This window comes from Agrobacterium leguminum, from assembly GCF_005144435.2.
GTDB lineage: Bacteria > Pseudomonadota > Alphaproteobacteria > Rhizobiales > Rhizobiaceae > Agrobacterium > Agrobacterium leguminum.
This window is the reverse complement of sequence record NZ_CP120211.1, coordinates 2,252,661-2,310,331: the sequence shown is the minus strand read 5'-3', so window position 1 is coordinate 2,310,331 and position 57,671 is coordinate 2,252,661. Positions and strand designations below refer to the sequence as shown.

Genomic DNA, 57,671 nt, shown 5'->3' with positions numbered 1-57,671 from the left:
GGGGTTTCCGGAGTGGAAGTCAACACCTGCGGCTGGTCCACCGCTCCGCACTTTGACTTGCCGAGGATATTGAAGGACGGCAACGTGCGGAAGGATTTCCTCGCGTCCTTCACCGATCGTGGACTGGAGGTCATCAGCCTCAACGCCAACGGAAACCCGTTGCATCCGACTGACCCTGCGCAAGGGCAGGGCCTTGAGGATACGATCCGAGCGGCCGGCGAGCTCGGGATTAGTACTGTCTGCTCCATGTCGGGCCTCCCCGCCGGAAACGCAACGGACACCATGCCGAACTGGGTGGTTTCCTCCTGGCCTCCCGAAACGCAGGCCATACTCCGGTATCAATGGGAGGAGAAACTTATCCCGTACTGGACGAGGATCGCTACGCTGGCAAAGGAACACGGGGTCGAACGCATCGCGCTGGAACTTCATGGCAACCAGTGCGTCTACAACGTTCCGTCCCTGCTCAGACTGCGGGAGGCGGTGGGCCCGGTCATCGGTGCAAACCTGGACCCCTCCCATCTTTTCTGGATGGGCGCCGATCCTCTTGTGGCGACGGATGCGCTCGGCGAGGCCGTCTATCACGTCCATGCCAAGGACACATTCCTGAACTCCCCGAAACAGGCCGTAGGCAGCCTCCTAGAGAACGGGAGCCTGATGGACATTCCCGCCAGGAGCTGGTCCTATATCACTCTCGGTTTCGGCCACGGTGAGGAATGGTGGCGGCAGTTCTGCTACCGGCTGAAGATGGCGGGCTACGACGGCTGGTTGTCGATCGAGCACGAGGACGTGCTTCTGAACAGCCTCGAGGGTCTGGAGAAGTCTGTGGCGCTGCTCCAAGCCGTCATGCCAGTCGCCAAGAGCGACTTCAAACCGCAGGCGATCTAGTAGCCGCCAATCGGGCCCCTGCTCAAGATCAATTCGCTGCCGGCGGCACGCTTCCGGCAGAAGGTCGTCTGCGCCTAGGCGGGCGCGGTTCAACACGTATCAGAGACGCGAACATGCAGAAAGCGCTCGACGTCATCACCATCGGCCGTGCTGGAGTAGACCTTTACGGCGCTCAGGTCGGCGGCCGGCTGGGGCTAAGGAGCGGGCTGATCACCCGCGGGGGGGACGAACGCAGCCGAAAGCACATCATGCCGGAAAGCAACGGCGAATATTCGATCAATGGCAGCCGTAGATCAGAGTGGCCACAAGCCATCCAGGACTTTGTCCGCGATTGCGAGCTTGGTGAAGCCGGGCCGCTTGGAAGACGATACAACATGCGTTGGGTCGGCTCCATGGTCGGTTCACCGAATTCTACTCCGTGGCGGTTTGCTTATGTACCCAAGCACCTCGGATGCGAAGCCAGGGAAACTTCGGCTGCTCTACGAAGCCAACCCCATGAGCATGATCCTAGAGGCCGCTGGAGGATTAGCGTTCGATGGAGGTAAGCGCATCCTGGCCATCGATCCGACCGGGATTCACCAGCGGGTCGGCGTGATCATGGATTCGCGCACGGAGGTCTCTGAAGTACGCGGCTATCTCGCCGACCAGACGTAGTGGCATCGTGCGAGTTACGGAAACCGGCAGACAATCGAGAACGCGGCTCTCCAGTTCCTGGCGGGTGATCGTCTTGCTGTTGCCGCAGTAGGAGCCACCAAGCTCGTCAATCGGGAGGCGCTTCTTGCGGTTGGTGCAGCTATAGCGATCCTTGTCGCTGATGGCGTAGGGGCCGCCACATTCCGCGCATTCAAGCAGGCGACTGAGCAGGTATCCTGGGCGGTGCGTTGCGTTCAGCCGGTTACTCTGCCCGAAATCGCAAAGCTCACCGATCTCCTTTGACACTCCTTCACCCGCTGCCATAGGTCGTCGGAGACGATGCGCATCTCGGGCACATCAATCAGCACCCATTCGCTTGCATCGTTGACGCGCGTGGTGCGGCGTTCGGTCTCCGGGTTCTTGCGGTAGTTACGCTTGTTCCAGACCATGCGGCCGATGTAGCTCTCGTTGTTGAGAATGCCGGTGCCACGGCTGACGTGGCCGCGGATGGCGATGTCACGCCACTTACGGCCGCGCGAGCCCGGACGCCCTCCTTGTTCAAAAGCTGGGCGATGTCGCGTGAAAACCAACACCTTATTTTCCAGCGGTGAAGATGCCGCGGGCAACTTCGTTTCCCTAAACGGTAATCTTCAGGGTGGATAGTGGTACGGCTTGGCAGGTCAGGCAATGCCCGTCCTCAAGTTCGGTTTCCACCAGATGGACGATATGTCCTTCAACCACGCGCACGACACAGCTTTCACATTGGCCAACACGGCAGCCACTGGGCAGTGCCACGCCAGCGGCCAATGCGGCATCGAGAAGGGAACCCTGCGATGCATCCCAACGGAAGCTCTGGTCGCTGCCGGCGACGGTCACTGTCTGTGCTTCCAGTTTTTGCGGTACGGATGCGGCTGCGGAAAAGGACTCTGCGAAAATGTCGAAGCGCGGTATCCCCATTGCGATCAGCCGGGCGATCATCGTGCTGTTGAAGGACGGTGAGCCGCAGAGATAGGCGAGGGGACGTTGGGCGACAGCCACTTCGAGAGGCGATAGATTGAGGCGCCCGGTCTGCTGAAAGTTTGCGTTTCGGTGATCCACCTCGGTGGGCGCGGAATAGGCGGTGATCCAGTTAAGGGAGGGAATGTGCAACGCCAGTTCTGCGAGACGGCCGGCAAACGGATGTTCGTGGCCATTGCGGCACCCATGCATGAGCCATACCGGATGTATCGCTTCTCCCTTGAGCTTGGCGAGCCCTTCGAGATAACTGATGAAAGGCGTGATGCCGATGCCGTTGGCAAGCAGCAGAATGGGCCGGCTGCTTTTGAGTGGAATGGTGAAATTACCGCCCGGAGGCGCAAGCGTCACCTCATCACCGACCTTCAGCTGCTGGATTTCACGCGACAGGGAGACTGGCGGATTGCCGCGCGAGCTGTCCCAGCGGACGGCAACCGAAAGCATGGATGCAGAGATCGGCGACGCCGTCAGGGAATAGGCCCGGCTAACTGCCACTCCCGGTATTTCGAACAAGACATGTTGGCCGGCCAGGAAATCTGGCACATGACCGCCATCGCAGGGTGAAAGGGATAATGCCGAGGTATCGAGCCCTTCTCCGCGTATCTCGGCCACGCGAAAGCGCCTCTTGCCATTCCAGAGACCGTTATTGACGGACACAGCACGGGCAATGTCACAGGTGACTGCTCGCAGGGGGACCGAACCGCTGATCGGATCGCGCGCCTCGTCGCTCAGGATCGCATTGATATTGGCGGTTCCGTTACCCTCGGCAGGCTTGCCGTCGCGGCCGAGCGGCTCGCAAGCCTCCCACCAGCCGAATTCGGCGATCACGGTGCGCGGATCGAGCCGGTCGTTGATGCGGACGCGGAGCCGGGCGACACCCTGATGGGTGCGTACGTCCGCCCATTCACCTTCCGCCAACCCGCGCGCGCGGGCCAGCTCGCCACAGATTTCCACCGAAGGTTCCGGTGACTTCTTGCGTAACGAGGCGATATGACGGTGGGACGTGTGCACGAACCAGCCGCTTTTGGCCGTCGTCAGCACCAGCGGCAGTGCATTCATGCCACCCGGCGCATCCGCCGTCGCGATGAAATCGGCAAGCGGATCGTAACCATGATCGAGCAATTGTTGTGAATAAAGTTCCACCCGGCGTGTCGGGGTGTTGAAGCCGCTGATGTCACCATCGGCATTTTCTGCCGCAAACTTGTGGTAGGAGAAGGCCTGGGGAAAACGCATGCCATCCGGCAGATCACGAAGATTATCGACGGTGATGCCGAGCGGTTCAAGCTGCCAGTTCCAGCCGGCTTCCACGTTGCCGCCGAAGAATGCGTCCTCCATGCCCATCCGCCGGGCAAGGGCCATGACGATATCGTAGTCGGCGCGGCTCTCTCCGGCCGGTTTCAGCATCTGGCGTCGCAGCTGAACGGTTTCCGCCGCTTCCTGAGTGATTTCGAAGCCTGGCCGTAATGCATCGCGTTCCCAGGGCATGTTGACCGGGAGAACGATGTCGGCGCATTCGGCCGTGGGGTTCATATACATGTCCGCATGGACATGAAATTCGAGCGCTCGCAGTGCCGCCAGATTGCGCGGCGTGTCGATCTGCGACACGGCAAAATTGGTACCGAAGCTCATCAGGGCGCGCACCTGATAGGGCTCCTTTTGCAAGACCGCGCGCGCGAAGTCGCGGCCATTGATCCAGCCATATGCCGGTGGGCCGAGCGGAAGATCGCGCAAGCCGAGCGCCTTGAACTTTTGGGTATCTGACAGGAGTGAATAGTCGCCCAACGAACGCCAGGGTGGTGCGACAGTCCAGATATTGCCGCCCTCGCTGTCACATGAGCCGATCAGGGCCATCAGGCTGCCGATTGCGCGCTCGGTCATGGTCGCATTGGTCTGCTGGCCTACCCCCGTCCAGCTGTAATAGGCAAGTTTTGGAGCGTTCTCGAGCAGGGCATAGAATGCCGCCTGCTCGGGCTCCGCCACGCCGGTTATGTCCCGCACACGTTCCGGCGTGAAGCTTGCCGCCCGCTGGTGCAGAAGGGCAAGCGCGCTTGCCGCCTGGCGCGGTTTTCCGTCGCTGTCTTCAAGGGCAAGCTCGGCCTGTAAGCCAATCCGTTCCGGGGAGGGCATGGCGCGCCGCGTATCCCAGGCTATGACTCGTCCGTCTTCGCCGGCAACCAGCCAGTCGGAGGGCTGGAAGTCGCCATCGATTTGAGACGGAGCCAGCTGGGCTGCGGTCAGGAAACGCCCGGTCGCTCTGTCGATGAGGAAAGCGGCATTCGTCCAATGGCGCACGAAGGCGTCGTTGAACCGGCCGGTTTCGAGAAGATGGCGGATGGCACCCATGGCCAATGCCGCGTCGGTGCCGGGCAGGATGCGCATCCACAGGTCGGATTGCTGCCCCGAGCCATCGGGTTTTGGGTCGATAACGACCACCTTGGCGCCGCGGGCCTTCGCATCAGCCACACGTCCGGCCTGCACCAGCCATGTGCGCGCCGGGTTGTGCCCCCACAGGACGATGACATCGGCCTTGTCGTATTCGGGAACACCGAGTCCCCGACCGAATGTCAGGGCATGGGCATAATCCTTGTGCCAGCCACAGACCTCAATCGCATAAAGCAGGTTCGGGCTGCCGAAAACGCGGATGAACCGTTCGACCCATTCGTAACTGTCAATGATCGGGGTACCGCTGGGTGTGGTGAGGGCAAAGGCGACGGCCTCCGCACCCGACTGGCCACGGATGCCCAGGAGTTTTTCTACGATCTCGTCAAGCGCCTCGTCCCAGCCGATTTCCTTCCATTCTGCAACAGGCTCCGTCCTGCCATTTGTCCGTCTCAACGGCACGGTCAGGCGGCGCGGACTATGCACCATTTCCGGTGCCGCGCGTCCCTTGGCGCAAAGTGCTCCACCGGTCGGGTGGTCGGGGCGGGGTTCCACACCGACCATCCGGCCATTTTCGACGAGCGTGTATGATCCACACCGCGAGCGGCATAGGGTACAGTAACCTGGATGTCGTTCCATTGTCGCTATCCGCAGCTCCGCCAGGAGCCACCAATTTCAGAAAAGCATGGTGACCGAGGCCGGCCAGCTGGCGAGGGCCTTATCTCCCCGCTTGAAGTCAGATCGACCGCCCTCGACATTCTGGCAATGGGCAAGAACCGAGGCGCCTGAGGCACTACGCAGGACATATTCCGTCAGCGCGCCGCGATAGACGATGTCCTCCACCAAAACCTCGATCGACGGTGCGTCCGGCGCGGTATCGCTGACCGGTACCAGGCGCACATGCTCGGGGCGCACCGCCATGTTGGCAACCGAGGCGTGGGTGCGAGTGCCTGCCGGCACGGCAAAGGTCATGCCGTCTCCGGTGCGGAACAGATCCGTGCTTTCGAGGCTGCCGGTAAAGATATTGGTTGCGCCTATGAATTCCGCCACGAAAAGGGTTGCGGGACGGTCGTAGATTTCTTCCGGCGTGCCCACCTGTTCGATACGACCTGAGGACATCACCACGATACGGTCGGCGATACTGAGTGCTTCGTCCTGGTCGTGGGTTACGAAGATCGTCGTCAGGCCGAGTTCGGACTGCAGACGACGCAGATCGGTGCGGACTTCGTAGCGCAGCTTGGCATCAAGCGCCGACAACGGTTCATCGAGCAGGAGGACATCCGGCTCGTAGGCGATAGCGCGTGCCAGGGCGACGCGCTGCTGCTGGCCGCCAGAAAGCTGCGAGGGCCTGCGGGTGGCGAGATGGTCGAGCTTGACGAGCTTCAGCGCATCCATCACCCGCTTTTCGGTGTCGGCCTTGTCGACCTTGCGCATTTCGAGGCCGAAGGCGACATTTTGCGCGACGGTCATGTGCGGAAAGAGCGCGTAGCCCTGGAACACCAGCCCCGCATTGCGCAGGTAAGGTGGCATGGCCGTTACGTCGCGATTGCCGAACAAGATGCGGCCTTCGCTGACATCCGCAAGGCCGGCGATCATCCGCAGCGTCGTCGTTTTCCCGCAACCGGACGGGCCGAGGAAAGCGATGAATTCGCCTTGGCGAATGTCGAGCGATACGTCGCTTACGGTGGTCAGCGCCCCGTGCCGCTTGACGATGTTTTCAAGAGTGATTGCAGACATGTTTGACTCCGAACGCGTCAGAACGCGCGAGTAAGCTTGAAATAATGATTGGTGACGAGCAGTGCCGCGGTAATCAACGCGATCTGCGCCGCGGCAACTGCTGCGATGGTCGGGTCCACGCTCCATTCGAGATAGTTTACGATCTCAATGGGCAGTGTCGTCTCGCCGGGTGCCACCAGAAAGAGCGATTTTTCCAGGTCGATGAAGGATATGATGAACGAGAACAGCGCGCCTGCCATCACTCCGGGACGAATGATCGGCCATGTCACGCGGCGGAAGGTCGTCCAAGGACGTGCGCCCATGGTGGATGCGGCTTCCCCCAGCTGTCGATCCATGCCGATGAGAGATGCGGTCACCAGGCGGACGGTCCACGGCACGGCGATCAGGCTGTGCGCGATCAACAAGCCAAGGAACGAACCCGAGAGCGGCCATTCAGTTGTGATCTCGACCTCGATCAGAAACATGTAGAGAGCAGCACCGGCGACGATGCCCGGTACAATCAGCGGAGCGATCAGTATCGACTGGATCATCTCGCGTCCGCGAAAAGGCCCGCGCGCCAGAACGAAGGATGCCGGAATGCCGACCAGCAGACTGATAGCGGTGGCTGAGATCGCGAGTTCGAGACTGGCGATCAGGCCTTCCCTGAAACGCGTCATAGTCCAGGCGGCCTCGTACCACCGCAACGTATAGCCCTGTGGCGGGAAGCTGATGATTGCGTTGTCGAAGAAGCTCACCCATATGATCGTCACGAGTGGCAACAGAACAAGCACGACGGCTACCACTGCCACTACAATCATGATCGGCCAGAATATCCGGGCGGAGAAATAGGAATTCCCGTTCATGTCACAGGGCTCCGTAGCGTTTTTGCAGGCGCAGGCTGGAGATGACGGTGAGGATCAGCGTTACACCCATCAGGACGAAAGCGAGCGTCGCCGAAAGCGGCCAGTTGTTGATCTTGATGGCCTGCTCATAGACTTTCGGCGCCATCATCTGAAACTGCGGGCCGCCAAGGAGAACCGGGCTGGCATAGGCGTTCATGCCCTGCACGAAACACAGCAGACAGCCGGAGAAAATGCCGGGCATGGCCAGCGGCAGGGTCACGCGGAAAAACGTGCGCCAGGGTCCGGCACCCATTGTCAGCGCCGCCTCCTCATAGGCCCGTCCGAGCGATTCGAAGACGCTTTGCAGGCTGATGATCATGAAAGGCAATGTCAGGGCAAGAAGGCTTATGACGACGGCGTAACCCGTGTAAAGCATGCGGATAGGTTCGTCGACCAGTCCGATCCCTCGCAGCAGCGAGTTGATCATACCGCCGTCGGATAGAAGCATCATCCAGCCGGCGGAACGGACGCCGTTGCCAAGCAACAGCGGGATGATCATGGCCAGAAGCAGTATCGTGCGCAGGAACCGACTTCCGATGCGCGAAATCAGATAGGCTGCCGGAACGCCGAAAACCAGACAGAGCACGGTGCAACAAAAGGCCACGAGCAATGTGCGCCCAAGTATCTGCAGATAAAACGGGTCCGAGAAGAAGGAAGTATAGTTTATAAGACTGTAGCCGGAAATGTCGTAGGCGCCGGGCTCGAAGATCGCCAGACTGTAGCGCGCCATCAGAACGAGCGGGAGCCCCAGGCCGAAGAGAATGAGCAGCATCGAGGGGAGCAGCAGTTCGGCTGACCGGAGGAGCGGGGAGGCACCGGAATTCCGGTGCTCTCCTTTCGATGTCGTGGCCAGCCCGATCACCCCTTGAACTCCTTGTTCCACCAGTCGAGCCATTGAGGGTCGCTCTTCGCGGCATAGGGATAGTCGACCATATGTAGCTTATCGATCTGTTCAGGCGTGAATTCCAGCAACCGCTTGCTCTCGGGCGAGAGAGCGGCGTTATCCGTGGAGACGGTATAGGACGTGGATTCGGCGATCGCCCCCATATGCGCGGGTTCCAGCATGGCGTTCAGATAAGCATAGGCCGCTTCGCGGTTGCGGGCACGCTTGGTGATCGCTGCACCGAAAGCGATGAACACCGCACCTTCGTCGGGGTAGGACCATTTGATCGGCAGACCATCCTTGCCCCACTGGATCGCACGCGCGCTGTAGTTGGCGGAAATCCAGATTTCGCCGGACTGGAAGCCTGCTGCCAGTGCCTGATGCGATGGATATAGGCGCGGTTGCACGGTTTTCTTCATCTCCAGCAGGGCAGGGAAAGCTTTGCTGACATCGCTCATCGAGCCGCCATGTGAAAGGGAGGCCGCGTAGATATAGTTGAAGTGGAGAGCATCGATAACGCCGACGCGGCCGGCATAGGCCGGGTTCCAGAGTTCCGCGAAGCTCTTCGGCGGCTCAGGAATTTTCGCCGGATTGTAGAGGATGACAAGGCCACCGTAGATCGCAGGCACCATGTATGGGGTCCTGAGCTTGTCGAGCACGTGGGGGCTGTTCGGGATCAGGGAGGCGTCAATCTCCTCGAGAACGCCCTGGCTGTTCATCTCGAAGGCATCGGCATCCGTAAGCCAGGTGACATCGACGCTGCTGCGTGGCAGGCGACGCTCGGCCAGAAGCTTGGTCTTGCGCTCTGACGCGGGTGCCAGATCGTGAATGATGTTCAGGCCAGACGTGCCGAAGGCTGGCGCTTCGAAACCCGTCACGATATTATTGTTCCAGTCGCCGCCCCAGTTGGAGACCACCAAATCTCCGGACGGCGCTGCAACAGCCAGGGATGGCATCAGCGCCGCGGCCCCTAATGCCGCAGTGCTGGCCATGAATTGACGGCGGGTCGGCTGAAAGCCGAATTTATTATGCTCGCTCAATGTCCACCTCTTTGTTTTTTAGCAGCCAGGAGTCGATGGCCGCACTTCTATTTATTTTGCCCTTTCGAGGGCACTGCCTTCTATATGAGCAATGTTTTTCCTTGTTGTTTCAAAAATGTTTCATCTATATTTCATGCGATTATATGCCGGTGTTTGGAGCGGTGGTATGAAAAAGATTCTTCTGATAGAAGACGACGAGACCTTTTCAGTGTTGCTCACCGCCTATTTTCGCACGGCAGGCTATGTGACGGTCCGCGTTGCCTCCGCGCGCGATGGGCTGCAATATTTGTCCACCTCGGGCTGGGTGGCCATCATCGTTGATCTTACTCTTCCGGATGAAGACGGATTGGTACTGATACGTATGTTGCGAGCCAGAACGATGGTACCGATCATTGTGGTGACCGGTCGCCACGCCCGCGAAGATCGGCTGGCCGCTCTCGAGATCGGAGCTGACGATTTCATTCTCAAACCTTTCGAGCCTCAGGAACTCGTGTTGCGATTGAATAATCTCGCGCGCCGCAGCGGTCGCCAGGATGGTACGGATAGAACACATCTTCCCATCGCTGGCGGTGTACTGGATATTGCCGGCCACACACTGGTATCGCCGTCGGGCCAAATGCTAGAGCTGGCAGCCAAGGACTACAGACTTGTCCGTCTTCTAGCCTTAAACCCAAATCGCGTCATAACCCGCGCACAGATTATCGACGCGATCGCCGGATCGGAGCCTCCCGATTCCGAGCGGGCCATAGATATTCGCATTTCACGGCTGCGCAAGAGGTTCGCGATGATCGGCCTGAAGCCGGAGGATTTGCGGACCGTTCATGGGAGCGGCTACAAGCTTGCGTCCTGAGAGGCCCCGCCGCCTTGTTGAATTAACGGCTTATGGGTTCGGAACCAAGCTCTCCGGTATAACTTTTGAGTTGCATGATCGCAGATGCCAGTTCCTCTCGCAATTCCGCCAGTTGCAAGCTTCCGGGGGAAGCTGTCGGCGTCTCGGTATGAGTCGACCGTGCCAACTGTTCAAAGCCGAGCAGGCCCGCAACAGATTCGACTTTATGAAGCGCCCGATAGAGTTCGTCGGTGCTGAAACTGCCGCGCTTCACAATGGCAAGGGCCGCCTGCATGGTCACGACGCTCGACGAAACGATCGCCATGACATTCTCATGACCGATGTCCTCGAGCATGCGGTCGAGCCCACCTCGATCGAACGTGCTGGTCTTTTCTCGCCGCGAAAACCGAACGCGCTCCTGCGGCTCGAGCGAGGATTGGCCTCCGCCCCCCTTGCGCACCGCGGACAAGGCTTCCGCGAGCGACTGGATATCCACGGGCTTCTCTACAAATCCGGTAATGCCGGCATCAAAGTAGTGCCGTATGTCATTCGGCATCACATTGCCGGTCATTGCAATTATCCCCATGCCGTTCGAGGCAAAGCCTCCGGCAATGATCGCATGAGCGAGTTCCACCCCGGACATTTCTGGCATCGATATGTCCAGCAAGGCTGCATCGAAGTTATGCTCCGTCAACAGGAACAGTGCATGTTGCCCGGTTTGAGCCGTCATTACCTTGTGTCCCAGACGCTTGAGCACCGATTCGGCGACGATCAGGTTCGCCGGTTCGTCATCGATCACGAGGACGTCCATCGTCGGCCCGATACTTGTCGAAACTGGTGGCTCCGAACCGCGCGGCGCCGATTGCACGAGCCGGTCAGCGCTGACGATCGGAATATCGATCCATGCCTGGGTGCCGCCTTCCACAACAGGCGCCACGCCGAGTGAGACGCCAAGGGCCGCCGCCAGCTCCTCGCTTATGGCAAGGCCGAGACCAAGCCCTTCTATTCCTGACAAACGATGCTCGCGATTTCGTGTGTAGGGGGTAAATAACTGTGCACCCAGCTCACCACCGATTCCCTTGCCAGTATCGGTCACGCTCACGCGCAGGACTGGCAGGTCATCGACCTCCAGTGTGAAGGTATCCAGCACGACCGAACCGCCCGGTGCATACTTGAAGGCATTACCTAGAAGATTGAACATGATCTGCCGAATCCGACGCGGATCCGTCAGCACCTGGCGGGGAATGTCTCGCGCCGTGTGCGACCGAAACGAGACCATGCTTTGTCGTCCCATCAGACGAGCGAAATCCACTATTTCCCGCAGGAGGGCGCGGGTGTCCGTTGGCCTTGTGTCAATGTTGAACTGTCCCGAACGCAAACTTGTAACGTCCAGAAAATCGCCCAGCACATCGCGCATTGCACTGGCTGCGCCAAACAGTGTGTCGAATGTTTGCTGCTGCGATGCCGAGCCTCTCTCGTCCTTCAGCAGCTGTGCAATGTTATAGACGATATTCAGAGGATTGCGCAGCTCGTGGCCAACTTTGGCGACGAAGCGGGTACGCGCGGCGAGTTCGTTCTTTGCCTCATCCAGGGCCGCACGAAGATCGGCTTCCCTCTCCTTCAATATGGTGATGTCGGCGCGAATGCTGCTGATCGCGCCCGACGGTGTTTTTCGCTCACTGACCTGTATCCACCGCCCATCGGAAAGGTGCTGCTCGAAAAAACCGATATTCGCGTGATGAAATGACAGGCGTTTTCGAGACCATTGTTCGGCATCCTCGTTCAACTGGAAAACGCCGCGCCGCAGGCTTTCGCGCATGACGTCGTGAAAACTCAAACCCGGAGCCATCATATCGGCCACCGTCGGATAAAGTCTTCTATATTGTTCATTACAGACGACCATCCGGTCATCTGGGCCATAAAGTACGAAAGCCTCCGGCAATGCTTCAATTGCCTCGATGAGGACGCGGGTAAAATTCGGATCCGTTTGTTGCGCTTTTTCGAGCGTTGCTATCTGGTCCCCACTGGGTTCGGGCTTGTCCGGATCGCCGGCGTAAATTGGGTGAGAGGCGATTGGATCATTCAAGTGAGTTCCAGCCGGCGCTTTGTAGTGCACGGCACCGCTCGCCATGTTCCCGTCCAGGCAGCCTATGATCACAGCTCCATCGAATATATGCTGACCGGACCATGTTAATATCTTTCCGGAAAAATGCCTTCGAGTGTATGCCGATGATAATAAGGCCCCGATTTTGATCGCCCCGAATCCATCACCTGTCTCTATTACGGGCTCGGGTTCGGTAACTCCAAGATAATCCAGCAGGTCAATTCCCTCGATGCCCCTATTCGGCATTTGCCAGTGCATTGATCTGTCAGATAGATTGAAACTCCAAAGAAGGATCTGATCCACTTTCATAGCTCCTAAATTCGATGATCCGGCTCCGGCCGGCGGCGCATCTCTTTCCAGGGCATTCGGCACCATAGGCTCTGTACTTGAGAGGAAGCTCGTTTTTATGTCAGGAGTTCCGATGATGGTGCAGCGGTTCCCACTTCGGATTCAAGCCACTGTTGGAAAAGATCGGCGTTCGGGTGGGTCTGCTTTTGCTCGGGGCGCACGATGTAGTAGGCGTTCTCTGTCGACATGGGCGCATCTGTGATCGGAGCCAGCGCTCCGGAACGGACTTCGTGTTCCACCAGATATGTCGGCAACAGGGCGACGCCAAGCCCGGCGACGGCAGCGGCTGTGAGCATCGAGAACTGGTCGAAGCGCGGTCCGGGATAGGCGTTGTCCACCGCAACATCATGGAACCGGCACCACTCCGCCCATAGTTTCGGCCTGGTCGTCAGATGTAGAAGCCGGGCATTGCCCGGCGGCGGGCGGCTATCGGCGCTGATCGCGCGTGCAAGTTCGGGACTTGTCATCGGCATCACCGTTTCGTGACAGAGAAATGTAGAAACTCCACCCGCCCAGGCTGGCTGGCCGTAGTGAATGGCCAAATCAAAATTGTCCTCCACGAAGCTGAAAGGTTTTGAACGGGATTCTATGGTAACTGCCACGTCAGCGTACTTGTGCAGGAAGCGGCCGAGGCGGGGCACCAGCCACTTGGTGCCGAATGTCGGCAATGTGGCTATCCGCAGCGAGGATTTCATCTGTCCCGCAGCGACTGCGCCGATCATCAGCCGTTCCGATCTAAGCAGTAATTCCTTCACTTCCGGTAAAAAACGCTGCCCCGCCTCCGAAAGGATCACCCGGCGGCGAATGCGCTCGAAGAGCTGTAAGCCGGTCTGCTGTTCGAGTTCGGCAATCTGGCGGCTCACAGCGCTTTGCGTAAGGTTCAGCTCTTGCGCAGCCCTGGAGAAATTCTGATGGCGTGCGGCACATTCGAACGCTTGGAGATTGACGATGTCCGGTATCAAGCTTCTACGCATATCTATTCCAATTTGGCATCAACTTAGCGAAATCTCTCACAACTGCGGCAAGAATTAACCGGTTATAGTGCATTTCAAGAATGATGTCGCACAATTTCAGAGGATCGTGCCAGCATGTCCAGTTATGTCTCTACCAACGAAATCCGCGCAATCTTCTCGGGCGCCATGTCGGAAATGTACCGTGATGAGGTTCCGGCCTACGGCACGCTGATGGAACTGGTTGCCCGGGTCAATAATGAGGCGCTGGCGAAGAGGCCGGAGCTTAAGGAGCGCCTTGCTGCAACCGATAGTCTCGAGCGCATTTCAGAGGAGCGCCATGGGGCAATTCGCCTTGGCAGCGCAGAGGAACTGGCGACCATGCGCCGCGTCTTCGCTGTCATGGGCATGTATCCGGTCGGCTATTACGACCTTTCGACGGCGGGTGTGCCGGTTCATTCCACCGCTTTTCGGCCGGTCGGTAACGAGGCGCTGAAGCGTAACCCGTTTCGTGTATTCACCTCGCTGCTGCGGCTCGACCTGATACCCGATGAGGCGTTACGCACTGAAGCCGCCCGTATTCTGGAGCAACGCCGGATATTTACTGTCGGAGCTATCGCACTTACGGAGAAGGCGGAGCGTGACGGCGGCCTGTCGAAAGAGGATGCAGACCGTTTCGTATCGGAAGTGCTGGAAACATTTCGCTGGCATGACAAGGCCAATGTCGATGTGGACATGTACCATCGACTGCACGATGCGCATCGCCTGATTGCAGACGTGGTTTCCTTCCGGGGACCGCACATCAACCATCTCACGCCACGCACGCTGGATATTGATGCGGTGCAGGCGCTGATGCCGGCCTACGGTATCGCCCCCAAGGCCGTTGTCGAGGGGCCGCCGACCCGCGAATGCCCCATTCTGCTGCGCCAGACGTCTTTCAAGGCGCTCGAAGAGGCCGTTTCGTTCCCCGATGGCAAGGGCGCGTGGAAAACCGGTTCGCATACCGCACGCTTCGGCGAGATAGAGCAGCGTGGTATTGCGCTGACCCCGAAGGGACGAGGGCTCTACGACCGGTTGCTCGATGAAACGCGAAAAGTGGTTCGCCCGGCTGCCGATGGCTCCAACGCGCGCGAATACGAGGCTGCCCTGGCAAAGACGTTCGAGGCGTTCCCCGATAATTGGGCACAAATCCGCAAGGACGGTCTGGGATATTTCAGCTACTCTCTGGCCCCCAGGGCAACAGATGCCGTGTCTGCCTCCGCGCCTGATCTTGAGGCGCTCATCGCAGACGGGCTCGTTCGCTTCGACCCGATTGTCTATGAAGACTTTCTGCCGGTGAGCGCGGCGGGTATATTCCAGTCCAATCTCGGCGATGGTGCGCAGCAGGAATTTGTCGCAAGCCCCAACCAGACACGGTTTGAGGCCGACCTCGGGGCAAGCGTGCTCAACGAGTTTGACCATTACGCAGGCATCGAAAGGGCGTCTGTCGATGCCTGCCTTACCGCATTGGCGGGACGTGCCATGGCCGGTTGACCAGCCGCGCCCGCAGTTTCCAGATTTCCGAACCGGAGTTTTGAACCATGAACATCATCGTGAAATCCACATCCGTTGCAGCAGAAGCCGCCGCCATTCTCGAACGCCTTGGTGTCGAAAAGTCGCTGTACACCGCAGGCGACATGGATTCGTTTTCGCCGGTAACCGGCGAGAAAACAGGTAAGCTGAAAACCGTAACGCCGGCCAAAGCGGCGACGGCAATCGACACGGCTGATGAAGCATTCCGCCAATGGCGGTTGGTCCCGGCCCCACGGCGCGGCGAACTGATCCGTCTGCTGGGCGAGGAACTACGTGCCGCCAAGGCCGATCTCGGTCGCCTCGTTTCCATCGAAGCCGGGAAAATCCCCTCTGAGGGCCTTGGCGAAGTGCAGGAAATGATCGATATCTGCGATTTCGCCGTCGGGCTGTCCCGTCAGCTTTATGGCCTGACGATTGCCACCGAGCGCCCCGGTCACCGTATGATGGAAACCTGGCATCCGCTTGGTGTCATCGGCATTATTTCGGCTTTCAATTTCCCGGTCGCCGTCTGGGCGTGGAACGCGGCGCTGGCCATCGTCTGCGGTAACAGCGTCGTATGGAAGCCCTCGGAAAAAACTCCGCTGACCGCGCTTGCGGCGCATGCGGTGCTGGAGCGGGCGATCAGCCGTTTCGGCGACGCGCCGGAGGGTCTTTCCCAAGTGCTGATTGGTGATCGCGAAATCGGTGAAATCCTCGTGGATCACCCCAGGGTGCCGCTGGTTTCCGCCACCGGCTCCACGCGTATGGGGCGGGCTGTCGGTCCGCGTCTGGCGGCGCGCTTTGCCCGCGCCATTCTGGAGCTTGGCGGCAACAATGGCGGTATCGTCTGCCCCTCCGCCGACCTCGACATGGCGCTACGGGCCATCGCTTTTGGTGCCATGGGCACGGCCGGTCAGCGTTGCACCACGCTTCGCCGCCTGTTCGTACATGAAAGCGTCTACGACCAGCTCGTTCCGCGTCTGAAAAGGGCTTATGGCAGTGTTTCTGTCGGTAATCCGCTGAATGGTTCTGCCCTTGTCGGTCCGCTGATCGACCGGCTGGCGTTTGATGGAATGCGGAAGGCATTGGCCGAGGCCCGCCAGCATGGCGGCGTGGTTCATGGTGGCGAGCGCGTCGATTGCGATTCCGCGGAGGCATTTTATGTCAAGCCTGCGCTGGTCGAAATGCCGCAACACGAAGGCCCGGTATTGGAAGAAACTTTCGCGCCGATCCTCTATGTCATGAAATATAGCGATCTCGATGCGGTGATCGAAGACCATAATGCCGTTGGCGCCGGTCTTTCGTCATCGATCTTCACGCTCGACATGCGCGAAGCGGAACGCTTCCTTGCGGCCGATGGTTCAGATTGTGGTATCGCCAACGTCAATATTGGCACATCGGGGGCGGAGATCGGCGGAGCCTTCGGCGGCGAAAAGGAAACCGGGGGCGGACGTGAATCCGGCTCGGACTCGTGGAAGGCTTACATGCGCCGCGCCACCAACACCATCAACTATTCGAAATCACTGCCGCTCGCGCAGGGCGTTTCGTTCGATATCGACTGAGGTGTGCTCATGACAATTTCCACCGCCATAGTGGAGGCGGGCTTCAGACCCGCCTCGCGGATCGCCTCGGTCGGCGTTTCGAAAATTCTTCAGATCGGTGCAAGGGCTGCGGCGATGAAGCGCGATGGGCACCCGGTCATCGTGCTCGGTGCCGGCGAGCCGGATTTCGATACGCCGCAGAGTATCAAGGATGCCGCCAAGGCAGCCATCGATGCGGGCGAGACGAAATACACGGCACTTGACGGAACGCCGGCTCTAAAAAAGGCGATCGTTGCGAAATTCAGCCGTGAAAACCACGTTGACTACGCTGTTGACGAGGTGACGGTAGGGACGGGGGCCAAACAGATACTCTTCAATGCCTTCATGGCAACGCTCGATAAGGGCGACGAGGTGATTATCCCTACGCCCTATTGGACATCTTATTCCGATATCGTCGAAATTTGCGGCGGCACCTCCGTCCTGATCCCCTGCGATGCAAGCGCTGGGTTCCGTTTGCAGGCAGAGCAGCTTGAGAGGGCGATTACGCCTAAAACCCGCTGGGTACTTCTCAACTCGCCTTCCAATCCCTCGGGTGCAGCCTATAGCGAAGCCGATTACCGGCCATTGCTCGATGTGCTTTTGCGCCACCCGCATGTCTGGCTGATGGTCGATGACATGTATGAGCACATCGTTTACGACGATTTCCGCTTCGTGACGCCGGTGGCGATGGAGCCGCGCCTGAAGGAACGGACGTTGACGATCAATGGCGTATCGAAAGCCTATGCCATGACCGGCTGGCGGATCGGTTATGCCGGTGGCCCGAAGGCGCTGATAAAGGCCATGGCCGTTATCCAAAGTCAGGCGACATCATGCCCTTCGTCCATCGGACAGGCGGCGTCTGTCGAAGCGCTTAACGGCCCTCAGGAATTCTTGAAGGAAAGGCAGGCAAGTTTCCGCCACCGCCGCGATCTCGTCGTGTCACGTCTAAACACTATCGAGGGGTTGGAGTGCCGCACGCCGGAGGGAGCTTTTTACGCGTTTTCTGGCTGTGCGGGTGTCATCGGCAAGGTAACACCGAAGGGCAAACGGATAGAGGCCGATCACGACTTCACGGATTATCTGTTGGAAGAGGTCCATGTGGCGGTGGTTCCCGGCTCGGCATTCGGTCTTTCGCCGTTCTTCCGGATTTCCTACGCGACCTCAGAGGCGGAACTGACAGAGGCGCTTGACCGCATCGCGCGGGCATGTGCTGCCCTGCAAGATTGATCAGGCATGGGATTTAAAAGCCGATGATCCCCCGTCTGAAGTCATCTTGCGGAGAACCATGCCTGTCACCCGGTTTTTTTGAGCGTCTCATCGAGGCTGGGTTCAGGGGCGACATCGAGACACGCGCGGCCTCGCGCATCGTTCTCGCTACCGACAATTCCATCTATCAGATGGAACCTGCCGGGGTGCTTTTTCCACAAGATACCGATGATCTGAAGACAATTACAAGGGTTTTATCGGAGCCTGCATTTCGGAAAGTCGTCATTGTTCCGCGTGGCGGAGGCACCGGCACCAACGGCCAGTCGCTGACAACCGGCATAGTTGTCGATTGCTCCCGGCACATGTGCCGTATCCTCGAAATCGATCCGGTTCGCCGGATGGCCCGTGTCGAGGCGGGCGTGGTCAAGGATCAGTTGAACCGCGCACTCAAGTCTTATGGCCTGTTTTTTGCGCCTGAGCTTTCAACATCGAACCGCGCAACGATCGGTGGCATGATTTCCACCGACGCCTGCGGTCAGGGTTCATGCCTTTATGGCAAGACTTCCGGCCACGTATTTGGCCTACGCGTTTTGCTGATGGATGGCTCGGACCTGTGGTCACGCCCGCTGGGCAGCGCGGCGTTGAATGAGGCCATGGCCCGGAGTGACCTTACAGGAGAAATTTACCGCACGGTCGAGAAGATTACCCGTGAAAAGGCAGATCGTATCCGCGAGATTTTTCCCGATCTCAATCGCTATATGACCGGCTACGACCTCGCTCATGTGCGGCGTGATAACGGTGATTTCGACCTCAACGCTATTTTGTGCGGCTCGGAAGGTACGCTGGCGATGATCGGCGAGGCGGAACTCAACCTGCTTCCCATTCCTGGCCATGTGGCGCTGGTAAATATCCGCTATGGCGATTTCAACACCGCGCTGGAACACGCACGTGCGTTGACGGCACTTAAAGTCGCCTCCGTCGAGACAGTTGATGAGAAGGTTTTGGGTCTGGCGAAGGGCGATATTGTCTGGAACGGCATCGCCCGTTTCTTTCCGGACGATACAGCCGGTTCAGCCAACGGTATCAATATTGTCGAACTGCTTGCCGACGACGAGGATGAGTTGAAGCGTCATCTGGCGCAGGTGATCGCAGCGCTAGACGCAGATAGCAGTCACCGTGGATACACCATTGCCCGTGGACATCACGATGCGGAAGCAATATGGGCCATGCGTAAGCGTGCTGTTGGCCTTTTGGGCAATGTCGAAGGGCCGGTGAGGCCAGTGGCCTTTGTGGAAGATACCGCTGTACCCCCGCAGAACCTTGCGGAATACATTCGTGAGTTTCGTGCTTTGCTTGATTATGCAGGTGTGTCCTATGGCATGTTCGGTCATGTGGATGCGGGCGTTCTGCATGTACGCCCGGCACTCGACCTCAGCCGTGATGACCACACACCTATGGTCCGTCATATCAGTGATGCGGTGGTGGCGCTGACCCGCAAATATGGTGGCGTATTATGGGGAGAGCACGGCAAGGGCGTGCGCTCGGAATATGTGCCGGAGTTTTTTCAGGATCTTTACCCGGATTTGCAGCGTATAAAACAGGTCTTTGACCCCGATTATCGTCTAAATCCGGGCAAGATCGCGGCTCCGGCTTCAAAGTCCCTGCTGAAAATTGACGAGGTGCCACTGAGAGGGGGAGTTGACAGGATCATCGGTAACGACATTCGTTCCGCCTTCGACAATGCCGCCTATTGCAACGGGAATGGTGCCTGTTTTGATTTCGATGAAACCAGTCCGATGTGTCCTTCCTACAAGGCTACACGCGACAGACGCTATTCGCCCAAAGGCCGGGCGATGCTGATGCGTGAATGGTTGCGGCTGCTTGCAGAAAAGGGAAGGGACGCACGCAACGAGGCGGAGGCGCTGCGTATCGGGCGCAAACGTCTGTTGGCGCTGTGTCGTCGGGTGCTGAACTCGCTCGATCCGGCAAACAGGTACGACTTTTCCCATGAAGTTCGAGAGGCGATGGACAATTGCCTGGCTTGCAAAGCCTGTGCAGGTCAATGTCCTGTCAAAGTGAGTGTTCCTGCTTTCCGCGCTAGATTTCTGGAGATGTATTACGGTCGTTATCTGCGCCCGCTGAAAGACCCGCTGGTTGCCGCTATCGAGACCACATTGCCGCTCATCAGGCGGGCAAGGCCACTCTATAATCTCCTTGCAGGAACAGGACCGGGTCGCAGGCTGATGCGTGTTGCCGGGTTGACGGCATTGCCATTGCTGCCTGCTGTTTCTCTTGCCGACCATGCGCGCAAGCTTGGTGCCACCATAGCAACCATTGAAAACATCCGAAAGATGACGCAATCCGAGCGTGAAAGGGCGGTGGTCTTCGTAACCGATGCGTTTACCGCCTCATTCGAACCGGCTGTAGCACTTGCCGCTATCAGGCTGGCCCGCAAAATAGGGCTGGTGCCTCTTCTGGCCGAGCCGCATGTCAATGGCAAGGCGCTGCATGTGCATGGGTATCTGCGGCGTTTCGAGGCGGCGGCAGCGCGCACGGCCCATAGTCTCCAGTCCATTGCCGATTTTGGCGTGCCCCTTGTGGGGCTTGATCCCTCGATGACCCTGACATTTCGCAGCGAATACAAATCTCTGTCTGATGCGCCATTGAAAGCGACCGTCCTGCTGCCACAGGAGTGGCTGGCCACGCAGTCGGAGCGGCTTTCCGCCAGCATATCGCCAATAAAACATGCCAGCTTTGGGCTGCTGCTCCACTGTACGGAGCGCAGCAACGTTCCGGCATCGGCTGGTCATTGGAAACAGGTGTTCGAACGGCTAGGCGTGAGGCTGGATATCGTCAATGCCGGTTGCTGCGGCATGGCGGGAACGTTTGGTCATGAGGCTCGCAACCGCGCCACCTCGGAAAAACTCTATGACATGAGTTGGGCCGCGCCCGTAGCGAAGGCAAACGGCGATAACGTGGTTATGGCCACTGGCTATTCCTGTCGTTCGCAGGCGAAGGCAATAGACGGGAAATTCCTGCCACACCCGCTTGAAGTCATAGACCGTCTGACCGACCAATAAAGTTGGGCTGACGAACTGTAACGCGAAACGCCCGGATGCGCTCATCCGGGCGTTTCGGTTTTTCTTGAGGTGTTGTGCACAGATTGATGTGGGAAGGGCGTAAGGCGCGAGCTTGTCCTCGACCATTCTTTGACCGTGAATACATCACCTTGATAGAGCGCCAGCGAAAAGCTGACGCTCCATTATTGTTATTCGCTCAAAAGTAACGAACTTCCTCGGCCTCGATGCTCAGCGGGTCTTTACCGCGCTTGGTCAGCCACGAATAGACCGGCGGTACGCGATCGGCAATTGATTCAACGTGAATGTCGATCAGGCATGGGCCGGATGTGTAGGCAAAGGCTTCAGCGAGCGCCCTGTCGAGCTCTTTCGAATTGGTGGCGGTCCAGGCCTTGACGTCAAATGCTTCCGCAATTGCCTGCCCACGCGGTGGCATGAAATCCACGCCGAAGCACTGGTTATGTCCCTTCAGCCGGTGCAGCCCCTTGATCCAGCCGAAGGTGCCGTTGTTGAACAGCAGGAGAATGGCCGGAACCTGAAGGCGAACGAGTGTTTCCAGTTCGCCGACCGTCATCCCGAATGACCCATCGCCGAACATGCCGATAGGTCGGCGATCCTTGTTGGCAAACCACGCACCAACCGTAGCGGGCAGCGCAGAACCCAATCCGCCGAAAGCGCGTGGTATCGCGAAGCGGATTCTGCGATCTTTCAACTTCAGAAAACGTGTCATATGCGGCGTTGGCGTTCCGGCGTCAGAATAAATATGAGCCGGTTTGCCGTAAGCTTCGAGCGCTTCGTTGAAGCATCGAACTGCGCGTTCGGGTCGCAACGGGGCGGCTTCAGAGCTTAAAAGCTTCTCGGCATTTTCCCAGAAGTTAGCGCGCAAGTCGTTCAATTCATCGACCCATTCCTGTGTCCGGGCCGCATCATTATCAGCAGGTGCCATTTCAATGAGGCGTTGAAGGACCAGGCGGGCGTCGCCCTGAACCGACAGCACATTCTCGTAGTTGTTGGCCATAATCTCGTGATCGATATCGATCTGGGCCACACGCTTGTTGAGCGTAATTTTCGGGAAGGTCCAGCCAATGGTAACGACCGAGCCCATCCTTGATCCTACAAAAAGGACGAAATCGGCATGTTCCAGAGACCAGTTGGCATGTGGATGAAATCCGTTGTCGCCAATAACGCCGACCGCCAGCCGATGATCGTCAGGCATTGTACCTTGGCCCGTCATCGTGGTGCAGACCGGAATATTCAGCCGTTCAGCCAGCTCCGTCACCTCCGGTCCGGCGCAAGAGCGGTTGACGCCACCACCCGAAACGATCAACGGCTTCTTGCTGCTCGTCAGCATCGACATCACGGCATCCAACTTGTCCTGAGGCGGAAGCGTAGGATATGCAGGGAACTGCCTGCATTCGGCCTCGACGTGAAGCGATACACGTGCCGGATCCACCTCAGCGATAAGCATGTCCTCTGGAATCTGGAGATGGACCGCACCTGGCTTGCCAGAGCACGCAACGCGGAATGCACGACGAATGATTTCCGGCAATTTTTCCGCCGATTTCACTTGCACTGACATTTTGGTGATCGGATCGAACAGGCGAGCGCAATCCAGCTCGGTCAAGACGCCACGGCCTTCACCGGGGAGGGGAATGTCGATCGTCAGCAGAATGACCGGAACCGAGGAGGAGTTCGATTCAGCTACCGGAGGCAGTGAATACATGGCGCCTGCGCCCGATGGGCACTCGAAGACGCCGGGCTTGCTGGTAAAGCGCCCATAGGCATCCGCCATGTAACCGGCAGAGCGTTCGTCGCGTGCCATAACGTGGCGAATCCTGTCTTCTCGCTCCTGCAAGGCCTCATAAAAAGGAACGTTGGTGTCCCCCGGTACGCCGAATATCACTTCGACCCCATATCCGATCAGCATGTCCACCAGAATATCTGCGCCGCGCACGACGGTCTCCTTTCGTTACTTTAAAATTCAATCACAACCTGACAGTGGTTTTGAGGATGATCACTGTGACCGGCCCATGCTGCGGGAAGCATGATGGGATGTTCTCCCAACTTTCATGAGCCGGCCTCACTCAGGCGAAGCGCCTTGGCGAAAACGCCTCGATACCAGAGGTGGGTGTTTTGCCGCTAACCATGTCTGCGACGATCCGGCCAGTGATCGGACCGGATGCAAAGCCGACATGTCCGTGTCCAAAGGCGTAGAAAACGTTATTCGAGCGGGAGGACGTGCCAATGACCGGCAAACCGTCCGGTGTGGACGGGCGATGGCCCATCCAGCGGTCCAGCTTCATCTCCGTGCGTGGAGTCAAGTGATCGTATGTGGCAATGGCGTGCTCGATCAGAATGTCGACGCGCTTCCAGTTGGGGGGAGTCTCCACCGATGCCAGTTCGACTTGTCCGGAGAGGCGCAGACCTTTCGAGGTCGGCGTATTCGCCATCTTGCCGTCGCTTGGCATGACTGGATGCGAAGGCCCGTTCTCCTCGGAAACAACAACGCCATGATAGCCCCTCTCGGCTTCGAGCGGGATACGGTCGCCAGCCTCGCGTGCGAGGGCTTTGGACCAGACACCGGATGCGATCACGGCCCTGTCGCAGTTGAGGCGGCCGTTATCCGTCTCGACTGCAATCAGACTGTTATCGTCAAAAACGAAACCGTTGGCTTGCGCTTTCATAAGAGTGGCCCCACGGGCGATTGCGGTCGAAACGATCGCTGCAACGTAAGCGCCGGGATCGACGCAATGGGCGCCATCTTCCGCCAGAACCCCGAAGTTGTAGCGATGGGAAAGCTGTGGTTCCCGTGCGTGCAGTTGCCCAGCATCCAGTTCTTTCCAGCGCAAGCCTGTCATGGAGCGCAGATGCCATGATAATTTCTCCGCCTCGAAATCCTGTCTGCCCGGATAAGCATACAGCAGGCCTTCCTGACGAATGAGATGGCTGAGGCCCAGTTCTTCAGCCAGTTTGAGGTGTCGTTGCGGGCTGTCTCCAAGGAGGGTTGCCAGCGCATGCGCGGTTTTTTCGACCCGCGCGACCGTCGAGCCTGCGATGAGAAATCTCACCAGCCATGGCAGGAGCTTGAGAATATGCCGCCAACGGATGACGAGTGGGCCTTTGGGATTCAACAAATAGCTCGGAATCTGTCTCCACAGACCCGGCATCGACATGGGTACGACCGACGCAGGGCTGATCCAGCAGCCGTGTCCATAGCTGGCGCTCTGACGCCCGCCCGGCTCGCCGGCTTCCAGAATTGTAACTTGATGGCCGTCACGGATTAATTCCAGCGCCGTACTTGCACCCACTATGCCTGCGCCAATTACGATTACGTGCATGTCTATCATTCCCGAGCATTACAACGGTTAGACGATCGCTGATCGATGGGCGCAAAAATTCGTCTCCTGCTGTGACGCGGGAGTTGGGTTCATCGCTTGTCGATCACTTTAATGGACCCCGGGGCAGAACCGGGATGACCTGTTTTTCAGTTTACGTACCAACCAGGACCCGGCAGGAGGGGCGGTCGGCACAATCAGTTCGGACCAAGACCATTATGGAAATGGCTCAGGAAGGATCGCGTCGCCGGTTGAACGGGATTGTCGATCACCTGGCGCGCCTCGCCTTCCTCAACGACACATCCATCACGCATGAAGACGACACGGTCCGCCACGTCGCGGGCAAATGCCATTTCATGCGTGACCAGCAGCATCGTCATGCCTTCGGCGGCAAGAGAGCGGATGACGGATAGAACCTCTCCCACCAACTCGGGGTCGAGCGCCGAGGTCGCTTCATCGAACAGCATGACTTCAGGCTTCATCGCCAATGCCCGAGCGATTGCGACGCGTTGCTTCTGTCCACCGGACAAACTGTCGGGGGGAGCCGTTGACTTATCGGCGAGCCCTACCTTTTCCAGCAGTCCGCGGGCGATCTCCCGCGCCTCGGCTTTGGATTTTCGCAGAACCGTGATCGGCCCTTCCATCACATTTTGCTCGACGTTCATGTGCGGGAAAAGATTGAAGCTCTGGAAAACCATCCCTGTCCTTGCGCGGAAGGCGGCAAGCGCCTTGTCCCCGGGCAGCTTCCGCGTGCTGGAAAAGTCAATTGCCTGATCACCCACGCGAATGAAGCCCTGCTCCGGAACCGTCAGCAGATTGACGCTTCGCAGCAACGTCGATTTTCCTGAGCCGCTGGGACCAATGAGTGCAACGACGTTTCCTTTCTTCACGTTCAGCGTGATGTCCTTCAGGACCTCGAAGTCGCCGAAGGATTTTTTCACGCCGGAAAGCTCGATCATATTGTGTTCTGACATGATGATAAGCCTTTCGTGATCAGCGGCCTGCACGCGCTTCAAGCCTGTGAGCGAAGCGTGTCAGCGGGAAAAGGAGGATGAAATAGATGACTGCGATCATCGTGTAGGTTTCCAGCGGCCGATAACTTGCGGACGTGATCAACTGGCCCTGGTAAAGCAGATCCGGAACGGCCAGAACCGACAGAAGCGAAGTGTTTTTCAGCTGTAGAACTGTCTGGTTCATCAAGGGCGGGATCATGCGGCGAAATGCCTGGGGTAAAACCACGCGCGCCATGAGCTGATGTCGCCTCATGCCGAGTGCGCGTCCCGCGTCCCATTGGCCAAGATCAACCGAAATGATGCCTCCGCGGATGATTTCGCCGAAAAATGATGCGCCGTAAAGCGTCAAGGTGATGAAGGCTGCCGAACCCGGAGACAATTCTATTCCGGTCAGGATCGGCAACGCATAATAGCACCACACAAGCTGGACCAGGACCGGCGTACAACGGAATATCTCGATGAAGCCCGTGATAAGCGCGCCGAGGATTTTTACGTTTGAGAGGCGAGCAAGGGCGACCAGACAACCGACAATCAAGCCTGAAACCGCAGTGCCAATCGTAAACCCGATTGTATAAAGTACACCCGTCCAGATCAGGCTCTGGTACTGTATGAGAAAACTGAAATCCCATTGATATTGCATATCGTTCCCACTTTTTTATTTATCGCGCTTCACCAATCGAGGCTCCTGCATGAAGCCACCGGCCAAGTGTGAGGATATCGAACACCGGAAGGCCAAAACGCTTCGATATCTCCGCTGAAAAAGGCGGCAAGTTCGTGCATTCAAATACGAGCGCGCCGATGGAAGGCTGCTTGTCGACGAGATCCTGAACGGTCTGCAATAACTCGTTGCTGAGGGCCTCGCGGTCATAGGGCTTGTCGCCCTCGATCAACTGGTGAAGCGCTCCGCCTTTGGGCAGTCCGGCAACCGGAGGGACATCCATGACGCCCGCTTCCCGGAAATGACGGTCCGTCAGAGAGTTGAAATCATATGTAATCACTCCGACTTTCTTTCCAGCGGGAAGAAAGGCGGTGATCTGCGGAATTTGCAGCAGGCTGGACGTCGCAACAGGAAGCGTGAGGCGGCTTGCGAGTGCGCTTTGCCGCAGCACCAGAAAACCGCATGATGTCGTCAATGCACAGGCGCCTTCTCTCGCCAGCTCTTCACCGGCAGCCACAAAGGCATCGAGCAAAACCGCATCGTCTTCGCCATTGACGATCGTTCTGGCGCTTGCGCCATTGACAGTTTTGTAGACGACGGGGAACGGCCAGCTGCCAGCGTTACCCACGTCACCCAAAGGACGCTCAAACGTCGTGTCAAGCATCATGATACCAAGCGAGCTGGCCATGGTTTCACCGAAAAATACAATGGCCGCCGTGCGTCACGCAACGGTAGCTCCTGTTGGAAACAGGGACAGGATCACGGGTGACCCTGTCCACACCCGATCATCAGAACTGAATATCGGCCGGAATATCCTCTTTCTGGACGCCGACCAGATCGAGACTTGAGGTAATCCAGCTCGTCACCACGCCGGAAGAGCGATTGAATTCAAGCCAGTTGTCTACAAAAGTCCGGAATCGTGAGCTGTCCTCTGCACGAACGCCAGCACAGGTCGGCTGACGCACGATTGGTCCGGGGACAACGATTTTGCCGACATTCGCGTTCTTCTTGACAGTTACCAGTGACAGCATTGCGACCTGGATGACAGCGTCAGCGCGACCGGTCTGAACCGAGAGCGTTGCCTCGTCGGGAGTCTTCAGCGCGACGAGTGTTGCCTTTGGCAGAACGCGACGGGCGAAAAGATCGTGTGTCGATCCGATATCGACCGCAATGCGGACCTCCGGCTTGTTCAGCTCTTCCCAGGTCTTCGGTTCAAGGCCCGGCTTGGCGATGATGGTGAAGGTATTCTGCATGATCGGACGGGTGAATTCGACCACCAGTGCACGTGACGGTGTGGGGCTAAGGCCAAACATGATGTCGATCTTGTTGGCTTGAAGATCGAGAACCGCATTGCCCCAGGTGGTTTCGCTGATTTCGACTTCAGCCTCGAGCGACTTCGCGAGATCGCGGGCCATGCTCATACAAAAGCCAGACCACTCACCAGTCGCGATATCCTTATGATAATATGGTTCGGTTCCAACGATCCCGGCGACACGCAGTTTCTTGCTGCTGCGTATGCGTTCAAATGTCGAACCAGCAGCGGGTGCCTGAGCGACTGCAGGTGTAGCAAGAGCGGTTGCAACCGCGCCCGCGCCGGCGAGTCCAAGGAGGCTTCCAAAATTACGTCTGTTCATGTCATCCCCTTTTTTACATTATTTGACGGTACTCTTGCTTCTGCGGGTTCCCAGTTATCCGCGTCGCAGTCTCGGCAATTGCCTTTTCCCTTCGGGTTACAGGCACGTTCGCCGGATGAGTCAGTCTTGACGATCTTGCATTTAAAACAAAACATCGAATAATCCGCCTTGCATGAGTTTTAGTCATGATGAGGGGTTTGGGCAATGAGGCGGTATCTTCCATCACTTTCGGCGCTGCATGCCTTCGAAGCTGCGGCCCGATATATGAACTTCACGCGCGCCGCTGATGATCTCGGTCTCACGCAGAGCGGGATCAGTCGGCAGATTCGTAATCTGGAGGATTTTCTGGGGACTACCCTTTTTCACCGTTCAGGCCCACGTTTGGTGCTGACAGAAGTTGGAGCCAACTACTATCGCGATCTTGCTTTCACGCTGGACCGGCTTGAAGAAATCTCTATCGATGCGGTCCGTGGCCGTAGTGTTGATTCCTCCTTGATGGTGGGAACGCATCCAACTTTTGCATCTCGTTGGTTGCCTCAACGGCTTTCTACTTTCATTTCGGCATTTCCGGACATACCCTTGGAGTTCACGTTAGCAACGCCCGCGACCGACTTCGAAACGACACGTTTGGACATTGCGGTATTGCGGGGGGCTGGTACGTGGCTCCATGCCCGTGCAATTGAACTCTTCCCTGAGAAACTTGCTGTTGTGGCCGCACCGAGCCTTATCCCATTGGGTGAGAAACTTGAACCACTCGAATTTTCGAATTTCCCGATGATCCAAAATGCCGGCCGGCCCAGCCTCTGGCTGAATTGGCTGCGTTTTGCCGGACTATCCTATAGCGGACGCATTCAGGGAATAAGATTTTCTCACTATGAGACGATCATCAATGCAGCCGTAAACGGACTTGGCGTCGCTGTCGTACCAACATTTTACATCGAGCACGAACTTGAAAATGGCTTATTGCACATGCCTTTCGGTGATGCCACGCATTCCGACGATTCCTATTATGTCGTTTACCCGGAAAGAAAAGCGAACAACCCCAATGTCGTGTTGTTCAGGGATTGGCTGATCAGGCAATCCCGAAAACACGCAGATCAATAAGCCGATTTGCTGAGTTCTGCCTCCGATAGGATTATTTTTTGCATGATTAGTTTGCCGTTTCCGACCGCAATTCATTAGAGCGACTGTATATCTAAGCCCTCGCTGCGAATTCACAAGTCTCTGTGGACTCAGGCCCCCGCAACCAAATATCCAAAACTCCCGAAGCTAACGCGCCGGGAGTTTTTTGTTGTCGCCAAGCGGGCAAAGATTGATGACGGCCGCACACGACATGGCGGGTCGCTTATATAATAGTCATCCTTACATTTGCATATTCGATGCGTTTGATTTGCGGTTCGCCAGAGCGTCTCTTTTTCGAATCCTCAATTATCTCGGACCCAGAATTATTTCGAGCGCTGAATCTTGCGGCATGCCCGCAACGGTTCCGATGGTGCCATCGGCTTTTTTGAAGATGATTGCGGGCGTGCCTCCGAAACCAAGTTCGGTCATGAGATTGGCGTTGCGGTCGAGGCTGGCCGTGGTCTGTTCTTTTACGGACTGCAAAGGGGCGATGCCGCCATCCTTGTGCTTCAGTTCGTTTTCCTTCAATGCCTCCGAAGGAGACCTCGCTTCGAGTATGGCGGCCGCCTTTGCAGGTGAATCCTGTCTGATGACGCCGACCATGATGTGTCGCAACTGAACCTTGCCGCTATTGATCCATGGACGCGCCGCCTGCCAGAATTTGTTGCAATAGGGGCAATTGGGATCGGTGAAAGTGTAGACGATCCGGGGTGCATCGGCCTTTCCATCCTGAACCCAGGTTGACTGGGAAAGCTGGTTCCGGCCATCTTCCAGGATCGGCTTCTCGACCACTTTCTTCATTTGCGCCGCAGCCATGTCCCGGCCCGTGGCGTCGACCAGGGTGCCGACGACAACGTGTTTATTGTCGGGTGTCAAATAGATCGCGATCGGTTGTGCTCCGGCTTTTGCGGCAAATCCTCTCAGCCCTCCCGGAACATCCATTTCTCCGAGGATTCTAATGCCCTGAAGCTCGATAGAACGAAGAATTTCCGGAAGTCCGTCGTTCGATCCATTCTTCGCCGCATCCTGCGCCACGGAAGGGGAGACAAGCAGCAGGCTCGACAGAAAGGCAGCGACCGGGAAATTTCGTGTAAGATAATTATAGGGCATCGAGGGGTTCCTTAGGACGATTTCGACTGGCAACTTCCCTGACAATCGAGACGAAAGGGAGGGGCGTTGTTCCGGGGGGAGATTTGCGAATTATGACCGGGCCTGTTTAATGGCGGCCTTTAGGCCTTTCTCATCCAGAACACCGGGATAGATCGTCTTGCCGATGACGAAGGATGGCGTGCCGACAAAGTTGAAGGCGAGCGCCTGGCGATAGTTTCGATCGAGCAGCGCGGAGATTTTCCTGTTGTTGCTGTTCACCGCTGCGGCGATGTCTTTCATCGCCAATCCGGCGCCAGTCAGGGCCTTTTCGACATCGTTTTCGGAAATACGCGCTTTTGTTTTCATCAGCGCTTCCATGGCGATTTCATATTTACCGATCTGGGCGGCCCCCAGCACCGCCTGTGCCGCGAAGACAGATGCGCCGCCGAAGATCGGCCAGTCCTTCAAAACAAGCCTGATGTCGCCGTCATTTGCGACAACCTTTTTCACCATGGCATGTGAGGTCTTGCAGTAGGGGCATTGATAATCGAAATATTCGACAATCGTGACCTTGCCTTTGGGATTTCCAAGCACGGGTGCGTCCCTGTCGAAGAACACCTCGTCCATGCTGACCTGCTGTGCGAAGCCGTCTCCTGCAGACACCAGCGCTCCGGTAAAAGCCGCCAGTCCGCCGGCCATGAAATCGCGTCGTGAAAACATCAGAATTTTCCTTGTTGGATTATTGGATACCGGCAATACGGCAGGATTGATCGCGACGTCGTTCACGGAGGCGATCCCTGCGCCCTGCGAGCGGATGCTGCCAGATCTGCGGCCGAGAATTCGCCGATCAGCCGTGTTGCTTCCGGCTCCCTTCGGTTGCCGTCGAGAAAAACCATCGTGGGCGGACCGACCACCTTCAATCTCGAAAGCAACGCCTGTTTATTCGCGTCCAGTTTTGTCAGGTCCAGGCTGATGAGGTTCACTCCCTTCAACGCTTCAACCACATCGGGTGCGGTCAGAAGTGAGCGCTCGATCGTGCGGCAGGTCACGCACCAGTCCGCTGTCACATAGAGGAGTGTCGGTTCCTGTGGCGGCGAGCTGTCGAGCCGGGAGCCCAGGCTTGCGATGGAGGAAACCTTCTGGAAGTCGCTTTTTTTTATCGATGCGAGCGATCCTGAGCCGCTGGCGGAACTCAGCGGCTTCAGGGGCGAGAGTGGATCCGTTGCACCGATGCCGAGACCGACGAAGATCAAGATTGCCCAGATAATGGATGCGAGACCCGTCGTGCGGGAAAGCACGCTCACACCGGACTTTTGATCGCCGGTCCCTGCACCGAAAGCAAAAATGCCGAAGGAAAGGGCAAGTATTGCCCATCCGAGCAATGTCAGCCGTTCGGGCATGAGCAGCGTTGCCAGCCAAAGCGCGGTGGCCAGAAACATGAAGCCGAAAATCTGGCGCACTTTTTCCATCCACAGCCCTGCTTTCGGCAGCGCCTTGCCGCTTGCGGTCGCCATGATGACGAGTGGAATCCCCTTGCCCAGTCCAAGGGCGAATAGTGCCGCGGCGCCGATGACGACATCACCGGTGCGGGCAATATAGAGAAGCGCACCTGCCAGGGGAGCCGTGACGCAAGGTCCGATGAGCAATGCCGAGGAGAAGCCGAGCAGCATCGCGCCGGGAATCGTGCTCGCGCCCTGCGGTGATTTCGCAAACCGGGCCGAGATTGCGGTGGGAAGCTGAATGTGGAAAAGGCCGAAATTTGCGAGCGCGAGGACGGCGAACAGGATGGATATCGCGGCTACGGCATAGGTCGATTGCAGTGCGACCTGAAGGTTTTGCCCGGACCATGCGGCGGCCATTCCCATCAGTCCGAAGGCAGATGCAAGCGCAAGCGCATAAGACAGGGACAACAGGAAGCCGCGCCGCGCGGTCAGTTTTTCGCCTTCCCGGGCGAGCATGGCCGCAACGATCGGATACATCGGGAAAACGCATGGCGTGAAGGCGAGCAGCAATCCGAAGCCGAGAAATCCGGCAAGAAGCAGGATCAATCCACCATCCGCCAGCAGCAGATCGACCGCCGTTTGCGCGCTATCCTCCGCCAGTGAAAATCCTTCCTGTGTGGCGTCCATGGAGATACCGGCCGAAGCCTGTGCGGCTTTAGCGAAGCTGTTTTGTGAAAACACACCTTCAGCGCCCACGGTCAGGTTTGCCATGTCGACCGTTTTGGTGGTCGGTGGATAGCAGAGCCCCTTGTCCTGGCAACCCTGATAGGTAAGGCGGAATTTTGCCGGCGCTTCGGCGATCGATGCCATTGCCGTCTTGTAGTAAATCTCGGTAAAGCCGAAACTGGGGTCCTCTTTCATCTCGCCGGGGAGGGACTGGATTTCCAGTTTGCGGCCGTCCTCGCCTTCTGCGCTCAGATAGTCGCGGTAGAGATAATAGCCGTCATTGATCGCCCAGCGAATGATGGCGCGGCCGTCGTTTCCTCGCTCGACCGTTGCCTTGAACGCCTGGTCCATGGCAAGTGGTGTTTCCAGCGCGGACGCCGGGGAGACGACCCTGAAAAGCGCCAGAATCACAAATGTGAACGCCAATATGCGCATCCGGCATATCCTTTCATGTATTCTTCCATGCCGGGACTGATCTCGCCGGGAGCTTAAGGCAGGCTTAAGCTGACGCGCGCATTGCAAAATTGGATGAACCGCTTGCGGAGGCGTGATTGCGAATTCTCATTGTCGAAGATGATCCGATCCTGCTCGACGGGTTACGGGAAGGTTTGAAGCTGAGCGGCTTTGTCGCGGACGGCGTGACAACGGCCGCCGATGCGTCGGAGGCGCTGGCGACGGATAATTTCGATGCGGTCGTGCTTGATCGAATGCTGCCGGACGGTTCCGGGCTGGATGTCCTGAACGGCTTGCGTCGCAGTGGAAACCGGATTCCCGTCCTGCTCCTGACGGCCAAGGATGAGGTTGGAGACCGCATCGATGGTTTGGATGCGGGCGCCGACGATTATCTTGGCAAACCTTTCGATCTGGATGAGGTTGCCGCCCGTCTGCGGGCGATCATGCGCCGTGCGGCCGGGCGGGCGAGTGCGCAGATCAGTCTGCGAGGGCTGACGCTGGATCCCGCTTCGATGCAGGTTCTTCGGGATGGGTCGACCGTAATCCTGTCGCGCCGCGAGTTCTCGATTCTTCATGCGCTCATGGAAAGTCCCCAGGCAATTCACTCCAAACAGGCACTGGAAGAGCGTCTCTACGGCTGGCAGGAGGATGTGGAGAGCAATACGATCGAGGTGTATGTGCATAAGCTGCGCGCCAAACTTGGAAGTGCCGCCATCGAAACGGTGCGCGGAGTTGGCTACAGATTGGGGATGCCCTGATGCGCTCGATCCGGTTGCGGCTTTTTGCGATCCTGCTGGCGACGACGGGAGCCCTCTGGCTGCTTGCCGTCATGTGGACCTATTTCAGCGTGCAGCATCAGGTCGAGCGGGTGCTGGACGCGCGACTGATGGAAGCCGCCCGTATGGTCAGCTCGCTCCTCACCGATCACCATATCGATGTGGCTGCCGCCGTGGATGACACGAAAGCCACCGACGCCGCTTCGCCGTTCGATCTCCAGGAGGACTACCGACGGCAACTCTCCTGCCAGATCTGGTCGCTTCAGGGGCAACTCGTCAGCCGGTCGGAAAGTGCGCCGCGTGAATCGCTCACAGACAATCGCGACGGGTTTAGCGAAACCATCGTCGATGGTGTCCGATGGCGTGTCTTTGCGGTTGTGAACCCCAACCTCAATGCCCGTGTTCTTGTGGGCGACAGCCTGGAGATACGCGACAGGCTGGTTGCCGATGTGGTCAAGGGGCAACTCGTTCCGGCTGTTGCCATTTTGCCGATCCTTGCGGTGCTGATCTGGCTGAGTGTTGGACAGGGGCTTGGACCGCTCAACAGGATCGCCATGTCACTGGGGTTGAGGTCTGCAGATGAACTGCACGCCATAGAAAACAGGGACACGCCCAGCGAAATCAAGCCGCTGCTCAGATCGCTGAACTCCCTCTTCCTGCGGGTGGAGGCAGCCCGTGAGCGTGAGAAGACGTTTATCGCCTATGCCGCCCACGAGTTGAAGACCCCGCTTGCCGGATTGAAGACCCAGGCTCAGGTGGCGCTGCGGAGTAAGGAGGATGACGTTCGAGACAAGGCGCTGGCGCATATTTCGACGAGCGTTGACCGGACCGGGCGTCTTGTTCGCCAGCTTATCGACCTGGCGCTCGTCGATTCGGCGGATCGCGGCGACGGGATCGAGACGGTGCGGCTCGCAGGGATAGTGGAGGACATTCGTTCCGATCTTGAAGCCCAGAGCAGCAGGCGTGGCATCTCCGTGAAGCTTCGCATGCAACCGGATGAAATGGTGACCTTGAGAAACGTGAATCTCCTGCGTCTGGCCCTGCGCAACGTGATCGAGAATGCGATTCAGTATTCGCCGGAAGGCTCAAGCGTTGAGATTTGTGCACTGAAGAAGGGTCCCAAGGTCGAAATCGACGTGACGGATCAAGGGCAGGGCATAAATCCGAAAGATCAGGCGACTGTCAGGGAGCGGTTCAAGCGAGGGCATTCGGCCCATGGCGAGGGCAGCGGCCTTGGCCTGGCGATTGTCGACATGGCGATGCGAAAGCTCGGCGGGGAGCTTGATTTTCGTCAGGCTGTTTCCGGTTTCGTCGTGACGCTCATTCTGCCGCAGGAGTGACCGGACTAGCGTTTAAGGCAGCCTTAAGGTTGGAGCTTCAGCCACGTTTTATAGGCTCCAACCAATTCCAGCAGGCTCCCATGATTCGTCTAATTGTTTCTCCTCGCAGGTCGATGGCCGTCGTGTTGACAATCTTCCTCACCGCTTGCGCAAGCAATGCCGACCGCATTTCCGGCGCTGCGCCGCGCCCTTCCAATGAGCGTGTCGAAGATCGGGAGGCAGCCCCGATCGGAACCGACCCGATGCTTATGTATGGCGAAAAGACGGATGCCGGTTTTCATATTGCCGGCGTTAATACCGGAAAAATGAATCCCGAGTTCGTGCGGCAGGTCGTAAGCTATGCCACGGACGAAAAGCCCGGTACGATCATCGTCGATCAACGAGCACGTTTCCTTTATCTGATTCAACCCGGCAATAAGGCGATCCGATATGCCGTTGGTGTCGGCCCTGTTGCGCGCGCCTTCGATGGTGGCGACGCGATTATTGCGAGAAAAGCTGCCTGGCCTCGGTGGATCCCAACACCTGAGATGGTCGCAAGGAATCCCGCGCATTACGGCCCGAACAAGGATGGAGTCGATGGCGGCCCATCGAACCCGATGGGTGCCCGAGCGCTGTATATGCATAAGGATGGCAGGGACACATATTATCGCGTTCACGGCACGAATGATCCAGGCTCAATCGGCAAGGCTGTATCGGCCGGCTGCATTCGCCTTTTGAATCAGGATATCATCGACCTTTACAACCGGGTAAAGCCCGGTGCCCGGATCGTTGTACAAGGATAGGTTAAGCCGCTTGATAGCCTGGCGAAGTTCCAGACGATTGTATCCTGCGTGATTGAACGGAAGTCGTGAAGATCGCTACCTCGAGACCCGTGCCGCCGGTAACCACGGCAGCCCGTCGCTTCGAAGCCCAGATAATCTAACGCTAGAGGCTGAGACCGGGAAGGACGGTGCGGATGTGATTGCCCAGCGCCCTGGCTGCCGAAGATGTCTGCGTATCGGCAAACTCGATGGCAATGCCGATCGTCGGCAGGGGTGGTAGCCCACTTTTGACGATATGAAGGTCGGCTGGAACGGCTGTCCTTGTCAGCACGCTGATGGCGTGGCCGGAGCGCGCGATTGCGATGAGGCCGGAAAGGCTGTTGCTGGCGAAGGCGACGCGGTAGCGGCGATTGGCGGCTTCCATGGCGTCGCACGCCGCGCGGTGATCCAGCGTCACGGGCGCGGAGAGCGCCAGCGGCAGCACATCCTTGGTGATGAGATCCGGCTCCGGCCTGTCCGCCACCCAGACGAAGCTTTCCCTGCGGAGCACGTCGCGGTGATCCGGATCGGATTGCGAAACCAGCGCCATGTCGATCTGGCGGCGCTGCAGGAGGGGACGCAATTCCGTCGTGGGCGCACAGACCATGCGCAGATCGACTTTCGGGTAGGTGCCGAAGAAGCCTCTCAGCAGTTCCGGCAGGAAGGCGATGGAATAATCTTCAGGGCAGCCAAGGCTCACGGTTCCCCGCAGCGTTGCCTCGCCCATATCGGCAAGGATTTCATCATGCCGGGCAAGCAGGGCGCTGGCATGGGCAAGCAGTCTCTCGCCCGCCGCGGTCATACGCACTCCCGAACCCGTTCGCTGCAGCAGAGTATGGCCGACCAGCTCTTCCAGCCGCTGCATCTGGGTGCTGAGCGCGGATTGGGTGCGTCCGATCTGCGCGGCGGCGACGCTGATGGAGCCGGCGCGAGCGACAATGATAAAGTTCTTCAGCAGCGTAAGGTCGAGCATGGCGATATCAAAATTATCGATATCGGAGTAAAATACTATCAATTGGACTGAGGTGGCAATGGGTTGTTATGTTTCGGCAAGATAAACTCTTGGGGAACGTGCCATGGACAAGCTTGCGAAGAACTTCGCCTCGCTCAATGACGAACCGGCTTTCTGGGAGGCCGCCAATAAACATCTGACCCGCTACGGACCGGCCTTCGAGGAGATCATCGTCGAACGGGCTGAGGGAAGTTTCGTCTATGATGCGGATGGGCGCGCCATTCTCGATTTCACCTCCGGCCAGATGAGCGCTTTGCTCGGGCATACCCATCCGGATATCGTCACCACCGTCAACCGGCAGATGGCATCGGTCGCGCATCTCTTCTCCGGCATGTTGTCGCGCCCGGTCGTCGACTTGGCGGCGCGGCTGGCGGCGCTCGCGCCGGGTCTCGATCGCGTGCAATTGCTGACCACCGGGGCTGAATCCAACGAGGCGGCGATCCGCATGGCGAAGCTCGTGACCGGCGGGCATGAAATCGTCGCTTTTGCGCAGAGCTGGCACGGCATGACCGGCGCTGCGGCCTCCGCCACCTATAGCGCCGGCCGCAGGGGTTATGGCCCGGCCACGGCCGGCTCACTCGTCATTCCCGCGCCGAATGCCTATCGTCCGCGCTTCAAGAATCCCGATGGGTCGAATGACTGGCAGGCGGAGCTCGACGATGCCTTCGAACTGATCGATCGCCAGTCGACCGGCAATCTCGCCGCTTTCATTGCCGAACCGATCCTGTCGAGCGGCGGTATCCTCGAATTGCCGGCCGGTTATCTCGCTGCGCTAAAGAAAAAGTGCGAGGAGCGCGGTATGCTGCTCATCCTCGATGAAGCTCAGACCGGTGTTGGCCGGACCGGGCATATGTTCGCCTTCCAGCGCGATGGTGTGACGCCCGATATCATGACGCTGTCGAAGACGCTCGGCGCCGGCCTGCCGCTTGCGGCGGTGATGACGAGCGCGGAGGTCGAACAGAAGGCCTTCGAGAGGGGTTTCCTGTTCTATACGACCCATGTTTCCGATCCGCTGCCGGCGGCTGTCGGCGTGACGGTTCTCGATGTGGTGGCGCGTGATGGGCTGGTGGAACAGGCGATTGCCCGCGGAAACCGTTTGAAGGAGGGGCTGCTCTCGCTGCAGCAGCGGTTCGAATGCGTTGGAGACGTGCGCGGGCGCGGGCTTTTGCTCGGACTTGAAGTCGTCGCCGACCGGCATACGAAAGCCCCGGGTTTCGAACTCGGTGCGCGCATCATGCAGGAGGCGATGTTGCGTGGCCTCAGCATGAATATCGTCAAGCTGCCCGGCATGGGCGGCGTCTTCCGCATTGCGCCGGCGCTGACGGTATCGGATTCGGAAATCGACCTTGGGCTGGAGATACTGGCGGATTCGATCGAATCCGCACAGCTTGCCCGCTAGGTGTAGCCGGCATTTGCCGGGAACGTCAGTTCAACCCTTGCGCCTTCGCCGGGTCTGGAACTGATATGCGCTTCGCCGCCGCTCTGGCGCACGAAACCGTAGACCATGGCGAGGCCGAGACCTGCACCGCCATGGTCGCCCCGCGTGGTGAAATAGGGCTCGAAGGCCTTGTCCACGGCCTCCGGCGTCATGCCGATGCCCTCGTCGGTGACGGCGATCACCAGCGTATCTTTACCGGAGGCGGCCTCGATTGAAATCAGGCCGCCATCGGGCATGGCGGCTGCGGCATTCAGGCAGAGATTGAGGATGGATTGTTCGAAAAGGGCCGGGTCCAGCGGTATCGAAGGAAGATCGTCTTCGATATGGAGCACGATCCGGCATTTGGGGCCGACGGCGATTTCGAGAATATCGGCCATGCCGCGCAGCAGGCTTGCGACATTGATGACGCTTGGATGAATCGGCTGCTGACTGCCGATGGTAAGCATGCTGCTGGCCAGAGAGCGGCCGCGGTCCGCCGCCTTGCGGATGCGGGCGATATGTCGCTTCTGGCGATCGTTGAAACCGGCTTCCCGCTCCAGAAGTCCTAGACTGCCGGTGATGATGCCGATCATGTTGCCCACCTCATGGCTGACCTGATGGGTCATGCGCATGATGCCATCAAGCCTCTGGGCTTTGACGGCTTCCGCTTCCTGACGATCCAGAGCGGTCACATCGCGGGCGAGCAGCACGATGCCGCCATCCGGCTGGCGTGACATCGATACTTCGATCACCCGCTGATCGTTGGTGCGATGGCGCAGGACTGCGCGGTCGAGCAATTCCCCCGGCTCTGCATCGAAGGGCAGCAGAGCCGGGTCGATTTCCGGGATCGGTTCGACAAACCTCCGAAGCGGCAGTTTTCGCGACGAGCCGGAGCGTCCGACGAGTTCGATGATGCGACGGTTCATGGTGATGGGCCGGCCGGCCGGATCGAAGAGCGCAATTCCCTCATTCATGGTGCGGAAGGTCGAGCGGATGGTGCGGGCTGCCGCTTCGGCCGTACGCCTGAGGCGCGAGACGCGGTCGACGCTGTCATGGAAGGCGCGAAACGCATCGAGCAGCCGGATCAACTCCGTCTCGGGACCGGTATAGGAGGGCGGGCCGACATCCTTATCTCCCTTGGCAAGGGCATTCATACCGTTGGAGAGCGTCACGATCCCGCGCGAGACACGCATCACCGAGCGGATCGAGAAGATCGCCACGATGAGAACCAGAAGCGAGGCGACGGCGACGATGATCAGCAGCCGGTTGAGAGCATCGGAGGTCGAAATCAGGTCTTCGTTCAGGCTGCGCGCAACCGCATCGCCCTGGGTTTCGGTCACATGGGAAAGATCCCGCGAGACGGTGTGAAGCCGGGAGACCGAGGCGCGGATCGCGAACATTTCCAGAAGGTAACGGCTCTGGGCTTCGAAGACCCGCTCGTAGGGCTGCAGCTCGGCCACGGGCAGGCGCTCGCCGGGATAGCCCTGCTGGCGCGCCGTTGTTTCCGCCACGTAGCGGCGGCGCAGTTCGCCAAGCTGGAAAAGGCTGTCGGATGCGGATGCGGCCTGTACGATGCCGTTCATTCGCCGGCGCAGTTCCGGATCGAGGATGCCCTGACCGGTGGCGATTTCGCCGAGCGCCGCTGCCGCTTCCGCCTTGTGACCCTGTGCCGCATCGGCATCCTTCGCAAGATCGAGCGTCTGTTCCCGGATGATCTGGAGGAGTTCAACGATGCGTTCGCTGGCAAAGCCACGGGTGATCCGTTCGCCGCTGTCCGGTCCTGTCATTTTAAGCAAGATATCGACCTGCTGGACCACCGAGCGGCTTTCGCTGGAAACGCGGTAGGGCGAGGCGGCGTTCATCAGGAACGGTGCGCTGGAGACGAGATCGGAGACCTGCCGCGAAACCAGCGACGCCTTGGCGAGACTGGAAAAGGCCTGCAACCCATAGGCCGCCATTTCGTCGCGGGCGCGCTGCAGGCCATAAATGGCGATGGCGGAAAGGCTGAAGACGAGGAGGCAGGTAAAGACAATCGCAAAGGGCAGGCGAAAGGCGATGGAGGACAGGAAGGAGCGGCTGATCACGGGGAAAGCTCGCCCTCATCGGTGTGGAGCACGTAACCCTTGCCGCGCCGCGTCTTGATATGGCGCGGCAGATCAGGATTGATCTCGATCTTGCGCCTGAGCCGCAGCACCAGCACGTCGACATTTCTGTCGATATAACGGTCGCTCTCCGAACCCAGCCTGTCGAGAATCTGGGAGCGGCTGACGGGCTGGTTGGGTGTTTCCGCCAGTATTTCCAGAAGCGCGAATTCGGCGGTGGTCAGTGTACGGCTGTGATCGCTCAGGCAAACGGCGCGGCGTGCATCGAGATCGATTGCCCAGTCGCCGAGGCGAAGCGCCCCGCGCCCATGATCGCTGTCCTTCTCCTGTTTCAGCGAAGGGATCGTTCGGCGCAGTACGGCTTTGATCCGGGCCGTGAGTTCGATGGGTTCGAAGGGTTTGACCACATAATCGTCGGCAGCTGTTTCCAGACCGAGAACCCGGTCGGCGGCGCTGCCGGCGGCGGTGACCATGACGATGCCGATATCGATCTGGCTGCGCAGCCGCTGGGCGAAGGTGCGTCCGGACGTGCCCGGCAGATTGTGATCGACCAGCACAAGCTGCATCCTGTCCCTTGCCAATATCTCGTCCGCCTCCTCGGCAGAGCGTGCGCAGGTGGGCAGCCAGCCCTCCGCCTCGATGAGGTCCGAGATGAGCTCGGCCATATCCGGATCGTCCTCGACGATCAGAATGCGAACCTTCTGATTAAGCACTGCACTTCCTCCCGCCACCATCATAGGCATGGCGGCGGCGATCTTCAAAGGCTCGCTGGTTATCTCCCCTGTCATAATTGTAATATCTGTAATCTTGTTCGGCGGTGCGGTGAAAGATTGGTAACCATTCTTCGATTGCGGTGCGGACAGGATGTGACATGCTGTAGGTGGAGACTGGAACGGGGAGGTTCCGGGCAGGGAGGCTTAATTGAAAGCATTGACCGCACTTGCGGCGAGCATGGCCCTATGGCTGTGCGGCGCAGGGCATGGCATGGCCGAGCCGAAGTTGAACGTCCTTTGCGGCGTCGACGAGGCCTGGTGCTTGACCATGCAGCGGGCTTTCGAAGCCAGGGCTGGTCTCGAGATTTCGATGGTGCGCAAGAGCACCGGCGAAATTCTCGATAAGATTCGTGCCGAACGATCCCATCCCACTGTCGATGTCTGGTGGGGCGGTACTGGCGACACCCATTTGCAGGCGGGTTCTGAAGGGTTGCTGGATGAATACCGGCCCGCCCACCAGCAGGATTTGCTGCCCTGGGCGCAGAATTTCTCGGTGATGTCGGGATCGCGGTCTGCGGGAATTTATGCCGGTGCGCTGGGTTTTGCCTATAATTCGGAACTGCTTGCGAAGAACAATCTGCCGGCGCCGACCTGCTGGAAGGATCTGGCGAAGGATGTCTATCGCGGCCATATCCTGACCGGCAATCCGAACTATTCAGGCACGGCCTTCACCATGCTTGCCACTCTCGTCCAGCTGTTTGGCGAGGAGGAAGCTTTCGGGTTCATGGCGAAGCTCAACCAGAACGTCGTGAGCTATACCAAGGTTGGTGCTGCACCGGTGAAGGCGGCGGCGCGGGGCGAGATCATGATCGGGATTTCCTTCATGCATGATGCCGTGACCCAGAAGATCGAAGGTTTTCCGCTGGTCATCGTCGCGCCGTGCGAGGGCACCGGTTATGAAATCGGGGCTGTCAGCATCGTCAAGGGCAATCGCAATGCGGCCCTTGCGCAGGATTTCGTGGAATTTGCGCTGAGCCCGGAAGGGCAGGCGACCGGGGCCGCGGCCGGCCAGAACCAGGTGCCTTCCAACGCCCGGGCGACATTGCCGCTGACCGCACCTGATATATCGATGATCAAGATGGTGGATTACGACTTCGCCACCTTCGGACAGCCGGAAGAGCGAAGTCGGTTATTGAGCCGCTTCGACAGCGAAATCCACCCGACCCAGACCCAGTAGGGCCAAAAAACAACACCTCAAAAAGACAGCGCGCGCGCCGCAAGGTGCCGCGAACGGCAGCGCCATGTCTGCGCGCGGCCCAAGAATTCAGACGCAAGCTACAGGAGGATAACCATGCGACTGACGATACTTTCCACCCTGCTTTTTGCCGGCACGGCACTCAGCGCCGTTTCCGCGCAGGCGGCGGGCGAACTGAACCTGATCTGCTCGGCCGATGTCGTCATCTGCGAACAGATGAAGGGCGATTTTGAAAAGTCACACGACATCAAGGTCAATATGGTGCGCCTGTCTTCGGGCGAGACCTATGCCAAGGTGCGCGCGGAAGCCCGCAACCCGAAGACCGACATCTGGTGGGCCGGCACCGGCGATCCGCACATGCAGGCGGCGTCCGAGAACCTGACGCTCGAATACAAGTCGCCGATGCTGGACCAATTGCAGGACTGGGCCGTGAAACAGGCGGAAAGCACCGGCTACAGGACTGTCGGTGTTTATGCCGGCGCGCTGGGCTGGGGCTACAACATCGAAATCTTCAAGTCCAAGGGTTACAAGGAGCCGAAATGCTGGGCCGACCTGCTGGCGCCGGAACTGAAGGGCGAAATTCAGATCGCCAATCCGAATTCGTCCGGCACCGCCTATACGGCGCTCGCGTCGCTCGTGCAGATCATGGGCGAGGATCAGGCGATTGATTATCTGAAGAAGCTCAACGCCAATATTTCGCAATATACCAAGTCCGGCTCGGCACCGGTCAAGGCGGCGGCGCGCGGCGAAACGGCGCTCGGCATCGTCTTCATGCATGATGCGGTGGCGCAGACGGCGGAAGGCTTCCCCGTCAAGTCCATCGCGCCCTGCGAAGGCACAGGTTATGAAATCGGCTCCATGTCGATCATCAAGGGTGCGCGCAACCTCGACAATGCGAAGACCTGGTACGACTGGGCGCTGAAGCCGGAAGTCCAGTCGCGCATGAAGGACGCCAAGTCCTTCCAGCTTCCTTCCAACAAGACGGCGGAAGTGCCGAAGGAAGCGCCGAAGTTCGAGGACATCAAGCTGATCGACTATGACTTCAAGACCTATGGCGACCCGGCCAAGCGCAAGGCGCTGCTGGAACGCTGGGACCGCGAGGTCGGTGCGGTCGCGAACTGATCTGAACCGCTGATCTTAACTCCGGCGACAGGCATCCCGGCTTTTTAAGCCGGGTTGTCCGCCACTCTTTCATCGGCATGAAACAAGCGAGGTCGGCCATGACACGTGGCAATCGCAGGCTGGACATCGTCCTGGCGCTCGGGGCTTTTGCCCTCATTCTTCTTCCCTGGTATCGCATCGAAGGCGGCTTTTTCAGCTTCCGCTGGCTTTCCGGATTTTTCTCTTCCGCCAGCAATGCGCCCGGTGTGCTGCAAATATTGTCCTATGGAAAACCATGGCTGGTCGGCGTCGCTATCTTTTTCCTCGCCGCGTGTCTTGTCCGGTCCATCCGTGATCCGATGCGGCGCGGCGGGCTGCTTACCGTCATCGGCGCTGCCGGGCTCGTTTTCCTCGCCTTGCAGGGGCTGGCCATCGGCTTTACCGGTTGGAGCTGGACGGTGAGCGAAAACCTCTTTGGCATGCTTGCCGATGGCCAACCCTCCATGGGTGCCGGTGCCGTCGTCATGTCGTTCGTCTTCGTGCTGCTTTTTGCCTTCGGCCTTGCCGAGCGCGGCGTCATGAAAGGCGACGCCTTCGTCGTCGGCGCCATTTCCGTTCTGGTTTTCCTCGTCACGGTTTTTGTCTTTTATCCGATCGGTAGCATGCTGGTCGCCTCCGTTCAGGATTTCGACGGCTCCTTCAATGCCGATGGCTTCATCCGCAATATTCAGGATCCCGGCATCTGGAGCCTTGGCTGCGTGGCCGGCGAAGAGCGTTGCGGCGTTGCCTGGCGGACGCTGTTTCTGGCGCTGATGACGGCCTTTGGTTCGACCGTGCTCGGTCTTGGCTTTGCGCTGATCGCCACCCGCACGCGCTTTCCCTTCAAGAAGGGCCTGCGGCTTCTGACGGTTCTGCCGATCATCACACCGCCTTTCGTCATCGGCCTTGCCCTGACGCTGCTTTTCGGCCGCGCCGGTGTCGTCACCGAGTGGCTTTCCTATCTCTTCGGCATCGAGCCGGGCCGCTGGCTTTACGGCATGACCGGCATCTGGATCGCGCAGGTCCTTTCCTTCACGCCCATTTCGTTTCTGGTGCTGATCGGCGTGGTCGAAGGCGTCAGCCCGTCGATGGAAGAGGCCTCGCAGACGCTGCGCGCCGACCGCTGGCGCACCTTCTGGCGGGTATCGCTGCCGCTGATGAAGCCCGGTCTCGCCAATGCCTTCCTGATCGGTTTCATCGAGAGCATGGCGGATTTCGGCAATCCGCTGGTGCTTGGCGGCACGCATGGCGTGCTGTCGACGGAAATCTTCTTCGCCGTCGTCGGTTCGCAGAACGATCCGTCGCGCGCCGCAGTTCTGGCGATCATCCTGCTGTGCTTCACGCTTTCGGCCTTCCTTGCCCAGCGTTTCTGGCTGGCGGGCAAGAATTTTGCGACGGTGACGGGCAAGGGCGACAGCGGCGCGCATATCGCCCTGCCGCGCGGCCTGTCCATCGGCGTTCACGCCGTCGTGGTGCCGTGGATGGTCTTCACCATCGTCGTTTATGGCATGATCCTTGTGGGCGGTTTCGTGAAGACATGGGGTCTCGACAATTCCCTGACCCTAGACCACTACGTCCGCGCCTTTTCCATCAGCTTCTCCAATGGCTCGATTGCCTGGACCGGCGTGGCCTGGAACTCGTTCTGGACGACCATGAAGATCGCACTGGTTTCGGCACCGCTGACCGCCGCCGTCGGTCTTTTGACCGCCTACATCATCGTGCGGCAGAAATTCGCCGGGCGGAACCTGTTCGAATTCGCGCTGATGATGAGCTTTGCTATTCCCGGCACGGTCATCGGCGTCAGCTATATCATGGCCTTCAACCTGCCGCCGGTGGAAATGACGGGTTCGGCGCTGATCCTGATCGCCTGCTTCGTGTTCCGCAACATGCCGGTCGGCGTTCGCGGCGGCATCGCGGCGATGAGCCAGCTCGACAAGAGCCTTGATGAGGCCTCGCTGACGCTGCGGGCCAATAGTTTCCGCACCATCCGCAAGGTCATCCTGCCGCTCTTGAGGCCCGCGATCACGGCCGCACTGGCCTATTCCTTCGTGCGCGCCATCACCTCCATCAGCGCCGTCATCTTCCTCGTCAGCGCCGAATACAACATGGCGACCTCCTATATCGTCGGCCTTGTCGAGAACGGCGAATATGGGGTGGCGATTGCCTATTCCTCCATGCTGATCGTGGTGATGATCACCGTCATCACAGGCTTCCAGCTCATTGTCGGCGAGCGTCGCCTGCGGCGCGAAAACCGCGTCGCCGGCCTGCCCTCCGCTTCCTCCGTTCCTCTCGCTCAGGAGAAAACCGCATGATTTCCGTAAAACCCGGCTCCGTCACCTTTCAGAATGTCCGCAAGACCTTCGGCGCCTTCACCGCCATTCCCGACCTGTCGCTCACCATCGAGCCCGGCACGCTGGTCACCCTGCTCGGTCCCTCCGGCTGCGGCAAGACGACGACGCTGCGCATGCTGGCGGGCCTCGAGCATCCGACCTCGGGCCGCATCCTCATCGGCGACAAGGATGTGACCATGCTGCCGGCCAATGAGCGGGACGTCTCGATGGTCTTCCAGTCCTATGCGCTTTTCCCGCATATGACGGCGGTCGACAATGTCGCCTATGGCCTGCAATCCTCCGGGCTGCGCAAGGCGGAAGCGCGGGAGAAAGCGGAAGAGGGGCTGAAGCTCGTCGGCCTTGCCGGCATGGGCCATCGCCTGCCTGCCGAACTTTCCGGCGGTCAGCAGCAGCGCGTCGCGGTCGCCCGCGCGTTGGTGCTTGAGCCGCAGGTGCTGCTGCTGGACGAGCCGCTTTCCAACCTCGATGCCCGCCTTCGCCGCCGGGTCCGCACCGAAATCCGCGAATTGCAGCAGCGGCTGGGTTTCACGGCGGTTTACGTGACGCATGATCAGGATGAGGCGCTGGCCGTTTCCGACCGGATCATCGTGATGAAGGATGGCGAAATCGCCCAGTCTGGTGCGCCACGCGATCTCTACGAAGCTCCGGCCTCCGCCTTCATCGCCGATTTCATGGGCGAGGCGAATGTCGTCGGTTGCGAGGTCATCGGCGTTGAGGGCGCCGATGCGCTGATCCGCGTCGGGGGGATCGATCATCGGGTCGCGGCCCGCAACGCCCGGCCGGGTCCCGCAGAGCTTGCGGTCCGCCCCGGCTCGATTTCCATCGGACAACCGGGCGGGCAGGGGCTTGCCGGCCGGGTGCTGCACAGCGCCTATCTCGGGGGTCACGTTGAATATGAGGTGGAAACCGATATCGGTACCCTTTTCATTGTCGACCATGCCGTGGAGACCAGCCTGCCGGCGGCGAGCGATGTGACGCTGGGGTTCAAGAACCGGGGCATTGCCTTGATTCAGGCTTGAAGCCGCCGCCGATCCCGCATTCCTGTCGCGACAGAGGCAGTTTTGGTCTGCCTCCGTCTGTCGGGAAGGCGGGTCTCAAATATCCTTTGCCAGACGAAGCGCATCGTAGATCGCCGCATGGGTATTGCGCGCGGCGACCGCATCGCCGATCCGGAAGAGCCGGTAGGCGCCTTCCGGGTTGCGCTCGACCGCTTGGGCGGCTCCCGCAAGCAGGGCGTCGTAGGAGATTTCCCCGAGATTCTTCGAACCGGCTTTGAGTTCGAAATAAAGGTCATCCAGCGGGATGGTGCCGTGGTTGACGACGATCTGGTCGACGGTTCTCGATTTCGTCACGCCGCCATAATCGCTGCCGACATGGGCGACAAGCTGGTTGCCGTTTCTTTCCGCCGCTTCCAGCCGGTAGGTAACGGTGAAGGTGACGTCGCGTTTCTGCAGCGAGCGCATATAGGGAACGAGGTTCATCGCCATGACTTCCGGGGCGAAGGCGCGGTCAGGCGTCATGATCTCCACTTTCGCCCCGGCTTTTGCGAGGAATTCGGCGGCCTGTAGACCGGCATGATCGCCGGCATCGTCGAAAACCAGCACATTCGTTCCCGGCTTGACGTCTCCTGAAATGATATCCCATGCCGAGACGACGAGATCGTTGCCCCTCGAAAGCACTTCGGTGTGCGGCAATCCGCCGGTGGCGATGATGACGACGTCAGGGTTTTCCGAAAGAACTGTGTCCGCTTCGGCCCAGTTGTTGAAATGAAAGGTGACGCCCAGCCTCTCGCACTGGCTCATGCGCCAGTCGATGATGCTGATCATCTCCCGGCGGCGTTCGCTTTGCGCCGTTAGCCGGATCTGGCCGCCGGGATTGTTGGCGGCCTCGAACACGACGACCTCATGGCCGCGTTCGGCACAGACACGCGCGGCCTCGAGCCCGGCCGGTCCGGTGCCGACGATCACCACCTTCCGGCGTTCCGCCGCTTTGGGTATCTCGTGCGGCATGGCTTCCTCACGGCCCGTTGCCGCATTGTGAATGCAGAAGGCGAGACCGCCCTGATAGATGCGGTCTAGACAATAATTGGCGCCCACGCAGGGGCGAATATCGTCCTCGCGTTTTTCGATGATCTTGCGCACGATATGCGGATCGGTCATGTGGGCGCGGGTCATGCCCACCATGTCCACCTTGCCGGCGGCGATAGCGTGGCGGGCGGTGGCGACATCGGGGATCTTGGCGGCGTGGAATGTCGGAAAACTGGTCGCGGCGCGGATTTCACCGGCGAAATCGAGATGCGGTGCATTGGCCATGCCCTGAATGGGGATAACGTCGGTCAGGCCCGGGTCGGTGTCGATATGGCCCCTGATGACATTGAGATAATCGATCAGGCCGCTGTCCTTCAGGCGTCTGGCGATTTCGATGCCCTCTGCCTGTCCGGTGCCGCCCTCGAGACATTCGTCGGCGGTATAGCGAACGCCGAGAATGAAATCGTCGCCCACGCGTTCGCGCATCGCCCTGAAAACGTCGAGACAGAAGCGCATGCGGTTTTCGAGCGGGCCGCCATAAGGGCCGTCCAGTTCGTTGGTCAGCGGTGAGACGAACTGGTCGATGAGATGGCCATAGGCTTCCAGCTCCACCCCGTCCATTCCGCCCGCCTTCATGCGTTCGGCGGCGTCGGCGAAGTCCTTGATGATACGCTCGATATCCCAGTCCTCGATCTTCTTCGGAAAAGCCCGATGCGCCGCTTCGCGGTGATGTGACGGCGCAAGGATCGGCAGCCAGTCGCCCTTGTCCCAGCGGGTGCGGCGGCCGAGATGCGTCAGCTGGATCATGATCGCCGCGCCCTCTTCATGCACGGCGTCGGTCATTTCCCGGATCCACGGGACGATTTCATCCTTGTAGGCGAGCAGGTTGTTGAAGACGGGCGGGCTGTCCCTGGAGACAGCGGCGGAACCGGCCGTCATTGTGAGCGCGACGCCGCCCTTCGCCCGCTCCACCGTGTAGGCGCGATAACGTCCCTTCGGCATGCCATCCTCGGGATAGGCGGGTTCGTGCGAGGTGACGATGATGCGGTTGCGCAGTGTGAGGTGTTTTAGCTGGTAGGGCTGAAGAAGGGGATCGCTCGACATAGCCTGCTCCAAAAGGGTTTCTATCCCAAGGCTAAGCAGGAATGTACACTTGTGTCAATTTACAAAACACAATTGTCTTTCCTTTTGACATGGGTGTACATCCCGCTTGTCGCGAAGAGACCGATTTGCTACGAACGCGTCATGGAAGCGACATTGAACGACACCGGCTGGCGTGGATCGCAGGAGGGGTGGCTTGAGGCCGCCTATCAGGCTTTGCTGGAATCGGGCGTGGATTCCGTCAAAATCCTGCCTCTGGCGAAAAAGCTCAATCTGTCGCGCACAAGCTTCTACTGGTTCTTCAAGGACCGGGAGGAATTGCTGGCCGCGCTTGTCACCCGCTGGCGGGAAAAAAATACCGGAAGCATCGTCCGGCAGTCGGAGGCCTATGCCGAGACGCTGGCCGAAGCCATGCTCAATATTTTCGACTGCTGGCTGGATCCCTCCCTTTTCGACAGCAGATTTGAATTCGCTGTTCGAAGCTGGGGCCTTCAGTCCGATGAGATTCTTGCGGAGGTTCGCAAGGCCGACGAGATGAGAATGGCGGCGCTTGCACGCATGTTCGTGCGGTTCGGCCACAATGAAAACACGGCGGATGTGCGTGCCCGGACCACCTATCTCGTGCAGATCGGCTACATTTCCATGCAGTCTGAGGAGGATGTGGCGGTGCGGATGCAGAGGATTCCGGACTATATCGCCATCTATACCGGTGAGATGCCGCAGCAGCGTGAGCTTGACCGGTTTTATGCCAGACACGGGTACAGGCCTGCAACGGCGCAACCGTGAGATTTCCGGAGTGACGTCAGCGCGAAAACGCACGCAATGCCGTCGGATTATGTGCTGTAAGGTGGTAGAAGACGAATTGTCTGCCCGCCCTCCTGCAATGTAGCTGCAACATTTTTCGACCAGTGGTGGGGATGGCAAGAATCCATCTCCGGGGGAAGTCATTGCGAATCTTGCTTCTTGAGGATGAACCCGAAATGGCGCGCGCGCTTCTTGAAGCCCTGCGCCGGCGCGATGTTCTTGCCGATCATGTCAGCACCATCAGCGATGCTGACGCCCTTGCGCGGGACGGGTCTTATGACGTGCTGGTTCTGGATCGCCGTCTTCCCGATGGCGAGGGGCTGAACCTGGTGGCTTCGCTTCGCCGGAGCAGGCATTCCGTGCCTATCCTTGTCCTGACAGCGCTTGGAAGTGTCGATCACCGTGTCGACGGGCTGGATGCCGGAGCGGATGATTATCTTGCCAAGCCCTTTGCAATCGAGGAACTGCTCGCCCGCCTCAGGGCTCTCCACAGACGCGGCCCTTCTCTTTCCGACAAATATGCGCATTTCGGAAATCTGAGCATCGATCCGCGTAGCAATGAAGTCAGCATTGCCGGCTCCATCATGGAGTTGCGGCGTCGGGAATATCTGGTGCTGGAGGCGCTGATGCGGCGTCCGAACCGCATCGTCACGCGGTCGAACCTGATCGAGGCGGTCTATACGCTCGATGACGAGATCGAGTCCAACGCTCTCGATGCGCATATTTCCCGGATCAGGAAGAAGCTGGCGCAGGCTGAAGCCACGGTGGAGATAAGGGCCGTGCGGAATATCGGTTATCTCATCCGGCTGAAGACATGAGACAGGAGCGCAATCGATCCCTGCGATGGGGGCTGATGAAGCGCCTTTTCGCATTGCAGGCGTTCCTGCTCGTCCTTTTCGTCATCCTTCTCATCGGCTGGATATGGATCATCGATCCACGGCTCGAAGGTGCGAATGAAGAGGCTGCCCGTATCGTTGCGGAGAGCGTGACGAAGGACGGACAGGGCAGGCCGCAACTTTCGGCGACGCCGGAGCTGGCGGAGTTGAAACGGCGCTATCCGAATCTCTGGTTTGTGGTGCGCGACGCCAATGACATCGTATTGCAATATGGCGCGGTCCCGGAGCCTGCCCTGTCGGCCGTATTTCCCCGGAGTTTTGACCGTGCGCGTCTGGAGGCGGCCGGAACGCTCCGCGCCACCGTTGAAAACCGCGATACAGCCGCCGGGCGGCTTCAGTTCATCGCCGGGACGGAGGAAGGAATTCCCAATGACGGGCTTAGCATCTGGATCAATGTTCAGCTGGATCTGGAAAAGGATGCCGAGGGCGCCATCCGCTGGCTGACCGTGCTGCCGGCGCTGGGTTTCATCATCCTCATCGCCGTCGTGCCCATGCTGATCCTGACGGGCATCGCGACACTGCTCGTGACCCCGCGGGCGGTCGGCCGTTCCCTGAGCGGGCTGATGGAAACCGTGAAGCAGGCGCAATCCATCGATTTCGAGAACCGGTCCGAGCGTATCGACCGTTCGAAAGTTCCCCTTGAAATCATCCCGCTGGTGGATGCCTTCAACGTCGCGCTGTCGAGGCTCGATGACGGGTATAATCGCCGCAACCGCTTTCTCGCCGATGCGGCGCATGAGCTGAGAACACCGATCGCAATCGTACGCACCAGAGCCGACCTCTTGCCCGATGATGCGCTGAGCCGTCAGATCAGGGCCGATATCGACCGCTTGACCCGCGTCGCGCATCAACTACTGGAGATGCAGGCGGTAGGTGCGGTGAAACTGCCGGCGGAGCCGCGCGATCTCAACAAGCTTGTCGAGCGCATCGCGACCGATCTCGCCCCGATTGCGATGGATGCCGGTTACGAGTTCGATTTCGAGCCCGGCGAGGGCGAAGTCGTCTTCACGGTGCAGACGTCGATTATCGAGATGGCGGTCGTCAATCTCGTGCGCAACGCGATAGACCATGCCGGCGGCAAGGGCGCAATTACGATCCGGGTCGATCCGGCGGGAGCCATCGAGGTCTACGATGAAGGGCCGGGCATACCTGTCCCGGAGCGCGCGCAGGTATTCGAGCCGTTTCACCGCATCAACACGAACTCGCCCGGAGCCGGCCTTGGGTTAAATCTGGTCCAGAAGGCGGCGGAGCTTCATTGCGGCCGTGTTCTGTTTGTCGATCTCAATCCCGGCTTTTGTGTCCGGCTCGAAATTCGACCGATAGTTTCGAAAGGCGCTGCGACCGCGCTGCGATAATGAAATTTCTTACGATTCGGTTAAGAAAATAGATCTAACTTATTTAAATAAATAAATAATTTCTAATAAAATTCGTTCCATGCAATGCAGGCGCAATTCTCGCGGGGAAAATCCCCTTATCTGCTGAACGCATCCGCATGTCATGTCGGCCGGCGCAGCAGACTAACGGGAGCCGGTTTCCGGTTCTTCAACGCGAACTGAAACTTGGCTGCGCCAGAAGATGGCGCATCGGTTTCGTCTGGAGTCATTTATGTCGATCGTCAAGAAATCGCTTGTCGCCGTGGCCATCGCCGTCGCGGTTGCGGGCAATGCCCATTCCGCCGATCTCACCAACTACAATACGCAGCAATCCTTCGATTACGGCAGTCCGCCGGCCTTCTCCTGGGGCGGGGCCTATGTGGGTGTGCATGGTGGCGTCGCCTCCCCGAAATTCAACCCATTGGCCAGCGGCCGCGGTCTGACGGGGGGTGTTCAGGCCGGTTATAACTTCCAGTTCGGTTCGGGCGTGGTCGGTGCGGAACTCGAAGGTTCCTATCTCGGGAATGAGGCGCGTGTGCCGAACGGTCGTTTGCGGGAGCGTTTCCGCGGTGCGGCCAAGATGAAGGCCGGCGTGGCGCTCGACCAGACGCTGGTTTACGGCACCGCCGGCCTGACCACGACAAAGTCCAAGGACGGAAACGGCGTGACGGGTCCCGATGGCTGGAAACAGGGCTATCTGGTCGGCGCAGGCGTCGAACAGAGTTTCGGCGGCGGCCTGTCGGCGAAGTTCGAATATAATTATGTGAGCACCGGAAATGTGGCCACGACGACCGCCAGCGGCAAATCGAAAACCGATGTCAGCGATCATGTCATCAAGGCCGGCCTGAATTATCGCTTCTGATCGGCCCTTCCCATGATAGATTCCAGGGAGAATTTTCAAAAGAACCCCGCCGCTTTCGGCCTGGAAGCGGCGGTGAAAAAGGGCGGGGCGCGGCACATGCGGAACCGGGCTGAAATTTGAAACCCGTAACGGTCATTCGCATTCGAGCGAAGGTTGCCGGAAGCTCGTAACATACCATTCGCTCCCGGAATTGCGGGTGTAGAAGGTATAGAAGCAATCGATGCGCTCGATATAGGCCGGTGTTTCGGACACTTCGTAACGTTCGCCACGCCGCGTTGTCCGCACTTCGCCACTCGACGATCCGGCGACAGCCTGCGTCTTGTTTTTCCGCCATTGATAGGCCTGCTGGCCGGGACCCAGACTGTAGATATTGTCCGGCGGCCCATAGTCCAGCATCACGCTGGTGATGGGCGCGCCGATATAGCTTTTCATGACAGTCGAGGCGCAGGCCGTGAGCAGTATCGATGCGCCGGCGATAAGGAAGATTGCTGCCGGGACTGCAAGGGACGATCTGTTGGACATGGAAGTTCCTTTCTGCGGTGACCTTCGCAGGGATAGGAACCGGTTATTGCAAGTACATTGCACGGGAAAAGCGGGTGAGGCGGGTGGCATCCGCTGAAAGCGGCGATGCCCGAATTGCCGATATCTGAGGCCGGCGATGTTGCGGCCGATATGTGTCGACAGGCCATTCCGCCATCCTCAAACAGGGGAGGTTTCGTCGTACAGGAAGCCATCTTTCATCTTCTGCAGTTAAGAATCATTTGCAATAAGGATTGACGCTGGTTTTATTTCCCATATTCTGTTGTTGCGAATGAGTTGCAATTTCGGTTTCCGGGCGAGTTCAGATGATCGATGTCGAATGTGTCGCTGCGAATGGATTTATCTGCACGGCGGAGGCGGATGATCCGGCCGGGATCGCAGTTTCTTCCCGCAATTTATCCCTTTCGATCGGATGTCCAGATGCTCTTTGTTCCTGATGAAACCCGCAAACGCTTCCGCACCGAGGAAGCGATGATGCGAACGCGGGCAGCGCTGAAACGGGTCGGCCTGCGTCCAACCCGTCAGCGAATCGTGCTTGGCGGGCTTATTTTCCGGGAAGAGCACAGGCATTTCACGGCCGACGATCTGCATCGTGAGACCATTGCGACAGGAACGCGGCTGTCGCTGGCGACGGTCTATAATACGCTTAACCAGTTTGCCGAGGCGGGTTTCGTCCGTAGGGTCTGTATCGAGGGCGGCCGGACCTATTTCGATACCGATACCGCCAATCACCAGCATTTCTATGTCGAGGCGGAGGATCGGATCATCGATATTCCCGCCGGCCGGATCAGTCTGGGAATGCTGCCCGAACCGCCGGAAGGATATGTCATCGACAAGGTGGATATTCTGCTTCGTCTTGTGCGTCTGGAGCCGGAGAAACAGGCTCCTCGAGGGTACGGTTCCGCATGTCGCGATGAGCCTGAACGCCGGGGATTGAGGGATGGAAACCTGAAATGACGACCTTCTGGAGAGCCGCCCGCGCCTGTGCGCCGGGCGCGCATTCAAACCCGTTCATCGCCCTATAGCGGCGCAGTCGGCGTCCGCTTTGTGAAAGCCGTCACAGATTTTGGAAATTGCGGCCCGCCTTTCCGGATGGAGGCGGAATGAGCCGCCTTGTCTCGTCCGGCAAACGGCAATGAAAGGAAATCCAAATGCTTACCATTGGTGCAAGACTGCCCGCATTCGACCTCCAGGCGGTTATCTCCACTGATCCGGCCAATGCTTTTATGCGCATCAGCGACACGAGCAGCGCCGGCAAGTGGAAGGTCATCTTCTTCTGGCCAAAGGACTTCACATTCGTCTGCCCGACCGAAATCGGGGCTTTCGGCAAGCTCAATCCGGAATTCGCAGATCGCGATGCGGTCGTCTACGGTGTCTCGACCGATAGTGAATTTGTCCACCTCGCCTGGCGGCAGAACCACGCGGATCTCAAAGAATTGCCAATCCCCATGCTATCGGACATCAAGCGCGAGTTGAGCGCGGCTTTCGGCGTGCTGCATCCCGTGGAAGGCGTTGCGCTGCGCGCCACCTTCATCATCGATCCTGAAGGCATCATTCGCTTCGTCACGGTCAACGATCTCGGCGTCGGGCGCAATCCGCAAGAAGTGCTAAGGGTGCTCGATGCGCTTCAGACCGACCAATTGTGCCCATGCAACTGGCAGAAGGGCGACGACGTCCTGAAGGCCGCATAAGCGAGGGTCGAGCATGAAACAGGTTTCAACCCCAGGCGGCACGCAAGTCTTTGCCGCATCTCGTTCGCGAGACTTCGTCGTCATCGATGGCGGCGACCGATATTGGAAGAGGCTGACCGAACGGGCCAATATGGCCTATTCGCAAGGGGAAATTTCGCTTGCGCGCGGCATTTATGGCGATGCGCTGGCGGAAGGGGAGCGGCTGTTTACCGCCGCCCTCGAAAAGCCCTGCCACTATCCAGCGCCGGTCATCTACAACGTCTCGTGCCATAATCTTGCGGAACTGGAGAATGGTGAGGGCAACCACCAGGAGGCGGAGGGGCTTTACCGGAGAGCTTACGAGCGGCTTCTTGAGGCCGCCCGGTCATCTTCCTCGCCGATGGCGATGCGGGTCGCCTGCGTGCAGCACCTCAAACAGGCTCTCGCAGCCCTTGCACATCATCTCCGGTCGCGGGGGCGTGACGACGGGGTGATCGACCGTGCGGTTCAGGAAGCATATGGCACGGCCTTTGCCGTCTTCCGTGCGGCCCGCCATGCGGAGCAGGCGGGCGACGATTGCCCGCATTGCCCGATCATTCCGTCATGACGATGAAAGCCCACTCTCAAACACATCAGGATAATGCAACGTGAATACGCTAGACGATACGATGAAATCTTTTCTCGCCAAACAGCTGCCGATCCAGTCGACGGTCAGCAAGGACGGCTTGCCGGATATCGGGCCGAAGCGCTCGCTCAGGGTCTATGACGACAGGACGCTGATCTACAATGAGAATACCGGCGGTCAAACGCTGCAGAACATCCGTGACGGCTCGAAGATCGCCGTCGCGGTCATAGACCGGGAAGCGCTCGACGGATATCGCTTCGTCGGCCGGCCGGAGATTTTCACCGACGGGGCTCCGTTTCAGAATGCCCTGGGTTTCGCCGGCAAGGCGGGGATGAAAGAGCCGAAATGCGCCGTGCTTATCCACCTGGAGGCGATTTATACGCTGCGGTCCGGCTCTGATGCGGGCAAGAAACTCTCAAATCCCGAATAGGCGGAAACCTCTGCCGATCATAACGGCCCGCATTTTTCGAATGTGGGCCGTTTAGAGGCCGGCAATGTTGCGGCCGATATGGCGCAGGATGCTTTTGAAGAGTTTTACTTCGGCCGGGTCGAGGCCTTCGATCGCGGTTTTTTCGAACATGGCGGCGATGGGCATGAGTTCATCGGCCAGTTCCTCGCCCTTCGGGGTTAGGGTGATGCGCACGATGCGCGCATTGTCGAGCGGCCGTTCGCGGCTGACGAGGTTACGCCGGACCATTAGCCCCACAAGCCTAGACAGCGTGGAAATCTCCACCGATACCATGTCCGAAAGCTCGGTCAGCGTCTTGCTCTCCTGCTGCCGCAGCGTCGCCAGTACGCGATACATCGGCAGGGTGATGTCATAGGAGGCCAGTCTTACGGAAAAGCGCTCGCCAAGCCGAACGCCCACCCAGTTGAGCAGGTAGGGTACCGAATCGGTGAATTGATAGGACACGAGCAAATCCCCGTTTGAGAACCATCTGCGCAGATGCTGATGTGCGCCTATCGGCTGTACCGGCACAATCCATCCGTTTCAATAGCTTCGCCCCATAAGACAGGGGAATGCGGCGTTCTGCCTTTCACAAAAAATGACGAAAAACATTTGCGTTGACAAATGTTGCAAATGCAAATAAATAAGAATGCAGGATTTGGGAGGATCTCATGACATCAGCATTGTTTGGCCTGAGCAGCCTTGCGCCTGAAGGCGTCGGTCAGAATTTCCGTTCAACGATGCGTCGTTTCCCGGCGACTGTGACGGTTATCACGGCCTGTGCTTCGGGTGATCAGCGCGATCACGGCATGACGGTCACGGCCGTCACTTCGGTTTCGATGGAGCCGCCGTCCCTGCTGGTTTGCCTGAACAATCGCACCCTGCTGCATGAACTGCTGCTGTGCCGGCCCGATTTCATCGTCAATGTGCTGACGCAGGATCAGATTGCCCTGTCGGATGCCTTCAGCGGCAAGGTGTCGCCGGAAGAGCGTTTCCGCGACGGTCAATGGCAGCGCCACGACAATGGCGTTCTCTATCTGCCCACGGCCCATGCCGCCATCGCCTGCCGCCGGGTCGCGGCCATGCCTTACGGAACCCATACCGTCTTCATCGGGCAGGTTGTCTCGGCCGATGTCAGCGAGACGACACGGCCGTTGCTTTACGAAAACGCCCAATATTGCTCCGCAAGCCCCGCGAGCCTGCCCGCCTGATCATTGCCGCCCAGAATAATCCCGGCGGGATAACCTCCGGCCAGCAACGTCCGGCCGGTAAAGCCCGGCCAGTAAAGTCCGCAAGGAGACAATCATGAACGATATGAGCCATGCGCCGCTGCCGGTGCAAACGAACCCGCGTGCCCGCCTCGCAAGCCGCGTTACTGGCATAGCCGATCTTTTCCGGGCGAGCGCCCGGCAGACGGAGGAGGCCCGGCGCGTTCCGGCCAGCCACATCGAGGCGCTTCGTGGCATCGGTTATTTCGATATCGTCAAACCCCGCGCCTTCGGCGGCAAGGGCGGAGATTTCGCCGAGCTGGTCGAGGCCAATATCGAGCTCTCGGCCGCCTGTGCGTCGACCGGCTGGGTCGCCGGCCTGCTGTCGGCCCATCAATGGCTGCTGGCGATGTTTCCGGAAGAGGCGCAGGCCGATGTCTGGGGCGAAAACCCCGATGCACTGCTGTGCGGTTCCTATGCGCCGGTGAAGATGGCGGAAACAGCCGATGGCGGTTATCGCCTGAGCGGCAAATGGGCTTTCGCCTCGGGCTGTGAAAACGCGCAATGGTCCCTCTGCGCCGCGATTCTGCCGCCGCAGGGGGAAGGAAAGCCGGTTCCGGCCTTCCTGCTGGTTCCCGCCGG

49 protein-coding genes and 1 pseudogene (2 of these 50 cut by a window edge) are annotated in these 57,671 nt (G+C 58.9%); 26 read left to right on the top strand and 24 right to left on the bottom strand.

The window, feature by feature from the left end; all coding sequences use genetic code 11:
- Both CFBP4996_RS11255 and CFBP4996_RS29535 read left to right on the top strand, forming a co-directional pair.
- Window positions 1–885, top strand: partial view of a sugar phosphate isomerase/epimerase family protein gene (locus CFBP4996_RS11255; protein ID WP_080850820.1) — the 3' portion only. 75 nt of this gene lie to the left of the window's left edge; the window shows 885 of its 960 coding nt (coding positions 76–960); its start codon lies off the left edge, out of view; it ends in the stop codon at window positions 883–885.
- Between the two features lie 113 nt (window positions 886–998).
- Window positions 999–1,461 (top strand): annotated as a pseudogene (locus CFBP4996_RS29535) (class 1 fructose-bisphosphatase); the annotation flags it as partial.
- Here the strand turns inward: CFBP4996_RS29535 and CFBP4996_RS29470 are convergent.
- From CFBP4996_RS29470 to CFBP4996_RS11220, 7 genes are read right to left on the bottom strand one after another with little or no spacing between them, the layout of a single operon-like run.
- Window positions 1,411–1,842, bottom strand: coding sequence for a recombinase zinc beta ribbon domain-containing protein (locus CFBP4996_RS29470; RefSeq protein WP_323131567.1), 432 nt, complete (start codon window positions 1,840–1,842; stop codon window positions 1,411–1,413). The pseudogene CFBP4996_RS29535 and the gene CFBP4996_RS29470 sit on opposite strands and share 51 nt — an antisense overlap.
- Entirely contained in the window at window positions 1,773–2,144 is a 372-nt protein-coding gene (locus CFBP4996_RS11245) for a recombinase family protein (RefSeq protein ID WP_059762667.1), read from the bottom strand. The genes CFBP4996_RS29470 and CFBP4996_RS11245 overlap by 70 nt, the downstream gene beginning before the upstream one ends.
- A 10-nt stretch (window positions 2,145–2,154) precedes the next feature.
- Window positions 2,155–5,550: a molybdopterin-dependent oxidoreductase gene (locus CFBP4996_RS11240; protein ID WP_080850822.1), complete on the bottom strand. Its 3,396-nt coding sequence runs from the start codon at window positions 5,548–5,550 to the stop codon at window positions 2,155–2,157.
- Between the two features lie 36 nt (window positions 5,551–5,586).
- Window positions 5,587–6,648 (bottom strand): ABC transporter ATP-binding protein, encoded by a 1,062-nt coding sequence (locus CFBP4996_RS11235; RefSeq protein WP_080850825.1) that lies wholly within the window; start codon window positions 6,646–6,648, stop codon window positions 5,587–5,589.
- Between the two features lie 17 nt (window positions 6,649–6,665).
- Entirely contained in the window at window positions 6,666–7,490 is an 825-nt protein-coding gene (locus CFBP4996_RS11230; RefSeq protein ID WP_020808421.1) for an ABC transporter permease, read from the bottom strand.
- 1 nt (window position 7,491) lies between these two features.
- A complete protein-coding gene (locus CFBP4996_RS11225) occupies window positions 7,492–8,391 on the bottom strand; it encodes an ABC transporter permease (protein WP_020808420.1) in 900 nt (299 codons plus the stop codon).
- Window positions 8,388–9,452, bottom strand: a complete 1,065-nt coding sequence (locus CFBP4996_RS11220) for an ABC transporter substrate-binding protein (protein WP_031233319.1) — start codon at window positions 9,450–9,452, stop codon at window positions 8,388–8,390. Before CFBP4996_RS11220 ends, CFBP4996_RS11225 begins: the two co-directional genes overlap by 4 nt.
- 166 nt (window positions 9,453–9,618) lie before the next feature.
- Here CFBP4996_RS11220 and CFBP4996_RS11215 point away from each other — a divergent pair, with 166 nt between their 5' ends.
- Window positions 9,619–10,302, top strand: a complete 684-nt coding sequence (locus tag CFBP4996_RS11215; protein WP_162935807.1) for a response regulator transcription factor — start codon at window positions 9,619–9,621, stop codon at window positions 10,300–10,302.
- Between the two features lie 22 nt (window positions 10,303–10,324).
- Here the strand turns inward: CFBP4996_RS11215 and CFBP4996_RS11210 are convergent, their stop codons facing one another.
- The gene (locus CFBP4996_RS11210) at window positions 10,325–12,688 is read right to left on the bottom strand and encodes a response regulator (RefSeq protein WP_162935808.1); all 2,364 of its coding nucleotides are present in this window, start codon (window positions 12,686–12,688) and stop codon (window positions 10,325–10,327) included.
- Between the two features lie 101 nt (window positions 12,689–12,789).
- Entirely contained in the window at window positions 12,790–13,713 is a 924-nt protein-coding gene (locus CFBP4996_RS11205) for a LysR family transcriptional regulator (RefSeq protein ID WP_162935973.1), read from the bottom strand.
- Window positions 13,714–13,821: 108 nt separating this feature from the next.
- Here CFBP4996_RS11205 and hglS point away from each other — a divergent pair, with 108 nt between their 5' ends.
- Genes hglS through ydiJ form a run of 4 tightly spaced genes read left to right on the top strand, consistent with a single transcriptional unit; the run spans window position 13,822 to window position 21,100 of the window.
- Complete coding sequence (hglS, locus tag CFBP4996_RS11200) at window positions 13,822–15,216, top strand: 2-oxoadipate dioxygenase/decarboxylase HglS (RefSeq protein ID WP_080850837.1); 1,395 nt, start codon at window positions 13,822–13,824, stop codon at window positions 15,214–15,216.
- Between the two features lie 47 nt (window positions 15,217–15,263).
- Window positions 15,264–16,796, top strand: coding sequence for an L-piperidine-6-carboxylate dehydrogenase (gene amaB / locus CFBP4996_RS11195; RefSeq protein ID WP_080850839.1), 1,533 nt, complete (start codon window positions 15,264–15,266; stop codon window positions 16,794–16,796).
- Window positions 16,797–16,805: 9 nt separating this feature from the next.
- Complete coding sequence (locus CFBP4996_RS11190; RefSeq protein WP_080850841.1) at window positions 16,806–18,041, top strand: pyridoxal phosphate-dependent aminotransferase; 1,236 nt, start codon at window positions 16,806–16,808, stop codon at window positions 18,039–18,041.
- Window positions 18,042–18,064: 23 nt separating this feature from the next.
- On the top strand, window positions 18,065–21,100 hold the full coding sequence (gene ydiJ / locus CFBP4996_RS11185) for a D-2-hydroxyglutarate dehydrogenase YdiJ (RefSeq protein ID WP_080850842.1): 3,036 nt from the start codon (window positions 18,065–18,067) through the stop codon (window positions 21,098–21,100).
- A 196-nt stretch (window positions 21,101–21,296) separates the two neighbouring features.
- Here the strand turns inward: ydiJ and CFBP4996_RS11180 are convergent, their stop codons facing one another.
- From CFBP4996_RS11180 to CFBP4996_RS11155, 6 genes are all read right to left on the bottom strand, one after another.
- Window positions 21,297–23,051, bottom strand: coding sequence for a thiamine pyrophosphate-binding protein (locus CFBP4996_RS11180; RefSeq protein WP_020808411.1), 1,755 nt, complete (start codon window positions 23,049–23,051; stop codon window positions 21,297–21,299).
- Between the two features lie 130 nt (window positions 23,052–23,181).
- On the bottom strand, window positions 23,182–24,435 hold the full coding sequence (locus tag CFBP4996_RS11175; RefSeq protein ID WP_031233315.1) for an NAD(P)/FAD-dependent oxidoreductase: 1,254 nt from the start codon (window positions 24,433–24,435) through the stop codon (window positions 23,182–23,184).
- 194 nt (window positions 24,436–24,629) lie between these two features.
- Window positions 24,630–25,406, bottom strand: a complete 777-nt coding sequence (locus CFBP4996_RS11170; RefSeq protein WP_031233313.1) for an amino acid ABC transporter ATP-binding protein — start codon at window positions 25,404–25,406, stop codon at window positions 24,630–24,632.
- A 19-nt stretch (window positions 25,407–25,425) separates the two neighbouring features.
- On the bottom strand, window positions 25,426–26,085 hold the full coding sequence (locus tag CFBP4996_RS11165; protein ID WP_020808408.1) for an amino acid ABC transporter permease: 660 nt from the start codon (window positions 26,083–26,085) through the stop codon (window positions 25,426–25,428).
- Between the two features lie 19 nt (window positions 26,086–26,104).
- Window positions 26,105–26,791, bottom strand: a complete 687-nt coding sequence (locus CFBP4996_RS11160) for an aspartate/glutamate racemase family protein (RefSeq protein ID WP_080850844.1) — start codon at window positions 26,789–26,791, stop codon at window positions 26,105–26,107.
- Between the two features lie 100 nt (window positions 26,792–26,891).
- Window positions 26,892–27,737, bottom strand: a complete 846-nt coding sequence (locus CFBP4996_RS11155; RefSeq protein ID WP_031233311.1) for a transporter substrate-binding domain-containing protein — start codon at window positions 27,735–27,737, stop codon at window positions 26,892–26,894.
- A gap of 204 nt (window positions 27,738–27,941) precedes the next feature.
- Here CFBP4996_RS11155 and CFBP4996_RS11150 point away from each other — a divergent pair, with 204 nt between their 5' ends.
- Window positions 27,942–28,841 (top strand): LysR substrate-binding domain-containing protein, encoded by a 900-nt coding sequence (locus CFBP4996_RS11150; RefSeq protein ID WP_080850845.1) that lies wholly within the window; start codon window positions 27,942–27,944, stop codon window positions 28,839–28,841.
- A gap of 324 nt (window positions 28,842–29,165) precedes the next feature.
- Here CFBP4996_RS11150 and dsbG read toward each other — a convergent pair whose 3' ends face one another.
- From dsbG to dsbD, 3 genes are all read right to left on the bottom strand, one after another.
- Window positions 29,166–29,969, bottom strand: coding sequence for a thiol:disulfide interchange protein DsbG (dsbG, locus tag CFBP4996_RS11145; protein WP_080850847.1), 804 nt, complete (start codon window positions 29,967–29,969; stop codon window positions 29,166–29,168).
- Between the two features lie 90 nt (window positions 29,970–30,059).
- Window positions 30,060–30,668 (bottom strand): DsbA family protein, encoded by a 609-nt coding sequence (locus CFBP4996_RS11140; RefSeq protein WP_080850848.1) that lies wholly within the window; start codon window positions 30,666–30,668, stop codon window positions 30,060–30,062.
- A gap of 62 nt (window positions 30,669–30,730) precedes the next feature.
- Window positions 30,731–32,542: a protein-disulfide reductase DsbD gene (dsbD, locus tag CFBP4996_RS11135; protein ID WP_162935810.1), complete on the bottom strand. Its 1,812-nt coding sequence runs from the start codon at window positions 32,540–32,542 to the stop codon at window positions 30,731–30,733.
- Between the two features lie 125 nt (window positions 32,543–32,667).
- On the opposite strand from dsbD, the gene CFBP4996_RS11130 reads away from it, so the two are divergent.
- The 3 genes from CFBP4996_RS11130 (at window position 32,668) to CFBP4996_RS11120 (ending at window position 35,467) form a co-directional block, all read left to right on the top strand.
- Window positions 32,668–33,327 carry a response regulator gene (locus CFBP4996_RS11130; RefSeq protein WP_080850851.1) on the top strand — a complete coding sequence of 220 codons (660 nt, stop codon included), beginning with the start codon at window positions 32,668–32,670 and terminating at the stop codon, window positions 33,325–33,327.
- A complete protein-coding gene (locus CFBP4996_RS11125; RefSeq protein WP_080850853.1) occupies window positions 33,327–34,685 on the top strand; it encodes an ATP-binding protein in 1,359 nt (452 codons plus the stop codon). The genes CFBP4996_RS11130 and CFBP4996_RS11125 overlap by 1 nt, the downstream gene beginning before the upstream one ends.
- 80 nt (window positions 34,686–34,765) lie before the next feature.
- Window positions 34,766–35,467 (top strand): L,D-transpeptidase, encoded by a 702-nt coding sequence (locus CFBP4996_RS11120; RefSeq protein ID WP_233283547.1) that lies wholly within the window; start codon window positions 34,766–34,768, stop codon window positions 35,465–35,467.
- Window positions 35,468–35,609: 142 nt separating this feature from the next.
- Here CFBP4996_RS11120 and CFBP4996_RS11115 read toward each other — a convergent pair whose 3' ends face one another.
- On the bottom strand, window positions 35,610–36,458 hold the full coding sequence (locus tag CFBP4996_RS11115) for a LysR family transcriptional regulator (RefSeq protein WP_162935811.1): 849 nt from the start codon (window positions 36,456–36,458) through the stop codon (window positions 35,610–35,612).
- 103 nt (window positions 36,459–36,561) lie between these two features.
- Between CFBP4996_RS11115 and CFBP4996_RS11110 the strand changes: the two genes are divergently transcribed.
- Complete coding sequence (locus CFBP4996_RS11110) at window positions 36,562–37,896, top strand: aspartate aminotransferase family protein (RefSeq protein WP_035264300.1); 1,335 nt, start codon at window positions 36,562–36,564, stop codon at window positions 37,894–37,896.
- Here CFBP4996_RS11110 and CFBP4996_RS11105 read toward each other — a convergent pair.
- Window positions 37,893–39,998 (bottom strand): sensor histidine kinase, encoded by a 2,106-nt coding sequence (locus CFBP4996_RS11105; protein WP_080850856.1) that lies wholly within the window; start codon window positions 39,996–39,998, stop codon window positions 37,893–37,895. The genes CFBP4996_RS11110 and CFBP4996_RS11105 overlap by 4 nt on opposite strands.
- Window positions 39,995–40,729 carry a response regulator transcription factor gene (locus CFBP4996_RS11100; protein ID WP_004433145.1) on the bottom strand — a complete coding sequence of 245 codons (735 nt, stop codon included), beginning with the start codon at window positions 40,727–40,729 and terminating at the stop codon, window positions 39,995–39,997. Before CFBP4996_RS11100 ends, CFBP4996_RS11105 begins: the two co-directional genes overlap by 4 nt.
- A 238-nt stretch (window positions 40,730–40,967) precedes the next feature.
- On the opposite strand from CFBP4996_RS11100, the gene CFBP4996_RS11095 reads away from it, so the two are divergent.
- The 4 genes from CFBP4996_RS11095 to CFBP4996_RS11080 all read left to right on the top strand — a co-directional run bounded on the left by CFBP4996_RS11095 (window position 40,968) and on the right by CFBP4996_RS11080 (window position 46,494).
- Window positions 40,968–41,966: an ABC transporter substrate-binding protein gene (locus tag CFBP4996_RS11095; protein WP_080850858.1), complete on the top strand. Its 999-nt coding sequence runs from the start codon at window positions 40,968–40,970 to the stop codon at window positions 41,964–41,966.
- A gap of 114 nt (window positions 41,967–42,080) precedes the next feature.
- Window positions 42,081–43,106, top strand: coding sequence for an ABC transporter substrate-binding protein (locus CFBP4996_RS11090; protein ID WP_080850860.1), 1,026 nt, complete (start codon window positions 42,081–42,083; stop codon window positions 43,104–43,106).
- Between the two features lie 98 nt (window positions 43,107–43,204).
- Window positions 43,205–45,436, top strand: coding sequence for an ABC transporter permease (locus tag CFBP4996_RS11085; RefSeq protein WP_080850862.1), 2,232 nt, complete (start codon window positions 43,205–43,207; stop codon window positions 45,434–45,436).
- Window positions 45,433–46,494 carry an ABC transporter ATP-binding protein gene (locus CFBP4996_RS11080; protein ID WP_080850863.1) on the top strand — a complete coding sequence of 354 codons (1,062 nt, stop codon included), beginning with the start codon at window positions 45,433–45,435 and terminating at the stop codon, window positions 46,492–46,494. The genes CFBP4996_RS11085 and CFBP4996_RS11080 overlap by 4 nt, the downstream gene beginning before the upstream one ends.
- Before the next feature lie 75 nt (window positions 46,495–46,569).
- On the opposite strand, the gene CFBP4996_RS11075 is transcribed toward CFBP4996_RS11080, so the two are convergent.
- Entirely contained in the window at window positions 46,570–48,606 is a 2,037-nt protein-coding gene (locus CFBP4996_RS11075; RefSeq protein WP_080850865.1) for an NADH:flavin oxidoreductase, read from the bottom strand.
- 141 nt (window positions 48,607–48,747) lie between these two features.
- On the opposite strand from CFBP4996_RS11075, the gene CFBP4996_RS11070 reads away from it, so the two are divergent.
- The 4 genes from CFBP4996_RS11070 to CFBP4996_RS11055 all read left to right on the top strand — a co-directional run bounded on the left by CFBP4996_RS11070 (window position 48,748) and on the right by CFBP4996_RS11055 (window position 52,538).
- Window positions 48,748–49,389, top strand: a complete 642-nt coding sequence (locus CFBP4996_RS11070; RefSeq protein ID WP_162935812.1) for a TetR/AcrR family transcriptional regulator — start codon at window positions 48,748–48,750, stop codon at window positions 49,387–49,389.
- 161 nt (window positions 49,390–49,550) lie between these two features.
- Window positions 49,551–50,225 carry a response regulator transcription factor gene (locus CFBP4996_RS11065; protein WP_080850867.1) on the top strand — a complete coding sequence of 225 codons (675 nt, stop codon included), beginning with the start codon at window positions 49,551–49,553 and terminating at the stop codon, window positions 50,223–50,225.
- 35 nt (window positions 50,226–50,260) lie between these two features.
- The gene (locus tag CFBP4996_RS11060) at window positions 50,261–51,658 is read left to right on the top strand and encodes a sensor histidine kinase (RefSeq protein WP_170988571.1); all 1,398 of its coding nucleotides are present in this window, start codon (window positions 50,261–50,263) and stop codon (window positions 51,656–51,658) included.
- Window positions 51,659–51,908: 250 nt separating this feature from the next.
- Window positions 51,909–52,538 (top strand): outer membrane protein, encoded by a 630-nt coding sequence (locus CFBP4996_RS11055; protein ID WP_080850871.1) that lies wholly within the window; start codon window positions 51,909–51,911, stop codon window positions 52,536–52,538.
- Window positions 52,539–52,670: 132 nt separating this feature from the next.
- Here the strand turns inward: CFBP4996_RS11055 and CFBP4996_RS11050 are convergent, their stop codons facing one another.
- Window positions 52,671–53,060 (bottom strand): hypothetical protein, encoded by a 390-nt coding sequence (locus tag CFBP4996_RS11050; RefSeq protein WP_004433166.1) that lies wholly within the window; start codon window positions 53,058–53,060, stop codon window positions 52,671–52,673.
- A 492-nt stretch (window positions 53,061–53,552) separates the two neighbouring features.
- Here CFBP4996_RS11050 and irrA point away from each other — a divergent pair, with 492 nt between their 5' ends.
- The 4 genes from irrA to CFBP4996_RS11030 all read left to right on the top strand — a co-directional run bounded on the left by irrA (window position 53,553) and on the right by CFBP4996_RS11030 (window position 55,803).
- Complete coding sequence (gene irrA, locus CFBP4996_RS11045) at window positions 53,553–54,035, top strand: iron response transcriptional regulator IrrA (RefSeq protein WP_121490292.1); 483 nt, start codon at window positions 53,553–53,555, stop codon at window positions 54,033–54,035.
- 194 nt (window positions 54,036–54,229) lie between these two features.
- The gene (locus CFBP4996_RS11040) at window positions 54,230–54,769 is read left to right on the top strand and encodes a peroxiredoxin (RefSeq protein WP_080850872.1); all 540 of its coding nucleotides are present in this window, start codon (window positions 54,230–54,232) and stop codon (window positions 54,767–54,769) included.
- Between the two features lie 13 nt (window positions 54,770–54,782).
- Window positions 54,783–55,355 carry a DUF2753 family protein gene (locus CFBP4996_RS11035; protein ID WP_080850874.1) on the top strand — a complete coding sequence of 191 codons (573 nt, stop codon included), beginning with the start codon at window positions 54,783–54,785 and terminating at the stop codon, window positions 55,353–55,355.
- A 40-nt stretch (window positions 55,356–55,395) separates the two neighbouring features.
- On the top strand, window positions 55,396–55,803 hold the full coding sequence (locus CFBP4996_RS11030) for a pyridoxamine 5'-phosphate oxidase family protein (protein ID WP_080850875.1): 408 nt from the start codon (window positions 55,396–55,398) through the stop codon (window positions 55,801–55,803).
- Window positions 55,804–55,854: 51 nt separating this feature from the next.
- Here CFBP4996_RS11030 and CFBP4996_RS11025 read toward each other — a convergent pair whose 3' ends face one another.
- On the bottom strand, window positions 55,855–56,286 hold the full coding sequence (locus CFBP4996_RS11025) for a MarR family winged helix-turn-helix transcriptional regulator (RefSeq protein WP_004433168.1): 432 nt from the start codon (window positions 56,284–56,286) through the stop codon (window positions 55,855–55,857).
- 206 nt (window positions 56,287–56,492) lie between these two features.
- On the opposite strand from CFBP4996_RS11025, the gene graD reads away from it, so the two are divergent.
- Window positions 56,493–57,032 (top strand): FADH(2)-dependent resorcinol hydroxylase reductase component, encoded by a 540-nt coding sequence (graD, locus tag CFBP4996_RS11020; RefSeq protein WP_080850877.1) that lies wholly within the window; start codon window positions 56,493–56,495, stop codon window positions 57,030–57,032.
- Window positions 57,033–57,126: 94 nt separating this feature from the next.
- Window positions 57,127–57,671, top strand: the beginning of a protein-coding gene (graA, locus tag CFBP4996_RS11015; RefSeq protein ID WP_080850880.1) for an FADH(2)-dependent resorcinol hydroxylase oxygenase component. 685 nt of this gene lie beyond the right edge of the window; the window shows 545 of its 1,230 coding nt (coding positions 1–545); it begins with the start codon at window positions 57,127–57,129; its stop codon lies off the right edge, out of view.

Bases quoted from the DNA above. Each gene is read 5' to 3' on its own strand.
- CFBP4996_RS11160 (WP_080850844.1), bottom strand. From the start codon at position 26,791: ATGGCCAGCTCGCTTGGTATCATGATGCTTGACACGACGTTTGAGCGT.
- CFBP4996_RS11055 (WP_080850871.1), top strand. From the start codon at position 51,909: ATGTCGATCGTCAAGAAATCGCTTGTCGCCGTGGCCATCGCCGTCGCG.
- CFBP4996_RS11085 (WP_080850862.1), top strand. From the start codon at position 43,205: ATGACACGTGGCAATCGCAGGCTGGACATCGTCCTGGCGCTCGGGGCT.
- hglS (WP_080850837.1), top strand. From the start codon at position 13,822: ATGTCCAGTTATGTCTCTACCAACGAAATCCGCGCAATCTTCTCGGGC.
- dsbG (WP_080850847.1), bottom strand. From the start codon at position 29,969: ATGCCCTATAATTATCTTACACGAAATTTCCCGGTCGCTGCCTTTCTG.
- CFBP4996_RS11040 (WP_080850872.1), top strand. From the start codon at position 54,230: ATGCTTACCATTGGTGCAAGACTGCCCGCATTCGACCTCCAGGCGGTT.
- irrA (WP_121490292.1), top strand. From the start codon at position 53,553: ATGCGAACGCGGGCAGCGCTGAAACGGGTCGGCCTGCGTCCAACCCGT.
- CFBP4996_RS11175 (WP_031233315.1), bottom strand. From the start codon at position 24,435: ATGCACGTAATCGTAATTGGCGCAGGCATAGTGGGTGCAAGTACGGCG.
- CFBP4996_RS11140 (WP_080850848.1), bottom strand. From the start codon at position 30,668: ATGTTTTCACGACGCGATTTCATGGCCGGCGGACTGGCGGCTTTTACC.
- amaB (WP_080850839.1), top strand. From the start codon at position 15,264: ATGAACATCATCGTGAAATCCACATCCGTTGCAGCAGAAGCCGCCGCC.
- CFBP4996_RS11070 (WP_162935812.1), top strand. From the start codon at position 48,748: ATGGAAGCGACATTGAACGACACCGGCTGGCGTGGATCGCAGGAGGGG.
- ydiJ (WP_080850842.1), top strand. From the start codon at position 18,065: ATGATCCCCCGTCTGAAGTCATCTTGCGGAGAACCATGCCTGTCACCC.
- CFBP4996_RS11110 (WP_035264300.1), top strand. From the start codon at position 36,562: ATGGACAAGCTTGCGAAGAACTTCGCCTCGCTCAATGACGAACCGGCT.
- CFBP4996_RS11215 (WP_162935807.1), top strand. From the start codon at position 9,619: ATGAAAAAGATTCTTCTGATAGAAGACGACGAGACCTTTTCAGTGTTG.
- CFBP4996_RS29470 (WP_323131567.1), bottom strand. From the start codon at position 1,842: ATGGCAGCGGGTGAAGGAGTGTCAAAGGAGATCGGTGAGCTTTGCGAT.
- CFBP4996_RS11155 (WP_031233311.1), bottom strand. From the start codon at position 27,737: ATGAACAGACGTAATTTTGGAAGCCTCCTTGGACTCGCCGGCGCGGGC.
- CFBP4996_RS11190 (WP_080850841.1), top strand. From the start codon at position 16,806: ATGACAATTTCCACCGCCATAGTGGAGGCGGGCTTCAGACCCGCCTCG.
- CFBP4996_RS11115 (WP_162935811.1), bottom strand. From the start codon at position 36,458: ATGCTCGACCTTACGCTGCTGAAGAACTTTATCATTGTCGCTCGCGCC.
- CFBP4996_RS11095 (WP_080850858.1), top strand. From the start codon at position 40,968: ATGGCCCTATGGCTGTGCGGCGCAGGGCATGGCATGGCCGAGCCGAAG.
- CFBP4996_RS11165 (WP_020808408.1), bottom strand. From the start codon at position 26,085: ATGCAATATCAATGGGATTTCAGTTTTCTCATACAGTACCAGAGCCTG.
- CFBP4996_RS11035 (WP_080850874.1), top strand. From the start codon at position 54,783: ATGAAACAGGTTTCAACCCCAGGCGGCACGCAAGTCTTTGCCGCATCT.
- CFBP4996_RS11080 (WP_080850863.1), top strand. From the start codon at position 45,433: ATGATTTCCGTAAAACCCGGCTCCGTCACCTTTCAGAATGTCCGCAAG.
- CFBP4996_RS11150 (WP_080850845.1), top strand. From the start codon at position 27,942: ATGAGGCGGTATCTTCCATCACTTTCGGCGCTGCATGCCTTCGAAGCT.
- CFBP4996_RS11090 (WP_080850860.1), top strand. From the start codon at position 42,081: ATGCGACTGACGATACTTTCCACCCTGCTTTTTGCCGGCACGGCACTC.
- CFBP4996_RS11050 (WP_004433166.1), bottom strand. From the start codon at position 53,060: ATGTCCAACAGATCGTCCCTTGCAGTCCCGGCAGCAATCTTCCTTATC.
- CFBP4996_RS11240 (WP_080850822.1), bottom strand. From the start codon at position 5,550: ATGGAACGACATCCAGGTTACTGTACCCTATGCCGCTCGCGGTGTGGA.
- CFBP4996_RS11125 (WP_080850853.1), top strand. From the start codon at position 33,327: ATGCGCTCGATCCGGTTGCGGCTTTTTGCGATCCTGCTGGCGACGACG.
- CFBP4996_RS11230 (WP_020808421.1), bottom strand. From the start codon at position 7,490: ATGAACGGGAATTCCTATTTCTCCGCCCGGATATTCTGGCCGATCATG.
- CFBP4996_RS11060 (WP_170988571.1), top strand. From the start codon at position 50,261: ATGAAGCGCCTTTTCGCATTGCAGGCGTTCCTGCTCGTCCTTTTCGTC.
- CFBP4996_RS11235 (WP_080850825.1), bottom strand. From the start codon at position 6,648: ATGTCTGCAATCACTCTTGAAAACATCGTCAAGCGGCACGGGGCGCTG.
- CFBP4996_RS11075 (WP_080850865.1), bottom strand. From the start codon at position 48,606: ATGTCGAGCGATCCCCTTCTTCAGCCCTACCAGCTAAAACACCTCACA.
- CFBP4996_RS11170 (WP_031233313.1), bottom strand. From the start codon at position 25,406: ATGTCAGAACACAATATGATCGAGCTTTCCGGCGTGAAAAAATCCTTC.
- CFBP4996_RS11120 (WP_233283547.1), top strand. From the start codon at position 34,766: ATGATTCGTCTAATTGTTTCTCCTCGCAGGTCGATGGCCGTCGTGTTG.
- graD (WP_080850877.1), top strand. From the start codon at position 56,493: ATGACATCAGCATTGTTTGGCCTGAGCAGCCTTGCGCCTGAAGGCGTC.